The organism is Rhodocyclus purpureus (genome assembly GCF_016653115.1).
Classification (GTDB): Bacteria; Pseudomonadota; Gammaproteobacteria; order Burkholderiales; family Rhodocyclaceae; genus Rhodocyclus; species Rhodocyclus purpureus.
This window is the reverse complement of sequence record NZ_NHRX01000008.1, coordinates 1-54,557: the sequence shown is the minus strand read 5'-3', so window position 1 is coordinate 54,557 and position 54,557 is coordinate 1. Positions and strand designations below refer to the sequence as shown.

At 66.5% G+C, this 54,557-nt stretch carries 59 protein-coding genes and 1 tRNA gene (1 of these 60 running past the window's edge); 21 read left to right on the top strand and 39 right to left on the bottom strand.

Features of this window, described 5'->3' with window-relative positions; translation table 11 throughout:
• Positions 1-507, top strand: partial view of a trypsin-like peptidase domain-containing protein gene (locus CCR84_RS00840; RefSeq protein WP_201209040.1) — the 3' end only. It extends 657 nt beyond the left edge of the window; only the last 507 of its 1,164 coding nucleotides appear in the window; its start codon lies off the left edge, out of view; the stop codon is at positions 505-507.
• A 49-nt stretch (positions 508-556) separates the two neighbouring features.
• The gene (locus CCR84_RS00835) at positions 557-1,450 is read left to right on the top strand and encodes a class II glutamine amidotransferase (protein ID WP_201209050.1); all 894 of its coding nucleotides are present in this window, start codon (positions 557-559) and stop codon (positions 1,448-1,450) included.
• 278 nt (positions 1,451-1,728) lie between these two features.
• Here the strand turns inward: CCR84_RS00835 and tatC are convergent, their stop codons facing one another.
• From tatC to hisB, 10 genes are all read right to left on the bottom strand, one after another.
• Positions 1,729-2,472, bottom strand: a complete 744-nt coding sequence (tatC, locus tag CCR84_RS00830; protein ID WP_201209049.1) for a twin-arginine translocase subunit TatC — start codon at positions 2,470-2,472, stop codon at positions 1,729-1,731.
• Between the two features lie 19 nt (positions 2,473-2,491).
• Positions 2,492-2,965 carry a Sec-independent protein translocase protein TatB gene (tatB, locus tag CCR84_RS00825; protein ID WP_201209039.1) on the bottom strand — a complete coding sequence of 158 codons (474 nt, stop codon included), beginning with the start codon at positions 2,963-2,965 and terminating at the stop codon, positions 2,492-2,494.
• A 145-nt stretch (positions 2,966-3,110) separates the two neighbouring features.
• Positions 3,111-3,347 carry a Sec-independent protein translocase subunit TatA gene (tatA, locus tag CCR84_RS00820; protein ID WP_201209038.1) on the bottom strand — a complete coding sequence of 79 codons (237 nt, stop codon included), beginning with the start codon at positions 3,345-3,347 and terminating at the stop codon, positions 3,111-3,113.
• A gap of 11 nt (positions 3,348-3,358) precedes the next feature.
• Positions 3,359-3,709, bottom strand: a complete 351-nt coding sequence (locus CCR84_RS00815) for a histidine triad nucleotide-binding protein (RefSeq protein ID WP_201209037.1) — start codon at positions 3,707-3,709, stop codon at positions 3,359-3,361.
• A 3-nt stretch (positions 3,710-3,712) separates the two neighbouring features.
• Positions 3,713-4,033: a phosphoribosyl-ATP diphosphatase gene (locus CCR84_RS00810; protein ID WP_201209036.1), complete on the bottom strand. Its 321-nt coding sequence runs from the start codon at positions 4,031-4,033 to the stop codon at positions 3,713-3,715.
• A complete protein-coding gene (gene hisI, locus CCR84_RS00805) occupies positions 4,030-4,437 on the bottom strand; it encodes a phosphoribosyl-AMP cyclohydrolase (RefSeq protein WP_201209035.1) in 408 nt (135 codons plus the stop codon). Before hisI ends, CCR84_RS00810 begins: the two co-directional genes overlap by 4 nt.
• Positions 4,434-5,195 (bottom strand): imidazole glycerol phosphate synthase subunit HisF, encoded by a 762-nt coding sequence (hisF, locus tag CCR84_RS00800; RefSeq protein ID WP_201209034.1) that lies wholly within the window; start codon positions 5,193-5,195, stop codon positions 4,434-4,436. The genes hisI and hisF overlap by 4 nt, the downstream gene beginning before the upstream one ends.
• 29 nt (positions 5,196-5,224) lie before the next feature.
• On the bottom strand, positions 5,225-5,968 hold the full coding sequence (hisA, locus tag CCR84_RS00795; RefSeq protein ID WP_201209033.1) for a 1-(5-phosphoribosyl)-5-[(5-phosphoribosylamino)methylideneamino]imidazole-4-carboxamide isomerase: 744 nt from the start codon (positions 5,966-5,968) through the stop codon (positions 5,225-5,227).
• A 58-nt stretch (positions 5,969-6,026) separates the two neighbouring features.
• Positions 6,027-6,671: an imidazole glycerol phosphate synthase subunit HisH gene (gene hisH / locus CCR84_RS00790; RefSeq protein ID WP_201209032.1), complete on the bottom strand. Its 645-nt coding sequence runs from the start codon at positions 6,669-6,671 to the stop codon at positions 6,027-6,029.
• The gene (gene hisB, locus CCR84_RS00785; RefSeq protein ID WP_201209031.1) at positions 6,672-7,256 is read right to left on the bottom strand and encodes an imidazoleglycerol-phosphate dehydratase HisB; all 585 of its coding nucleotides are present in this window, start codon (positions 7,254-7,256) and stop codon (positions 6,672-6,674) included.
• 74 nt (positions 7,257-7,330) lie between these two features.
• Between hisB and hisC the strand changes: the two genes are divergently transcribed.
• Both hisC and CCR84_RS00775 read left to right on the top strand, forming a co-directional pair.
• Entirely contained in the window at positions 7,331-8,413 is a 1,083-nt protein-coding gene (gene hisC / locus CCR84_RS00780) for a histidinol-phosphate transaminase (RefSeq protein WP_201209030.1), read from the top strand.
• Positions 8,410-9,105: a nitroreductase gene (locus tag CCR84_RS00775; protein WP_338052536.1), complete on the top strand. Its 696-nt coding sequence runs from the start codon at positions 8,410-8,412 to the stop codon at positions 9,103-9,105. Before hisC ends, CCR84_RS00775 begins: the two co-directional genes overlap by 4 nt.
• A gap of 45 nt (positions 9,106-9,150) precedes the next feature.
• Here CCR84_RS00775 and hisD read toward each other — a convergent pair whose 3' ends face one another.
• The 19 genes from hisD to CCR84_RS00680 form a co-directional block, all read right to left on the bottom strand.
• Positions 9,151-10,449, bottom strand: coding sequence for a histidinol dehydrogenase (gene hisD / locus CCR84_RS00770; RefSeq protein ID WP_201209029.1), 1,299 nt, complete (start codon positions 10,447-10,449; stop codon positions 9,151-9,153).
• Entirely contained in the window at positions 10,446-11,090 is a 645-nt protein-coding gene (hisG, locus tag CCR84_RS00765) for an ATP phosphoribosyltransferase (protein WP_201209028.1), read from the bottom strand. The genes hisD and hisG overlap by 4 nt, the downstream gene beginning before the upstream one ends.
• 68 nt (positions 11,091-11,158) lie before the next feature.
• Positions 11,159-12,409, bottom strand: coding sequence for a UDP-N-acetylglucosamine 1-carboxyvinyltransferase (gene murA, locus CCR84_RS00760; protein WP_201209027.1), 1,251 nt, complete (start codon positions 12,407-12,409; stop codon positions 11,159-11,161).
• Positions 12,402-12,647, bottom strand: a complete 246-nt coding sequence (locus tag CCR84_RS00755) for a BolA family protein (RefSeq protein WP_201209026.1) — start codon at positions 12,645-12,647, stop codon at positions 12,402-12,404. The genes murA and CCR84_RS00755 overlap by 8 nt, the downstream gene beginning before the upstream one ends.
• Before the next feature lie 2 nt (positions 12,648-12,649).
• Positions 12,650-13,414, bottom strand: a complete 765-nt coding sequence (locus CCR84_RS00750; protein WP_201209025.1) for an ABC transporter permease — start codon at positions 13,412-13,414, stop codon at positions 12,650-12,652.
• On the bottom strand, positions 13,411-14,322 hold the full coding sequence (locus CCR84_RS00745; RefSeq protein WP_420825375.1) for an ABC transporter ATP-binding protein: 912 nt from the start codon (positions 14,320-14,322) through the stop codon (positions 13,411-13,413). Before CCR84_RS00745 ends, CCR84_RS00750 begins: the two co-directional genes overlap by 4 nt.
• A 35-nt stretch (positions 14,323-14,357) precedes the next feature.
• On the bottom strand, positions 14,358-14,642 hold the full coding sequence (locus CCR84_RS00740) for an STAS domain-containing protein (RefSeq protein WP_201209024.1): 285 nt from the start codon (positions 14,640-14,642) through the stop codon (positions 14,358-14,360).
• Positions 14,639-15,286, bottom strand: coding sequence for an MlaC/ttg2D family ABC transporter substrate-binding protein (locus CCR84_RS00735; RefSeq protein WP_201209023.1), 648 nt, complete (start codon positions 15,284-15,286; stop codon positions 14,639-14,641). Before CCR84_RS00735 ends, CCR84_RS00740 begins: the two co-directional genes overlap by 4 nt.
• 58 nt (positions 15,287-15,344) lie before the next feature.
• Complete coding sequence (locus tag CCR84_RS00730) at positions 15,345-16,073, bottom strand: MlaA family lipoprotein (protein ID WP_201209022.1); 729 nt, start codon at positions 16,071-16,073, stop codon at positions 15,345-15,347.
• A gap of 20 nt (positions 16,074-16,093) precedes the next feature.
• A complete protein-coding gene (mlaD, locus tag CCR84_RS00725; protein ID WP_201209021.1) occupies positions 16,094-16,564 on the bottom strand; it encodes an outer membrane lipid asymmetry maintenance protein MlaD in 471 nt (156 codons plus the stop codon).
• Positions 16,564-17,358, bottom strand: a complete 795-nt coding sequence (gene mlaE, locus CCR84_RS00720; RefSeq protein ID WP_201209020.1) for a lipid asymmetry maintenance ABC transporter permease subunit MlaE — start codon at positions 17,356-17,358, stop codon at positions 16,564-16,566. The genes mlaD and mlaE overlap by 1 nt, the downstream gene beginning before the upstream one ends.
• The gene (locus CCR84_RS00715) at positions 17,351-18,163 is read right to left on the bottom strand and encodes an ATP-binding cassette domain-containing protein (protein WP_201209019.1); all 813 of its coding nucleotides are present in this window, start codon (positions 18,161-18,163) and stop codon (positions 17,351-17,353) included. Before CCR84_RS00715 ends, mlaE begins: the two co-directional genes overlap by 8 nt.
• Positions 18,164-18,214: 51 nt before the next feature.
• Positions 18,215-20,029 (bottom strand): sensor domain-containing diguanylate cyclase, encoded by a 1,815-nt coding sequence (locus CCR84_RS00710; RefSeq protein ID WP_201209018.1) that lies wholly within the window; start codon positions 20,027-20,029, stop codon positions 18,215-18,217.
• 529 nt (positions 20,030-20,558) lie between these two features.
• Positions 20,559-21,032 (bottom strand): WbuC family cupin fold metalloprotein, encoded by a 474-nt coding sequence (locus CCR84_RS00705; RefSeq protein WP_201209017.1) that lies wholly within the window; start codon positions 21,030-21,032, stop codon positions 20,559-20,561.
• Between the two features lie 50 nt (positions 21,033-21,082).
• Positions 21,083-24,613 carry a DNA polymerase III subunit alpha gene (dnaE, locus tag CCR84_RS00700; protein WP_201209016.1) on the bottom strand — a complete coding sequence of 1,177 codons (3,531 nt, stop codon included), beginning with the start codon at positions 24,611-24,613 and terminating at the stop codon, positions 21,083-21,085.
• Between the two features lie 51 nt (positions 24,614-24,664).
• Positions 24,665-27,055 carry a caspase family protein gene (locus tag CCR84_RS00695; protein ID WP_201209015.1) on the bottom strand — a complete coding sequence of 797 codons (2,391 nt, stop codon included), beginning with the start codon at positions 27,053-27,055 and terminating at the stop codon, positions 24,665-24,667.
• 161 nt (positions 27,056-27,216) lie between these two features.
• Entirely contained in the window at positions 27,217-28,614 is a 1,398-nt protein-coding gene (locus CCR84_RS00690; RefSeq protein ID WP_201209014.1) for a TAXI family TRAP transporter solute-binding subunit, read from the bottom strand.
• A 3-nt stretch (positions 28,615-28,617) separates the two neighbouring features.
• Positions 28,618-29,589, bottom strand: coding sequence for a quinone oxidoreductase family protein (locus CCR84_RS00685; RefSeq protein WP_201209013.1), 972 nt, complete (start codon positions 29,587-29,589; stop codon positions 28,618-28,620).
• A gap of 363 nt (positions 29,590-29,952) precedes the next feature.
• Complete coding sequence (locus CCR84_RS00680) at positions 29,953-32,241, bottom strand: UvrD-helicase domain-containing protein (protein ID WP_201209012.1); 2,289 nt, start codon at positions 32,239-32,241, stop codon at positions 29,953-29,955.
• 264 nt (positions 32,242-32,505) lie between these two features.
• On the opposite strand from CCR84_RS00680, the gene CCR84_RS00675 reads away from it, so the two are divergent.
• The 4 genes from CCR84_RS00675 (at position 32,506) to holA (ending at position 37,089) form a co-directional block, all read left to right on the top strand.
• Positions 32,506-32,850 (top strand): hypothetical protein, encoded by a 345-nt coding sequence (locus CCR84_RS00675; protein WP_201209011.1) that lies wholly within the window; start codon positions 32,506-32,508, stop codon positions 32,848-32,850.
• A gap of 88 nt (positions 32,851-32,938) precedes the next feature.
• Entirely contained in the window at positions 32,939-35,557 is a 2,619-nt protein-coding gene (gene leuS / locus CCR84_RS00670; protein ID WP_201209010.1) for a leucine--tRNA ligase, read from the top strand.
• 10 nt (positions 35,558-35,567) lie between these two features.
• Complete coding sequence (locus CCR84_RS00665) at positions 35,568-36,077, top strand: LPS-assembly lipoprotein LptE (RefSeq protein WP_201209009.1); 510 nt, start codon at positions 35,568-35,570, stop codon at positions 36,075-36,077.
• A gap of 4 nt (positions 36,078-36,081) precedes the next feature.
• Positions 36,082-37,089 (top strand): DNA polymerase III subunit delta, encoded by a 1,008-nt coding sequence (holA, locus tag CCR84_RS00660; protein WP_201209008.1) that lies wholly within the window; start codon positions 36,082-36,084, stop codon positions 37,087-37,089.
• A gap of 75 nt (positions 37,090-37,164) precedes the next feature.
• Here holA and CCR84_RS00655 read toward each other — a convergent pair whose 3' ends face one another.
• Positions 37,165-37,443 (bottom strand): hypothetical protein, encoded by a 279-nt coding sequence (locus CCR84_RS00655; protein WP_201209007.1) that lies wholly within the window; start codon positions 37,441-37,443, stop codon positions 37,165-37,167.
• Between the two features lie 249 nt (positions 37,444-37,692).
• On the opposite strand from CCR84_RS00655, the gene CCR84_RS00650 reads away from it, so the two are divergent.
• From CCR84_RS00650 to ybaK, 4 genes are read left to right on the top strand one after another with little or no spacing between them, the layout of a single operon-like run.
• A complete protein-coding gene (locus CCR84_RS00650; RefSeq protein WP_201209006.1) occupies positions 37,693-38,949 on the top strand; it encodes a glutamate-5-semialdehyde dehydrogenase in 1,257 nt (418 codons plus the stop codon).
• A 29-nt stretch (positions 38,950-38,978) separates the two neighbouring features.
• Positions 38,979-39,455, top strand: a complete 477-nt coding sequence (locus CCR84_RS00645; RefSeq protein WP_242508464.1) for a methylated-DNA--[protein]-cysteine S-methyltransferase — start codon at positions 38,979-38,981, stop codon at positions 39,453-39,455.
• Complete coding sequence (xerD, locus tag CCR84_RS00640; protein ID WP_242508463.1) at positions 39,448-40,389, top strand: site-specific tyrosine recombinase XerD; 942 nt, start codon at positions 39,448-39,450, stop codon at positions 40,387-40,389. Before CCR84_RS00645 ends, xerD begins: the two co-directional genes overlap by 8 nt.
• A gap of 28 nt (positions 40,390-40,417) precedes the next feature.
• Entirely contained in the window at positions 40,418-40,909 is a 492-nt protein-coding gene (gene ybaK, locus CCR84_RS00635) for a Cys-tRNA(Pro) deacylase (RefSeq protein WP_201209003.1), read from the top strand.
• A gap of 3 nt (positions 40,910-40,912) precedes the next feature.
• Here ybaK and CCR84_RS00630 read toward each other — a convergent pair whose 3' ends face one another.
• Positions 40,913-41,269 carry a dihydroneopterin aldolase gene (locus tag CCR84_RS00630; RefSeq protein ID WP_201209002.1) on the bottom strand — a complete coding sequence of 119 codons (357 nt, stop codon included), beginning with the start codon at positions 41,267-41,269 and terminating at the stop codon, positions 40,913-40,915.
• Positions 41,270-41,379: 110 nt separating this feature from the next.
• Between CCR84_RS00630 and plsY the strand changes: the two genes are divergently transcribed.
• Positions 41,380-42,003 (top strand): glycerol-3-phosphate 1-O-acyltransferase PlsY, encoded by a 624-nt coding sequence (gene plsY, locus CCR84_RS00625; RefSeq protein ID WP_201209001.1) that lies wholly within the window; start codon positions 41,380-41,382, stop codon positions 42,001-42,003.
• On the opposite strand, the gene tsaD is transcribed toward plsY, so the two are convergent.
• Positions 42,004-43,053, bottom strand: a complete 1,050-nt coding sequence (gene tsaD, locus CCR84_RS00620) for a tRNA (adenosine(37)-N6)-threonylcarbamoyltransferase complex transferase subunit TsaD (protein WP_201209000.1) — start codon at positions 43,051-43,053, stop codon at positions 42,004-42,006. It lies immediately after the preceding gene.
• Positions 43,054-43,280: 227 nt separating this feature from the next.
• Here tsaD and rpsU point away from each other — a divergent pair, with 227 nt between their 5' ends.
• The 5 genes from rpsU (at position 43,281) to CCR84_RS00595 (ending at position 48,193) form a co-directional block, all read left to right on the top strand.
• On the top strand, positions 43,281-43,493 hold the full coding sequence (gene rpsU, locus CCR84_RS00615) for a 30S ribosomal protein S21 (protein ID WP_012807257.1): 213 nt from the start codon (positions 43,281-43,283) through the stop codon (positions 43,491-43,493).
• Positions 43,494-43,611: 118 nt separating this feature from the next.
• On the top strand, positions 43,612-44,061 hold the full coding sequence (locus tag CCR84_RS00610) for a GatB/YqeY domain-containing protein (protein WP_201208999.1): 450 nt from the start codon (positions 43,612-43,614) through the stop codon (positions 44,059-44,061).
• Between the two features lie 144 nt (positions 44,062-44,205).
• Positions 44,206-45,975, top strand: coding sequence for a DNA primase (dnaG, locus tag CCR84_RS00605; protein WP_201208998.1), 1,770 nt, complete (start codon positions 44,206-44,208; stop codon positions 45,973-45,975).
• Positions 45,976-46,080: 105 nt separating this feature from the next.
• Positions 46,081-48,060 carry an RNA polymerase sigma factor RpoD gene (gene rpoD / locus CCR84_RS00600; protein WP_201208997.1) on the top strand — a complete coding sequence of 660 codons (1,980 nt, stop codon included), beginning with the start codon at positions 46,081-46,083 and terminating at the stop codon, positions 48,058-48,060.
• A 56-nt stretch (positions 48,061-48,116) separates the two neighbouring features.
• Positions 48,117-48,193 (top strand) — tRNA-Ile (locus CCR84_RS00595).
• A gap of 87 nt (positions 48,194-48,280) precedes the next feature.
• Here the strand turns inward: CCR84_RS00595 and CCR84_RS00590 are convergent.
• Both CCR84_RS00590 and CCR84_RS00585 read right to left on the bottom strand, forming a co-directional pair.
• Positions 48,281-48,445 (bottom strand): hypothetical protein, encoded by a 165-nt coding sequence (locus tag CCR84_RS00590; protein ID WP_201208996.1) that lies wholly within the window; start codon positions 48,443-48,445, stop codon positions 48,281-48,283.
• A 17-nt stretch (positions 48,446-48,462) separates the two neighbouring features.
• Positions 48,463-48,669, bottom strand: coding sequence for a hypothetical protein (locus CCR84_RS00585; protein ID WP_201208995.1), 207 nt, complete (start codon positions 48,667-48,669; stop codon positions 48,463-48,465).
• 264 nt (positions 48,670-48,933) lie between these two features.
• Here CCR84_RS00585 and CCR84_RS00580 point away from each other — a divergent pair, with 264 nt between their 5' ends.
• Entirely contained in the window at positions 48,934-49,335 is a 402-nt protein-coding gene (locus tag CCR84_RS00580) for a hypothetical protein (RefSeq protein WP_201208994.1), read from the top strand.
• Positions 49,336-49,757: 422 nt separating this feature from the next.
• Here CCR84_RS00580 and CCR84_RS00575 read toward each other — a convergent pair whose 3' ends face one another.
• The 4 genes from CCR84_RS00575 to CCR84_RS00560 form a co-directional block, all read right to left on the bottom strand.
• Positions 49,758-50,069: a hypothetical protein gene (locus CCR84_RS00575; RefSeq protein ID WP_201208993.1), complete on the bottom strand. Its 312-nt coding sequence runs from the start codon at positions 50,067-50,069 to the stop codon at positions 49,758-49,760.
• A 134-nt stretch (positions 50,070-50,203) separates the two neighbouring features.
• The gene (locus tag CCR84_RS00570) at positions 50,204-50,569 is read right to left on the bottom strand and encodes a hypothetical protein (protein ID WP_201208992.1); all 366 of its coding nucleotides are present in this window, start codon (positions 50,567-50,569) and stop codon (positions 50,204-50,206) included.
• Positions 50,570-50,650: 81 nt separating this feature from the next.
• Positions 50,651-50,905, bottom strand: a complete 255-nt coding sequence (locus tag CCR84_RS00565) for a DUF5681 domain-containing protein (protein ID WP_201208991.1) — start codon at positions 50,903-50,905, stop codon at positions 50,651-50,653.
• An 11-nt stretch (positions 50,906-50,916) separates the two neighbouring features.
• Entirely contained in the window at positions 50,917-51,747 is an 831-nt protein-coding gene (locus CCR84_RS00560; RefSeq protein ID WP_201208990.1) for a hypothetical protein, read from the bottom strand.
• Between the two features lie 230 nt (positions 51,748-51,977).
• Between CCR84_RS00560 and CCR84_RS00555 the strand changes: the two genes are divergently transcribed.
• Entirely contained in the window at positions 51,978-52,544 is a 567-nt protein-coding gene (locus CCR84_RS00555) for a hypothetical protein (RefSeq protein WP_201208989.1), read from the top strand.
• Positions 52,545-52,710: 166 nt separating this feature from the next.
• On the opposite strand, the gene CCR84_RS00550 is transcribed toward CCR84_RS00555, so the two are convergent.
• Positions 52,711-53,691 carry an IS5 family transposase gene (locus CCR84_RS00550; RefSeq protein ID WP_201208988.1) on the bottom strand — a complete coding sequence of 327 codons (981 nt, stop codon included), beginning with the start codon at positions 53,689-53,691 and terminating at the stop codon, positions 52,711-52,713.
• A 122-nt stretch (positions 53,692-53,813) separates the two neighbouring features.
• Here CCR84_RS00550 and CCR84_RS00545 point away from each other — a divergent pair, with 122 nt between their 5' ends.
• Complete coding sequence (locus CCR84_RS00545; RefSeq protein ID WP_201208987.1) at positions 53,814-54,392, top strand: hypothetical protein; 579 nt, start codon at positions 53,814-53,816, stop codon at positions 54,390-54,392.
• The last annotated feature ends 165 nt before the right edge of the window (positions 54,393-54,557 follow it).

The following is a 54,557-nucleotide window of genomic DNA, read 5'->3' as shown; positions in this document are numbered from 1 at the left end:
ATCCAGACCGACGCGGCGATCAATCCGGGCAACTCCGGCGGCGCGCTGATCGACAGCAGCGGGGCGCTGATCGGCATCAACACTGCGATCTACTCGCGCTCGGGCGGCTCGCTCGGCATCGGCTTCGCCATTCCCGTGGCGACCGCCAAGGACGTGATGGAACAGATCATCCAGCACGGCTCGGTGACGCGTGGCTGGGTCGGCGTCGAGGCACAGGAGATCACCGGCGAACTCGCCGAGTCCTTCGGGCTGCCCAACGCCGACGGCGCGCTGATCGCCGGCGTCCAGCGTGGCAGTCCGGCCGAACAGGCCGGCGTCCGCCCCGGCGACATCCTGCTCTCCATCGCCGGCAAGCCGGTCAAGGATCCGCAGGCCATGCTCGACCTGATCGCTGCGCAAAAACCGGGCAGCCACATCGGCTTCAAGTTGCGCCGCCAGCAGCAGCTGATCGACCTGGACATCAAGGTCGGCAGGCGCTCAACCAACCTGCGGCGCGACGCCGAGTGAGGCGCGGCGCTCCAGCGCGTGCATCATCAACTTTCCGGAGGAAACCAAAATCTGCGAACTGCTGGGAATGAACTGCAACACGCCGACCGACATCTGCTTCTCGTTCGCGGGTTTTCAGCAGCGCGGCGGCGCCACCTCGGTGCATGCCGACGGCTGGGGGATCGCCTTCTTCGAGGGCGTCGGCGCGCGTGTCTTCCTCGACCCGCAGCCCTCCTTCCGTTCGCCGGTCGCCGAACTGGTGCGCAACTACCCGATCCGCTCGAAGAACGTGATCGCGCACATCCGCAAGGCGACGCACGGGCGCATCGCACTCGAGAACACGCACCCGTTCATGCGCGAACTGTGGGGCCGTTACTGGATCTTCGCGCACAACGGCGCGGTACCCGGATTCGGGCAGGTCAACCACGACGCGCCGGCCTTCTGCGCCACGACGGAGGCAGCGGCACAGGTGTTCAACGACGGCAGCGGCCCGCAGCCGGTCGGCGACACCGACAGCGAGGCGGTCTTCTGCTGGCTGCTGCGCCAGTTGCGGCAGCGTTTCGGCGCCACCCCGCCGGCGCGCGACGAGCTGTTCTCCACCCTGCACGAACTGACGCTCAAGGTGGGCGCGAGCGGCGAGTTCAACTACCTGCTGTCCAACGGTGACTGGCTGTTCGCACACTGCTCGCGCAAGCTCGCCTTCGTCGTGCGCAAGGCGCCGTTCGCAGTCGCGCACCTGGCCGACGAGGACGTGAGCGTGGACTTCGCCGAGCTGACGACGCCGAGCGACCGCGTCGCCGTCATCGCGACGACGCCGCTCACCGACAACGAGGAATGGACGACGATGCCGCCCGGCAGCCTGTGGCTGTTCGAGGAAGGCGTTCCGGTGGCGCAAGCCCCGACCGTTCCCGCGCCGCCGCGCAAGGAAGAGACGGGGTCAGCCGCCGTCGCGTCGGCTGCTTGATGCATGGGCGGTGTTCCATTCGGGCCTTACGGCCCTCCCACGGCAGTTCCGTAGATCGGGGTAACGTGAAACGTGGAACAATTTCGTGAAACATCGGCCGAACTGATCTGCCGAAGCCGTCGCGATCAGCAGCCAGTCAACCGGATTGCCACGGCGCTACGCGCCTCGCAATGACGGCAGCGAATGGCTGCGTTTCATGCAGAGGGGTGGCACGACTCGCCATGATCGTTGGCGCAGCGTGACCCGACGAATCACGGTGACGGCGCCTTGTCCGCCTCTTACGCCTGATCCGCATCTCCCGCCTGCGGCGCGCGTCCGGTGACGCGCGCCAGCAGCAGGCCGAGTTCGAACAAGAGGCAGAGCGGCACCGCCAGCATCAGCTGCGAGATGACGTCCGGCGGCGTGAAGATGGCGCCGATGACGAAGGCGCCGACGATCACGTAGGGACGCCACGCGCGCAGCTTCTCGAGTTCGACGATGCCGGTACGGACGAGGACGATCACGACCACCGGCACCTCGAAGGCGGCACCGAAGGCGACGAAGCTGGTGAGGACGAAGGACAGGTACTTGTCGATGTCGGTCATCCAGGCGACCCCTTCCGGCGCGACCTTGGCCATGAAGGTGAACACGGTCGGGAAGACCAGGAAGTAGGCAAAGGCCATTCCGGTGAAGAAGAGCAGGACGCTGGCGAAGACCAGCGGCAGCGCCAGCTTCTTCTCGTGCGTATACAGCCCCGGCGCGACGAAGGCCCAGGCCTGGTAGAGGACGACCGGGAGCGCGATGAGCAGCGCGGTCATCAGCGTCACCTTCATCGGCACCAGGAAGACGCCGATCACGTCGGTGGCGATCATCTGGCCGCCGCTCGGCAGCACCTCGAGCAGCGGCTGGGCGACCAGCGTGTAGATTTCCTTGGACCACGGGAACAGGCAGAGGAAGACGACGAAGACCGCGAGCAGCGCCCGGATCAAGCGGTTGCGCAGTTCGATCAGGTGGCTGAGGAAGCTTTCCTCGCCGACGCCCATTCCCGTTCCCGTACTCATGTCAGGCCTTCGGCTTGTCGGCGCTGACCGTGGCGTCGGCCGCTGCCGGGGTATGCGAAGTTCCCGCCGAGGACGCCAGCGCCGCCAGCGCGGCCGCCACTGCCGGCGGTGCGGAAACCGGCGCATCGTGCGCCGCGACAGCCTCCGCGCCTGCCGAGGGCGCGGCAGCCAGCGTCGCCACCGACTGGTTCAAGGAATCACGGGTCTCTTCGAGCGAACGCTGCACGCCCGACACCTCGCTGGAGAGGCTGGTCTCGAGCTTGCGTGCCGACTCGGCGAGTTCGGCCTGCAGCCGACGAAGTTCCTCGAGTTGCATCTCGCGGTTGATGTCGGCCTTGACGCTGCTCACGTAGCGCTGCACCCGTCCGAGCAGATGGCCGGCAGTCCGCGCCAGATGCGGCAGACGTTGCGGACCGACGACGATCAAGGCCACGATGGCGATGAGCATCAGCTCGGAAAAGGCGATGTCGAACATGGGATGAGGAAGGGACGGAAAAGGAGGACACGCGCAGGGAGGCAGCGATGTCGGTGGCGAGCCGTAGCTCCCGACGCAGTCGGAAGCAGCAACCCGCCCCGGCGGAAAACCTCACTCCTGCCGCCGGCGCTGCAGCCGGCGACGCTCAGGAGCGCGTCTTTTCGCGGACCTCGCCTTCGATGGTCTGGCCGCTCGTCACCTGCTGCGGCGGCGCGGCGGGGGTTGCGGGTTTCTCTTCATCGGCGGCGTCCTTCATGCCTTCCTTGAAGCCCTTCACCGCACCGCCCAAATCCTGGCCGATGTTGCGCAGCTTCTTGGTGCCGAAGATGAGCATGATGATGACGAGAACGATCAACCAGTGCCAGATGCTGAAAGAGCCCATGGTTTGCCTCCCTAGATTCGTTTGAGCATCGGGCCGACGGGATCGTTCCCGCCGACGACGTGTGCGTGCAGGTGTCCGACTTCCTGCCCGCCGACATAGCCGGTATTGATGATGACGCGGAAACCGTCCGGGCTGCCGTTTTCCGCAGCGAGCTGGTGGGCGACCGCGAGCAGGCGACCGAGGGTCGGCTCGTCGGCAGCAGTCACGGTCGCCAGCGAAGCGATGTGCCGCTTCGGGACGACCAGGAGGTGCAGCGGACGCTGCGGGTGGATGTCGTGGAAGGCAAAGACCTCGTCGTCCTCATAGACCTTGCGCGACGGAATCTCGCCGCGGACGATGCGGCAGAAAAGGCAGTCCTCCATCGCTCAGGCGCTCCGCGACTTCTTCTCGTCGATCCCGGAAATTCCCTCGCGGCGGCGCATTTCCTGCAGCACGTCCTCGATCGACAGGCCGTAGAAGGCGAGCAGCACCATGATGTGGTAGAGGACGTCGGTCGACTCGCGGACGATGTGCAGGCGGCTGCCTTCCTTGCCGGCCATGATCAGCTCGGCACATTCCTCGCCGATCTTCTTCAGGATCAGGTCGGGGCCCTTGGCCATCAACTGCGCCGTGTAGGAAGACTCGGGGTCGGCGTGGCGACGCGAGGTGAGCGTCTCGGAGAGGCGGTGCAGCAGGTCGATGTTCATTTTTGGTAGATATCCTTCGGGTCTTTCAGAACCGGATCGACGGCCAGCCAGCGCTCGCCTTCGAGCCGGTAGAAGAAGCAGCTTTCGCGGCCGGTGTGGCAGGCAATGCCACCCTGCTGTTCGACGAAGAGCAGGAGCGCGTCACCGTCGCAGTCGGTGCGGATGTCGCGGATGAGCTGGGCGTGACCGGATTCCTCGCCCTTGCGCCAGAAGCGCTGGCGCGAGCGCGACCAGTATACCGCGCGACCACAACGCAGCGTCTCGGCCAGCGACTCCCGGTTCATGTACGCCAGCGTGAGCACGCGACCGCTGCCGACTTCCTGCGTGATCGCGGGGATCAGCCCGTCGGCGTCCCACTTCAGCGCGTCGAGCCAGGGGCGTTGCGGATCGAGGTCGTGGCTCACAGGCGCACCTCGATGCCGCGCGCGCGCATGTATTCCTTGGCCTGACGCACGGTATATTCGCCGAAATGGAAGATCGACGCAGCCAGCACCGCATCGGCGCGCCCTTCGCTGACGCCGTCGGCGAGATGCTGCAGGTTGCCGACACCGCCGCTGGCGATCACCGGGATGTCCACCGCGTCGGCGACCGCGCGCGTCAGCGCCAGGTCGAAACCGTTGCGCGCGCCGTCGCGGTCCATGCTGGTGAGCAGGATCTCGCCGGCGCCGAGTTCCTGCACGCGCTTCGCCCAGGCGATCGCGTCGAGTTCGGTACGGTTCCTGCCGCCGTGGGTGAACACCGCCCACTCGTCGGGGCCGACCTGCTTGGCGTCGATGGCGACGACGATGCACTGCGAGCCGACCTTGGCCGAGGCTTCGGCGACGAGGTCGGGATTCTGCACCGCCGCGGTATTGATGCTCACCTTGTCGGCACCGGCGTTGAGCAGGCGGCGCACGTCGCCGATGACGCGAACGCCGCCGCCGACCGTCAGCGGGATGAACACCTCTGCCGCGCAGGCCTCGATCACCGAGAGGATGATGTCACGCTGGTCGGAAGACGCCGTGATGTCGAGGAAGGTGATCTCGTCGGCGCCCTGCTCGTCGTAGCGGCGCGCGACCTCGACCGGATCACCGGCGTCGCGCAGGTTGATGAAGTTGGTGCCCTTGACGACGCGACCGGCGGTGACGTCGAGGCAGGGAATGATGCGTTTAGCCAGCGCCAAAGCGAAAACCCGTTCTGCCCTGGAAGGCCTTAGTTGGCGCCGAGGCGGTCAGCTTCCGCCTGCGCCGCAGCGAAGTCGAGCGAGCCGTCGTAGATGGCGCGACCGGCGATGGCACCGACGACGCCGTCTTCCTCGACCGCGCACAGCGCGGCGATGTCGGCGATCGACGAGAGGCCGCCGCTGGCATAGACCGGGATGCGCAGCGCCTGCGCGAGCTTCACCGTCGCCTCGATGTTGACGCCGGAGAGCATGCCGTCGCGGCCGATGTCGGTGTAGATGATGCCCTCGACGCCGTAGTCCTCGTACTTCTTGGCCAGGTCGATGACGTCGTGGCGGGTCAGCTTCGACCAGCCGTCGACCGCGACCTTGCCGTCGCGCGCGTCGAGGCCGACGATGATGTGTCCGGGGAAGGCGCCGCAGGCGTCGTGCAGGAAGCCGGGATTCTTCACCGCCGCCGTGCCGATGATCACGTAGCTGATCCCGGCGTCGAGCGCGCGCTCGATGGTGTCGAGGTCGCGGATGCCGCCGCCCAGCTGGACCGGGATCTCGTCACCGACCGCCGCCAGGATCTCGCGGATCGCCGCCTTGTTCTTCGGCTGTCCGGCGAAGGCGCCGTCGAGGTCGACCACGTGCAGGCGGCGCGCGCCCTGGTCGAGCCAGTGCTGCGCTTGCGCACCGGGCGAATTGGAGAAAACGGTAGCGTCGTCCATCAAGCCCTGCTTGAGGCGGACGCATTGGCCACCCTTCAGGTCAATCGCGGGAATGATCAGCATTTTTGCCGGAACGTGAGAGAGAAATGGGAAAAAGGATTGGGGACGGCGCCGCCGCGACTCAAGGCGACCAGCGAATGAAATTCGCCAGCAGGGCGAGCCCTGCGTGTGCGCTCTTTTCCGGATGGAATTGGACGGCGAAGATATTATCCCGGGCTACCGCACTGGTAAAGGGGATGCCGTAGTCGGTCGTGCCGGCGACGATCGAGCGATCGGCCGGGTCCACATAATAGCTGTGCACGAAATAGAAGCGCTCGCCGTCGGCGATACCCTGCCACAGCGGATGCTCGGGCGCGCTGTGGCGCACTTCGTTCCAGCCCATGTGCGGCACCTTCAGGCGCGCACCGTCGGCTGCGACCATGCGCTCGCCGGGGAAGCGGCGGACCTGGCCGGCGAAGACGCCGAGCCCGGCGACGTCACCCTCCTCGCTGTGTTCGAACAGCATCTGCTGGCCGATGCAGATGCCGAGGAAGGGCTTGTTCCTGGCGGCGTCGAGCAGTACCGGCCGCAGGCCGCGCGCGTCGAGTTCGCGCATGCAGTCGGGCATCGCGCCCTGCCCCGGAAAGACGACGCGTTCGGCAGCGGCAACCACCTGCGGGTCGCTGGTCACCTGCACCTCGCGTCCTTCGGCGACGTGCGCCACGGCCTGCCAGACCGAGCGCAGGTTGCCCATGCCGTAGTCGATGACGGCGATCGATCCGGCCATCTACAGCGCTCCCTTGGTCGAGGGGATGCGGTCGCAGCGCGGGTCGGGCTCGCAGGCCTGGCGCAGCGCGCGCCCGAAGGCCTTGAACACCGTCTCCGCCTGGTGATGGGCGTTGAGGCCGCGCAGGTTGTCGATATGCACGGTGATCTGCGCGTGATTGACGAGGCCCTGGAAGAACTCGCGTACCAGGTCGACATCGAAGGCACCGATCTGCGCGCGCGTGAACTCGACTTCGAAGACGAGTCCCGGCCGGCCGGACAGGTCGATGACCACGCGCGTCAGCGCTTCGTCGAGCGGCACGTAGGCGTGACCGTAGCGACGCAATCCCTTCTTGTCGCCGAGCGCGCGCGCCAGCGCCTGGCCGACGCTGATGCCGATATCCTCGACCGTATGATGATCGTCGATGTGCAGGTCGCCAACCGCGTTGACGTCGAGATCGATCAGCCCGTGGCGGGCGATCTGGTCGAGCATGTGATCGAGGAAGGGAACGCCGGTCGCGAACCGGCCCTGCCCGGTTCCGTCGAGGTCGAGCTTGACCGCAACCTGCGTCTCGAGAGTATTGCGAGTGATTTCAACCTGCCGCATGGTGAGCGTCACGAAGATGGGAACGGACGGGCATGATACCATTCCGCGCTTCGTTCTCTGCCCCGAATCAGCGCATGAGCCAATACTGGAGCGCCACCGTCCGCGGCCTCACCCCCTACGTTCCCGGCGAACAGCCGAAGCTCGACAATCTCGTCAAGCTCAACACCAACGAGAACCCCTACCCGCCGAGCCCGCGCGCGGTCGCGGCGATCGCCGGCGAGCTCGGCGGCGACGGCGCCGCGCTGCGCCTCTACCCCGACCCGAACGGCGACCGTCTGAAGGCGGCGGTAGCCGACTTCTTCGCCGGGCACGCGATCAGGCCGGCCAACGTCTTCGTCGGCAACAGCTCGGACGAGGTGCTCGCGCACGTCTTCCAGGGACTCCTGAAGCACGAGCGGCCGATCCTGTTCCCCGACATCACCTACAGCTTCTACCCGGTCTATTGCGGGCTGTACGGGATCGAGCACGTCGCGTTGCCGCTCGCCGACGATTTCTCCATCGTCGCCGACGACTACCTGCGCGCCAACGGCGGCATCATCTTCCCGAACCCGAACGCGCCGACCGGACGCCTGCTGCCGCTCGCGGCGATCGAGCAGGTCGTCGCCGGCAACCCGGATTCGGTCGTCGTCGTCGACGAAGCCTACATCGACTTCGCCGCCGCCGAGGTGCCGAGCGCGGTCGCGCTGGTCGCACGCTACCCGAACCTGCTGGTGGTGCAGACGCTGTCGAAGTCGCGCTCGCTGGCCGGACTGCGCGTCGGCTTCGCCGTCGGCCACCCGCAGCTGATCGAGGCGCTCGAACGCGTCAAGAACAGCTTCAATTCCTACCCGCTCGACCGCCTGGCGCTTGCCGGCGCCGTCGCCGCGCTCGACGACCGTGAACACTACGACGCGACGCGCAGCGCGGTGATGGCCACCCGCGCACAACTCGTCGCCGACCTGGAGCAGCTCGGCTTCGCGGTGGTCCCGTCGGCAGCGAACTTCGTCTTCGCCCGCCATGCACGGCGCGATGCCGGCGAACTCGCGGCGGCACTGCGCGCGCGCGCGATCATCGTCCGCCACTTCCGCCTGCCGCGCATCGACCAGCACCTGCGCATCACCGTCGGCACCGACGAACAGTGCGCCGCCCTCATCAACGCCCTGAAGGAAATCCTGTGACGCAGCCAGACCCCATCGCCATCGCCCACGTCGACCACGCCATCCGCTCGCGGCATTCGATGCGCCGCTACCTGCCGACGCCGGTGCCGCAGGCGCTGGTCGAGGAACTTCTGGCGCTCGCCGCGCGCGCACCGTCCGGAACCAACGTGCAGCCGTGGAAGGTGTACGCGCTCGCCGGCGCAGAAAAGGCGAAGCTGTCGGCGGCGATCGTCGAGAAGTTCGAGACGGTCGGCATGGACGGCCGTGAATTCGACTACTACCCGAAGGAATGGGCCGAGCCCTGGCTGTCGCGCCGGCGCAAGGTCGGTTTCGGCCTCTACGGCCTGCTCGGCATCGCCAAGGACGACAAGGAAGGAATGAAGCGGCAGACCGCGCGCAACTTCAGCTTCTTCGACGCGCCGGTCGGCCTCATCTTCACGCTCGACCGCAAGCTCGGCGAAGGCATGTTCCTCGACTACGGCATGTTCATGGGCAACCTGATGACCGCCGCGCGCGCACGCGGGCTCGACACCTGCGCGCAGGCCGCCTTCGCCGACTACCACCAGACCATCCGCACCGTGCTCGGCATCCCCGAGAACGAACTCATCGTCTGCGGCATGGCGCTCGGCTACGCCGACCCCGACGCAGTGGAGAACCAGCTGGTTTCCGAGCGCGAACCGGTCGCCGGCTTCACCAGCTTCCGCGGCTTCTGAGCCGATATTGAAACCTTGCAGGCGGCACCGCCGCCTGCAAGGAAATCAGTCGAGTCGGTACTGCGCCGAGCGCGCGTGCGCGCTCAGGCCCTCGCCTTCGGCCAGGGTCGCGGCGATCTTGCCGAGCTTCTGCGCGCCCTCGCGCGAGACGCGGATCAGGCTGCTGCGTTTCTGGAAGTCATAGACGCCGAGCGGCGACGAGAAGCGTGCGCTGCCCGAGGTCGGCAGCACGTGGTTCGGTCCGGCACAGTAGTCGCCAAGCGATTCCGAGGTGTAGCGGCCGATGAAGATGGCGCCGGCGTGGCGGATCTTCGGCAGCCAGGCCTCGGCGTCGGCGACCGAGAGTTCGAGGTGCTCGGGGGCGATGCGGTTGGCGAGCGCACAAGCCTCGTCGAGGTCGCGCACCTGGATCAGGGCACCACGGTTCTCGAGCGCGGCACGGATCACCGCCTGCCGCGGCATGGTCGGCAGCAGCCGTTCGATGGCCTCGGTGACGCGGTCGAGGTAGGCGGCGTCGGGGCAGACCAGGATCGACTGCGCGAGTTCGTCGTGCTCGGCCTGCGAGAAGAGGTCCATCGCCACCCAGTCGGGATCGGTCTGGCCGTCGCAGACGACGAGGATCTCGGAAGGACCGGCGACCATGTCGATGCCGACGACGCCGAAGACGCGGCGCTTGGCGGCAGCGACCCAGGCGTTGCCGGGGCCGACGATCTTGTCCACCTGCGGCACCGTCTGCGTGCCGTAGGCGAGCGCGCCGACCGCCTGCGCGCCCCCGACGGTGAACACGCGGTCGACACCGGCGAGCGCGGCGGCGGCGAGCACCAGCGCGTTCTTCTCGCCGCCCGGCGTCGGCACGACCATGATCAGCTCGCGCACGCCAGCAACGCGCGCCGGAATCGCGTTCATCAGCACCGACGACGGATAGGCCGCCTTGCCGCCAGGGACGTAGAGGCCGACGCGGTCGAGCGGCGTCACCTGCTGGCCGAGCAGCGTGCCGTCGGCTTCCTCGTACTGCCAGCCCTGGAGCGGCTGCCGCTCGTGGTAGCTACGCACGCGCGCGGCGGCCGCTTCGAGCGCGGCGCGCTGCTCGTCTGGCAGTCCGGCGAGCGCCGCCTGCAGGGCGGACGCGGGCAGTTCGAGTTCGGCCAGCGAGGTTGCAGCGAGGCGATCGAAGCGGTTGGTGTACTCGACCACGGCGGCGTCGCCGCGGCTTTTCACGTCGGCGAGGATGGCCGCGACCGCGCGGTCAACAGATTCGTCCTGCGCGCCCTCGAAGGCGAGCAGCGCGTCGAGGCGCTCGCGGAAGTCGGTGTCGGCGGAAGAGAAGCGCTTGATGGCAATCATGCTTGGACGGCCCTGGCAAAGGCGTCGAGGATCGGCGTCAGGCGCTCGCGCTTCAGCTTCAGCGCAGCCTGGTTCACGATCAGACGCGAGGAGATGTCGAGGATGTGTTCGACTGCGACGAGCTTGTTGGCCTTGAGCGTTCCACCCGAGGAGACCAGGTCGACGATCGCGTCGGCAAGACCGGCGAGCGGCGCCAGTTCCATCGAACCGTAGAGCTTGATCAGGTCGACATGCACGCCCTTGGCGGCGAAGTGTTCGCGCGCCGTGGTGAGGTACTTGGTCGCCACCTTGAGCCGGGCGCCCTGGCGGACGGCGTTCTCGTAATCGAAGCCCTCGGGCACCGCGACCATCATCCGGCAGCGCGCGATGTTGAGGTCGAGCGGCTGGTACAGACCCTCGCCGCCGTGTTCGATGAGCACGTCGCGACCGGCGACGCCGAGGTCGGCGGCACCGTACTGAACGTAGGTCGGCACGTCCGAGGCGCGCACGACGACGACGCGCACGTCGTCGCGGTTGGTCGGGATGATCAGCTTGCGCGAGGTTTCCGGGTTTTCCTGCGGGACGATCCCGGCGGCGGCCAGGAGCGGCAGCGTTTCCTCGAAGATGCGGCCCTTGGAAAGGGCGATGGTGATGCCGTCCACGGCGTCTTCCTGCTCGGTAAAGACGCCGATTTTACCGCGGGACGGCACGAATCGTACCGTTTCCCCTGTCAATGAACGCGGCGGACGCTGGCGCCGAGCCGGGAGAGCTTCTCCTCGATCCGCTCGTAGCCGCGGTCGAGGTGGTAAATGCGCTCGATCAGCGTCTCGCCCTGCGCGGCGAGGCCGGCGATGACCAGACTCGCAGAGGCGCGCAGGTCGGTCGCCATCACCGTCGCGCCGTTCAGCCGTGGGGCGCCGGTGACGACCGCGTTGTTGGCGTCGATGCGGATGTCGGCACCGAGGCGGATCAGCTCGACCGCGTGCATGAAGCGATTCTCGAAGATGGTCTCGCGGATCACCGCCGATCCTTCGGCGACGCAGTTGATGGCCATGAACTGCGCCTGCATGTCCGTCGGGAAAGCCGGATACGGCGCCGTGCGCAGGCTCACCGCCTTCAGCCGCTGGGGCGCCCTGAGTACGATCGCGTCGCGTTCGGTGTCGATCTCGCAGCCGGCGTCGAGCAGCTTGTCGACGACGACGTCGAGGTAGGACGAGGAGGTGCGCGTCAGCCGCACCTGGCCACCGGTCGCCGCCGCCGCGCACAGGTAGGTGCCGGTCTCGATGCGGTCGGGCATGATCGAGTGCGTCGCGCCGGACAAGCGCTCGACACCGTGGATGCGGATCACGTCCGAACCGGCGCCGGAAATGCGCGCGCCCATCGCCGACAGGCAGTTGGCGAGGTCGACCACTTCCGGCTCGCGCGCGGCGTTCTCGATCACCGTCTCACCCTCGGCGAGCACCGCGGCCATCATCAGGTTCTCGGTGCCGGTCACGGTCACCATGTCGGTGACGATGCGCGCGCCCTTGAGTTTGCCGCGCGCGATGACGTAGCCCTCCTCGACGCGGATCTCCGCGCCCATCGCGCGCAAGCCCTTGATGTGCTGGTCGACCGGACGCGCGCCGATGGCGCAACCGCCGGGCAGCGACACCTTGGCCTCGCCGAAGCGTGCGAGCAGGGGCCCGAGCACGAGGATCGATGCGCGCATGGTCTTGACCATGTCGTAGGGGGCGACCGGGTTGTGCAGCGCGCGGCTGTCGAGCACGAGCCCGTCGGCGCCGTCGAGAGTCACCTCGACGCCCATCTGCGCGAGGAGGCGCAGCATGGTCGAGATGTCGTTCAAGTGCGGCACGTTGGCGAGCGTGAGCGGCTCGGCCGAGAGCAGGCTGGCACAGAGGATCGGCAGCGCCGCATTCTTGGCGCCGGAGATGGCGACTTCACCCTTGAGCGGCGTTCCGCCCTGGATCAGGAGCTTATCCACGCCGGGCGCTCCACTCTTCGGGAGTCAGGGTCTGCATCGACAGCGCGTGGAGTTCGCCGCTGTCGAAGTGGGCACGCAGGATGCCGTTCACCAGTTGCTGGCGACCGACGCGGCTCTTGCCGGCAAATTCGACGGCGACGATCAGCGCCTCGAAGTGCTGTCCGTCGCCCTTCACCTCGACCTCGGCGCCGGGCAGGCCGGCGACGATCAAGGCACGGACTTGTTCGGGGTGCATCATGTTCAGTTCCTCAGCTTGAAACCGCTGCGCAGCATGGCCAGCGCAATGCCGGCGACGACGACGAAGCAGAAAGCGACGACGGCGAGGCTCTGTTCCGGCGGCGCGTCGGAAGCGCCGAAGAAACCGTAGCGGAAACCGTCGATCATGTAGAAGACGGGGTTGAAATGCGATACCTGCCGCCAGAAGTCCGGCAGCGCAGCGATCGAATAGAAAACGCCGGAGAGCATGGTCAGCGGCATGATCAGGAAGTTCTGGAAGCCGGCGAGCTGGTCGAACTTCTCGGCCCAGATGCCGCCGATGACGCCGAGCGAACCCATGATGCCGCCACCGAGGACGGTGAAGGCGAGGATCCAGGCGACGCCGCCCGCGTCGAGGTTGGTGAAACCATCGAGCGCGAAGGGCACCGTCGCTGCCAGCACGCCGACGCCGACGACGAGCCCGCGCACGACCGAGGCGCCGACAAAGGCCGCAAACATCTCGACGTAGGAAATCGGCGGCAGCAGGACGAAGACGATGCTGCCGGTCACCTTCGACTGGATCAGGCTCGACGAACTGTTGGCGAAGGCGTTCTGCAGCACCGACATCATCACCAGGCCGGGAATCAGGAAGGCCGTGTAGGGGACGCCATGCACCACCTTTCCGTCGAGCACGTTGGCGAAGATCAGGAGATAGAGCATCGCGTTGATCACCGGCGCGGCGACGGTCTGGAAGCCCACCTTCCAGAAGCGCAGCACTTCCTTCCTGAACAGCGTCGCCATCCCGCTCATGGTTTGCCCCCTGTCTCGCGCATCAGGCCGAGGAAGACCTCCTCGAGGTCGGCCTGCTGCAGGCGGACATCGTCGACCCGGCAACCGGCGAGTCGCAGCGTCGCCAGCAGGGGCTCGATCTCGTCACAGTCGGCAAGACGGAAGCGCCAGCCGTCACCGTCTTCATGCGCGCGTTCGCGCAAGCCCTCGGGCAGCGACGCGCCGGGGGCGAGGCGCACGCTGAGCGAGCGCCCCGAATGGCGTGCGAGCAGGTTGGCGGTGGTGTCGAGCGCGACCACCTTGCCCTGCTTCAACATCGCGATGCGGCCACACAGGGCTTCCGCCTCTTCGAGATAGTGCGTGGTCAGGATCACCGTCGTCCCTTCGCGGTTGAGCCGCGAGACGAAGGCCCACAGGCCCTGGCGCAACTCGACGTCGACGCCGGCGGTCGGCTCGTCGAGGACGATCACCGGCGGCTTGTGCACCAGCGCCTGCGCCACGAGGACGCGCCGCTTCATGCCGCCGGAGAGCCTGCGCATGTTGGTGTCGGCCTTGCCGGTCAGGTCGAGTTCGGCGAGGATCTCGTCGATCCAGTCATCGTTGTTGCGGATGCCGAAGTAGCCCGACTGCAGACGCAAGGTCTCGCGCACGCTGAAGAAGGGGTCGAAGACGAGTTCCTGCGGCACGACGCCGAGCAGGCGGCGCGCGTTGCGGTAATCGCTGACGACATCGTGCCCGAGTACCGACAGGTGGCCGGCGTCGGGACGAGCGAGGCCCGCCAGACAGGAGATCAGCGTCGTCTTGCCGGCGCCGTTGGGCCCCAGCAGACCGAAGAATTCGCCGCGCTCGATGTCGAGCGAGACACCGTCGAGCGCGCGCAGCGAGGCAAAGCGCTTCTCGACTTGACGGATGGAAACTGCGACGGCGATGACGCCCTCCGCTGGAAAGTGGATGCGCCCGCCGTTCAGGCGAGCGGCAGGAATTCGGAAACGCCGTAGAGATCGGCGAGGCTGAGGAGGCTGGCCGGCGGATTGGCGACGCGCAGCGAGCCGCCGTTCGCCTGTGCGCTGCGCGCCCAGGCAAAGACCAGGGTCAGGGCAGCAGAATCGGCCTCGGCGACCGACTCGAGGTCGAACAGCGTCTCCCCGCCGGCGGCGAGACGCGAACGCCCCGCTTCGAGCAGGGCGCGTGCGTTGCCGATCACCATCGGCACGGTGACGCGCAAACGGTCGTCGGACTGCTCGATCATTTCTTGGCTGCGGGCTTGCCGGTATCGGCTTCGAGCTTGCGGTTCTTGTCCACCAGCATCTTGATCAGGCCGTCGACGCCGGAAGCGCTCACTTCCTGACGGAAGGTTTCACGGTAGTTGGTGACGAGGCTGATGCCGCCGACGATCACGTCGAAAACCTTCCAGCCGTCGGCGCCTTTCTCGAGCGCGTAGTCGAGCTCGATCGGCTTGCTGCCCGGCTGCACGACTTCGGTCCTGACGATGACATCGCTGTCACTGTCGGCCGCCTTGAACGGCTTATACACGATCTTCTGGTCGCGATACGCGGTCACCGAATTGGCGTAGGTATGCACCAGCAGCTTGCGGAACTCGTCGGCCAGTTGCTTCTGCTGCTCGGGAGTCGCCTTCTTCCAGTCGCGGCCGACGGCGAGCCGGGTCATGCGCATGAAGTCGAAGTGCGGCAGCACCTTGGTGTCGACGAGCTCGATCGCCTTCCTGGTGTTGCCGTTCTGCAACTCGCGGTCGGCGCGGACGATGGTCAGCACTTCCTCGGTGACGCGCTTGACCAGCGCATCGGGAGCGAGCTCGGCGGCGACGACCGGAGCGGCGGCGACCAGGGAAAGGCCGATACAGAATGAGGCGAGACGCGCAAACAGGGACTTCATGGATGACTTCCGTCGGACAGCAATAGGGGAAAAGACCTGGAACGAGGAACAGCGCCGGCTATTCGTCATCGTCCTCGTAGCTCGGCAACTGGGTCGCCCCGTCGCGGATCTGGGATTGCCGGTGTTGCAGGTAGGCGTCACGGATATAGCTGTACTTGTCGATGGCGGCCTCATCGACCACCTTGTCCGCCGGCAGCATGCTGGCGCGGACATCGATGAAACGAATGCCGCCCAGGCTGTTGCGCAGCGGAACGGCATCGAGCCCCCAGACCATGTCGGTCCAGCTGTCGACGGCAAAACCGAAGGTGTCGCGCGTCGTCCGCGGTCCGATGATCGGCCAGAAGAAGAACGGCCCGTCATCGACGCCCCAGACCGCAAGGGTCTGGCCGAAGTCTTCCGAATGTTTGGCGAGACCCATTTCGCTGGCGACGTCGAAAGCGCCGCCGATGCCGAGCACGGTGTTGATGAGGACGCGCCCGGCGTCGCTGCCGGCCGCCCCCGGCTTGCCCTGCAGCAGATTGTTCAAGGCCGTCCATGCATCGTACAGGTTGCCGAAGAAGTTGCCGACGGCCGCCTTGACCGGCAGGGGCGCCGCCTCGTCGTAACCCTTGGCGACCGGCTTGACGACTTCGTCGATGCCCTCGTTCACCTGGAACATCACGCGATTGAAGCCTTCAAAGGGATCTTTCGGGTTGTCGGCTGCAGCCGGGGCGCTGATGCCGGCGAGCGAAACGGCGAGCAGCAGCGGCGCGTACCAGCGCCCTCCCCGCCTCGTCTGCTTTTTCACGGAATCACCTTTTCTCGCATTCACTTCTGTTCCGCCCCTTCCGACGCCTTGTTGAAGAGGAACTGGCTGATCAGCTTCTCCAACACGACCGCCGACTGCGTCTTCGCGATCACGTCGCCCGCGGCCAGCATCCTGTCGTCGCCACCGACGTCGAGACCGACGTACTGCTCACCGAGCAAACCGGAAGTCAGGATCGACGCGAAGGTATCCTTCGGAAACTGGTAGCGACTCTCCAGTTTGAGTGCAACGACCGCCTGATAGTTCTCGGGATCGAAACGAATGTCGGCGACCCGACCGACGACGACGCCGGCACTCTTTACCGGGGCCCGCACCTTCAGGCCGCCGATGTTATCAAACTTGGCCTGAACCACGTAGGTCTCGGCAAAGTTGGCGGAGGACATGTTGCCGACCTTGAGCGCCAGGAAGAGGAAGGCGGCGATGCCGATGGCAACGAAGATACCGACCCACAGGTCGATCAGTTTGCGGTTCATCAAAGTCCCCGGAACATGAACGAGGTCAACACAAAATCGAGGGCGAGGATGGCCAGCGCCGAGGTGACGACGGTGCGCGTGATGGCGCGCGAGACGCCTTCGGCGGTCGGCACCGAATCGTAGCCTTCGAATACGGCGATCAACGCGACGGCGACGCCGAAGACGAAGCTCTTGATCACGCCATTCAGGATGTCGAGGCGGAAATCGACCGAGGCCTGCATCTGCGACCAGAAGGCGCCCTCGTCGACGCCGATGAAGACGACGCCGATCAGGTAGCCACCGAAGATGCCCATCGCCGAGAACAGTGCCGCCAGGATCGGCATCGAGATGACGCCGCCCCAGAAGCGCGGCGCGACCACGCGCGCGATCGGATTCACCGCCATCATGTCCATCGCCGTCAGCTGCTCGGTCGCCTTCATCAGGCCGATTTCGGCGGTCACCGACGACCCGGCGCGCGACGCGAAGAGCAGCGCCGCCACCACCGGACCGAGTTCGCGCGTCAGCGACAGCGCGACCAGGATGCCGAGCGCCTCGGACGAACCGTAGCGCTGCAGCGTCTCGTAGCCCTGCAGGCCGAGCACCAGTCCGACGAACAGGCCGGAGACGGAAATGATCAGGAGCGAGAGGACACCCGAGAAATAGACCTCGCGCACGGTCAGGAACGGGCGGCGGAAGGACTGCCCGGAGAAGAGCAGCAGGGTGAAGAAGAAGCGCGTCGCGAAACCGAGGCGGATGAACTTCTCGTTCAGGCGATGGCCGAGCTGCTCGACCAGATCGAGGAGCCCCCTAGCCATTGCCCACCCCGCGCAGCAACTCCTGGCCGAAGGACGGCGCGGCGACGTGGAAAGGCACCGGACCGTCGGCCTCGGCGTTGACGAACTGATGCACGAAGGGGTCCTGCGAGGCGCGGATCTCGTCCGGTGTCCCCTGCGCGACGACGCGTCCGGCCGACATGAAGTAGATGTAATCGACGATCATCAGCGACTCGTGGATGTCGTGCGTGACCATGATCGAGGTCGCGCCGAGCGCATCGTTGAGCTTCCGGATCAACTGGCCGATGATGCCGAGCGAAATCGGGTCGAGACCGGTGAAGGGCTCGTCGTACATGATCAGCATCGGGTCGAGCGCGATGGCGCGGGCCAGCGCAACGCGCCGCGCCATGCCGCCGGAGAGCTCGCCCGGCATCCGCGCATGCGCGCCGCGCAGGCCGACCGCGTTGAGCTTCATCAGCGTCATGTCGCGGATCAGCTCTTCCGGAAGATCGGTGTGCTCGCGCAACTGGAAGGCGACGTTGTCGAACACCGAGACGTCGGTGAACAGCGCGCCGAACTGGAACAGCATGCCCATGCGCCGGCGCAGCGCATACAGTTCCTCGTGCCCCATGCGATCGACGGCGCGACCGTCGACCTGAACGCTGCCGCGCGTCGGCTTCAACTGCCCGCCGATCAGGCGCAGTAGCGTCGTCTTGCCGCAGCCCGAGCCGCCCATGATGGCGACCACCTTGCCCCGCGGAATCTCCATGTTGATTCCGTCGAGGATCGGCCGTTCATCGTAGGCAAAGCTGAGGTCGCTGATCTTGACGAGATTGTCGTCGGGCACCGGGGCGTTCCGAGAAGCAAAACAGCCGGAGATTATACCCCACGCGGCGGCTCACGCCGCCTGGCAGAGGACGTTGCGTCCTGACGACTTGGCCGCGTAAAGCGCGTCATCGGCGCGCTTGAGCCAGGAATCCAGGGTTTCGGGTGGCTGGTACTCGGCCAGGCCGCAGCTCACCGTCACGCAGCCGACGTCCGTGAATTCCCAGCCCGCGATCAGGGCGCGCAGCTTTTCAGCCAGGCTCGCCGCCTCGTTCGCCCCGCAGTGCGGCATCACCACCGCGAACTCTTCGCCCCCCCAGCGCGCGAGCACGTCGGTCGAACGCAGATTGCGCTGCAGCAGCCGGGTCAGCGCGACCAGGACCTGGTCGCCGACCTGGTGTCCATGGCGATCGTTGATCGACTTGAAATGGTCGAGGTCGAACAGGAGCAGCGAGAGCTGCTGCCCGTAGCGCAGCGCCTGCTTGATCTCGGCAGCGATGACCTGCTGGAAGTGGCGGCGATTCCAGGTGCCGGTGAGCGGATCGGTGGTGGCAAGTTGCTTGAGCTCGGCGTTGGCGGCCTGCAACGCAAGGTTGGCGTCGATGATCGCCTCCCGCGCCTGTTCGAGCTCGCGTTCGTGCAGCTTCTGCTGCGTGATGTCCTCGACCAGCGCCAGATGGCAGCAACGCCCTTCCGCCTCGATGTTGAGCGGCGCGAAGGTGACACGCATCCAGGCCTCCTGCCCTTGCCGCAGGTGACGCTGGTCGATGCGGAAGGATTCGATCGGCGCACTCCGGCTCCACGGCCGCGGCAACTCGTCCGGGCGGACGAGGCGCGACCAGTCGAGCTGTGCCAGGTCGTCCCGAGTGAAGCCGCAGATCGTGGCAAAGCGCTCGTTGGCTTCGAGGACACGGCCGCCGAGCGGGTCGACCAGCGCGATGCCGAGCGGCGACTGCTCGAAGACGGCCCTGAACTTCATCTCGGAGCGCGACACCCGCGCCATCGCATCGACGATCCGCTCTTTCGTCGCCGTGAGTTCGGCGGTCCGTCGCGCCACCTTGGATTCGAGTTCGGCATTGAGCGCACGATAACGCTGTTCGCTGTCGCGCAACTCGTGCTCGGTACGCTTGAGTTCGTTGGTGTCGGTGACGAGGCAACTGTAGCCGGCAGGAGCGCCGGCGGCGTCGCGCACGAGCACGAAGGCGACCTGGGCATGGCTCAGCGTTCCGTCGCGGCGCACATAGCGTTTGACCAGGATGGCATTTGCATCGCCGCCGGCCAGCAGGTCGGCGAACAAGGATTGCTGGCGCGCCCAGTCCTCGGGGGTGGTGAATTCGCCCAGGTGCCGGCCGAGCAGTGCCTCACGCGGATGGCCGACGATCTGGCAGTAGCGCTCGTTCACGTAGGTCAGCCTGCATTCCAGATCGGCCTCGGCGGTACCGGCGAGCCCCTGCGCGACCAGGGCACCGAGCCGTCGCTCGCTGAATTCGCGGGCAGCGCTGTTCGCCTGCTCCTGCTGCACGCGCTCGCTGGTCTCCTCGACCAGCGCCATGAAACGAAGAGCGCCGTCGCTGTCGAGCGCAGAGACGCTCAGGCGCCACCAGGCACTGCAGCCGTCGGCGCGCAGGTAATGCTTGTCGATCTGAAAGCTGGCGATCGTACCGGCCGCGAGTTGCGCCATCCGCTCCTGCTGGAGCGGCAGGTCTTCGGGATGCGTCAGGCGGCGCCAGTCGAACCCGGCCAGGGCCTCCTCGCTGAGACCGACGATCGCCGCAAAGCGCGGATTGACCGCAAGGAAGCGACCACTCTTCGCGTCGACCACGGCCATCCCGAGCGGCGAGCGCTCGAAGATACGGCGGAACTGGTTTTCGGACAGGGATCGCATCATCCTTAAAACCTCTTTTCAGCCACGAAAAACACGAAAGCCACGAAACAAAACATAGGGTTGCGGTCGTTCAGTATCTGACCCATCGGGTTGTTTCCACTCTGCGTCGAACCCCATGAACGATTTCGTGTTTTTCGTGCATTTCGTGGCCAACTGCTTTTTTCAGGATCATGCTTCGCTCGGGAACACGCTCGGGGACGACGGCAGCAACTGGCGTGCGCACGAGCACTCACCACCGATGCCATCATGCCAAATCCGAAACCAGGACGATAGCATAATATGCAGACATGGGCGGCGGCGCACGAGAAACGTTCGCGCGGCAGCACACTCGTGAGGGAGGGCCTGAAGGCCCGAAGCAGGCAGGGAAAGGCAGTGGGCCACGAAATGCACGAAAAACCTGGCACGTGGTTCGACGCCGGACGGCCATGAGCCGATGGCTCGACCCGACCGTAAGCCGAGGTCTTACCTGGTGGCTTTCGTGCCTTTTTGTGTCTTTTCGTACTTTTTCGTGGCTGAAAACGGGTCTGGGGGCTCAGAACAGGGCGCGCAGCGCGGCCTGATAGGCCGCGGCGCCTTCCTCGTTCTCGGCCGGCGCCCACGGCGCACGCTCGGCCTCGGCGAGCGGTGCCCAGGGGCCCGCCTTGGCTTCGAAGAAGACCGTCCCGGGGCTACAGGCGAGCACGCTGTGCCACACCCCGTGCGGGATGTCGACGCCGATCACCTCGCCCCCGGCGGCGAGCAGGGTCGTCTGCGTGACGCGCCCGGCGTCGTCGAAGCAGACGACACCGAGCTGGCCACGCACGACCAGCATCGTCTCGTCCTTGGCCGGGTCAAGGTGCCGGTGCGGCGGGACGTAGGAGCCTGGCTCGATGGCGTTGAGCAGGCGGTGCGCGACGTCGAGGTCGCTGCGATGGAAGTTGTGGTTCTTGCGGCGGCGCGGTGTGGCCGCCGCCGTGGCGACGAGTTCGTCGAGCAGCAGGCGGTCGATCAGGTGGGCTTGGGTCATCGGAGCACTCGGGCGGATTGGGGAAGGTCGGCAGCTTGCCGCCAGGGCGCTCACGCGTAATCGATGCGCACGCTGTCGGCACCAAAGGCCGTGGCGAGGGACGCGATCAGGTCCTCGTCGAGGCGGACGCGCCAGGCCTCGCCGAGGACGAGGTCGCAGGCGGCGACGGCATTGCGGTAGTGCAGGCAGACCGGGCAGGCGCCGGCGGCGTACGGAGCGAGCAGGGTCTGCAGGCGCTGCAGCAGGCCGGCGGGCTTGCCGCGCGTGCCGTCGACGCGGAGTGCGAGCTGGCGGGCGAAGCGGCTGCGCGCCTCGCCGAGGGTGAGCAGGCGTTCGGCGACGACCCTGACCTTGCCCTCGCCGGCGAAGTCGTCGCGGCTGATCTTGCCTTCGACGACCAGCACCTCGTCCTCGCGGATCTTGGCGCGGTCGGCGTCAAACACCTCGCTGAACACCGACACCTCGATCGACGCGCTGCCGTCGTCGATCTGGACGAAGGCCATCTTGCCGCGCCCGGTGATCTTGCTGCGCACGCCGGTGACCAGTCCGGCGACCATCTGCAGTTCGCGCTGCGCCTCGAGCCGCGCCAGCGGCCGGCGTGCGAAGCGCGACACCTCGGCGCGCACGGCGTCGAAGGGATGACCGGAGAAGAAGAAGCCGAGCGCGATCTTTTCTTCGGAGAGGCGCTGCTTTTCGCTCCAGCGCGCGACTTCCACGTATTGCGGCGCCAGCTGCTCGCCACCGTCGCCGCTGCCGAGAAGGTCAAAGAGGCTCGTCTGCCTGGCGTTGCGCTCGGCCTGCTCGGCGGCCTCCATGGCGACGCCGACCGAGGCGAGCAGGCGCGCGCGATGGTCGTCGAGCGCGTCGAAGGCACCGGCGCGGATCAGCGCCTCGATCGCGCGGCGGTTGACCAGGCGCTTGTCGGAACGGCGACAGAAGTCGAACAGGTCCTTGAACGGCCCGCCGGATTTGCGCGCGTCGATGATGTTCACCACCGCCTGCTCGCCGACGCCCTTGACCGCGCCGAGGCCGTAGCGGATCGTCTTGCGGTCGACCGGGGTGAAGCGGTAGTCGGAGGCATTGACGTCGGGACCGAGGATGGTGAGCTTGTTGGCGATCGCGTCGTCGTGGAAGATCTTCACCGAATCGGTGTTGTCCATGTCCGACGACAGGGTCGCGGCGATGAAGGCCGAGGTGTGGTGCGCCTTCAGCCACGCGGTCTGGTAGGTGACGACGGCGTAGGCGGCGGTGTGCGACTTGTTGAAGCCGTACTCGGCGAACTTCTCCATCAGGTCGAAGAGCTGCATCGCCAGCGCTTCGTCGTAACCCTTCTTCTTCGCGCCCTCACGCATCAGGTCGCGGTGCAGCGCCATCTCCTCGGCCTTCTTCTTGCCCATCGCGCGGCGCAGCAAGTCGGCACCACCGAGCGTGTAGCCGCCGATGATCTGCGCGATCTGCATCACCTGTTCCTGATAGACGATGACGCCGTAGGTCGGCTCGAGGCAGCCTTGCAGGTCCGGGTGGAAGTAGTCGATCGTCTGCTGGCCCTTCTTGCGCAGGATGAAGTCGTCGACCATCCCCGAGCCGAGCGGACCCGGCCGGTAGAGCGCAAGCACGGCGATGATGTCCTCGAAGCGGTCGGGCGCGAGCTTCTTGAGGAGCTTCTTCATCCCCTCCGATTCGACCTGGAACACCGCGGTGGTGTTCGCATCGCGCAGGACCTGGTAGGTCGCCTTGTCGTCGAAGGTGAGCGCGTCGATGTCGGGACGGCTGCCGGTCAGCCGCTCGACGTAATCGACGGCGAGCTTGATGATGGTGAGGTTTCTGAGGCCGAGGAAGTCGAACTTGACGAGGCCGACCTTCTCGACGTCGTCCTTGTCGTACTGCGAGACGACCGAACCGCCGCCGTCGGCCGAGTAGAGCGGGCAGAAGTCGGTGAGCTTGCCGGGGGCGATGAGCACGCCGCCGGCGTGCATGCCGACGTTGCGCGTCAGGTCCTCGAGGCGGCGGGCGAGGTCGAACAGCTCGCGCACCTCCTCTTCCTCGTCGATGCGCGCCTTGAGTTGCGGCTCGGCCTCGATCGCCTTGTCCAGCGACAAGGGCTTGTTCGCTTCCAGCGGGATCAGCTTGGACAGCGTGTCGCACATGCTGTACGGCAGGTCGAGCACGCGCCCGACGTCGCGGATGACCGCCTTCGACGACATGGTGCCGAAGGTGGCGATCTGCGACACCGCCGCCGCGCCGTACTTGCCGCGCACGTACTCGATGACGCGGCCGCGCTTGTCCTGGCAGAAGTCGACGTCGAAGTCGGGCATCGACACGCGCTCGGGGTTGAGGAAGCGCTCGAACAGCAGCGCGTAGCGCAGCGGGTCGAGGTCGGTGATGCCCAGCGCGTAGGCGACGACCGAACCGGCGCCCGAGCCGCGCCCCGGTCCGACCGGTACGTCGTTGTGCTTCGCCCAGTTGATGAAGTCGGCAACGATCAGGAAGTAGCCGGGGAAACCCATCTGCACGATGGTGTCGGTCTCGACCTTCAGGCGCGCGAAATACTCGGGGCTGCGGCGCTCGCGCTCTTCCGCATCGGGAAAAAGCTGGAGCAGCCTGCGTTCGAGCCCCTCGGCCGCCTGCTGGCAGAGGAAGTCGTCGAGCGAGACGCCCGGCGGCGTCGGGAAGTCGGGCAGGTAGTTCTTGCCGAGCGTGATTTCGAGGTTGCAGCGGCGTGCGATCTCGACCGAGTTCTCGAGCGCCTCGGGCAGGTCGGCGAAGCGCTCGACCATCTCGTCGCCGCTGCGGAAATACTGCTCCTCGGTGCACGACTGCGGCCGGCGCGGGTCGCCGAGCACGTAGCCCTCGGCGATGCAGACGCGCGCCTCGTGCGCCTTGAAGTCGTCGCGATCGAGGAACTGGATCGGATGCGTCGCCACCAGCGGCAGCTCGAGTTCGCCGGCCAGCGCGACCGTCGCGGCGACCAGCGCCTCTTCCCTGGCCACGGCCTGCGCGGCTTCCTGGACCGTCTTCTGCGCCGAACCGGGCGCGGCCGGCACCTGCACGCGCTGCACCTCGAGGTAGAACGCGTCCGGGAACAGTTCGGCCCAGGCGCGCGCACGCGCCAGTGCCTGCTCGCGCGATCCCTGCGTGAGCGCCGCCCCGACGTCGCCGTGCGCGGCACCGGAAAGGGCGATCAAGCCGTCGACGCCGACCTCGTGCAGCATCGCCAGCGTCACCTCGGCACGCCCGCGCACGCGCGGTGCGAGGTAGGCGCGCGAGAGGATCTCACACAGCTGCAGGTAGCCGCGGTGCGTGCGGCAGAGCAGCAGGAGGCGGTAGGGGCGGTCGGGGTCGTCCTCGTTGGCGATGAACACGTCGGCGCCCTGCACCGGCTTGATGCCGGCCTTGCGTGCAGCCGTGTAGAACTTGACGAAACCGAACAGGTTGGCCAGGTCGGTCAGCGCCAGCGCCGGCATGCCGAGCTCTGCGGCGCGAGCGACCGCGTCGTCGATGCGGACGATGCCGTCGGTGACCGAGTACTCGCTGTGGAGACGGAGATGGACGAAACGGGGTTCGGGGCGGGAAGCGGACATCGTCGGATTTTACCCTGTGCCGCGCGAGGCCGGCCCCTGCGCTGCGGCCGGCTAGCGCAGCTTCACCAGCGGAAAGCCCTGTCCGGTCGGCGAGACGATCGGGTACTGCTTGTGCCTGAACACCGTATCGGCAAGTTCCGGCACTTGCGAATCGACGTAGTCGGCCAGTTCCAGCGTCTTGACGAAGCCGTCCTGGTTGGCGTCGGCCGCACCGTTCATGCCGGCGGCGATGACGTAGGTGAAAAGTCCATGGCCCTTGTAGCCTTCGAGCGCCTCCTGAACCGAGGTGGCGGCGGAGAGCACCGTCGAGCCGACCGCGCGCGACAGCACCTTCATTGCCGTGTCGTCGCTCATGCCGCGCGTCAGCATCGCCACCTGGATGGCGTCGCCGAGCTGGCCGGCGCTACAGGTGTCGAGCACGACCAGCTTCTTGGAGGCCGGAATGTTGGAGATCAGTTCCTTGATGCTGTCCTGCGTCAGCGCATCCTGCCTGAGGCGCGCCGTCATGGTCGAGCCAACGTTCGAGGTGATCAGCAGGTACTGGCCGTCGTCGACCGTGCCGTGGCTGGCGACGTAGAAGACGAACAGGTCTTCCGGGCCGACTTCGCTGCGGGCGCGCTTGAGAGCGTCGACGATGGCGTTGTTGGTGGTTTCGGCGGGCTTGAGCAGGCGCTTCACGTGCACGCTGCTGTACAGGCCCTTCGCCTTTTGTTCGAGCGTGGAGGCGAACAGCTCGGCATCCGCCACCGGATACTTGAGCGCCAGGCGCGGGTTGGCGAAGTCCTTGATACCGATCACGATGGCGTGCAAGGCAGGCTGGCGCGCGGCGATGTTCGCCTGCACCGCGAGCTTCGCATCCTGGCTCTGCATGCTGTTGTCGGCGTTGAAGGCGATGGCGCGGATCAGGTTCTGGCCCGGTTCGAGCGGCACGTCGACACGCAGGATGCGACTGCTGTCTGCGGCGCGCGTCAGCTTGCGGGCGTTTTCGAGTACGACGGCCGCGCCGTTGCGGTAGAGGCGCACGTCGCCGATGCCGCCGCCCTTGTCGTCGATCTGTAGCGATACCGCCACCGTACGCGCGTCGGTGCTGTCGGGCGTGTTGACGATGGCCACGGCCGGCGGCGGCTTGATGTCGGCCACCTTGCGGTATTCGCCGAGCGTGCCGCCGACCAAAGCGACCTTGACCAGATCGGGGCGAAAGAAGGATTCGCGCAACTGGGCGATGCTGTAGGCCTGCCCGCCGACCGTGACGCTCAGGTATTCGTCGCCCTTCTCGGAGGCGTTGTAGTAGCCGCTCGGCGTGGTCACCAGCCATTCGCCGTCGTCGAAGGCGATCAGCGCTGCCGCCTCCTCGCCGCTGTCGAGGTGGTAGAGACGCACCGAGGCTGCCGAGGTGATCGCCACCAGCTTGCCGTTGGGCGAGAAGGCGATCTTCGCCGGGCTCAGGTCGAAGACGATCTTCTCGTTCGGCCGCTGCAACGGGCGGATCAGCTGGCCGCTGCTCAGATCCCACAGCTTGTACTCGCCCTTGTTGTTGCCGGTCATGAAGCGTCGGCCGTCGGGGGTCACGGCCAGCGCGACCAGTTTGGTGAATTCCTTGTCGGTGGCAAGCAGGGTACCGGCAACGTCGTAGCGCAGCAGCTCCCGTTGCTGCATGCCGGTGGCCGCGTCGAGCAGTGCGACCGAAATCGTCATGCTGCTGCCGAGCGTGCCGTGGTACTCCGCGCGCGAAACCAGCAGCTGCCGACCATCAGGCGTGAAGGCCGCGGCGTCGCCCGGGCCACTGCCACGCCACAGCTCGCGACCGGAAGCCAGGTCGATCAGCGCCGGCCCGCGGTCGAATTCGCCGAGCAGCAGTGCCTTCTGGCCATCCGGAGAAATCGCGCCGAACATGGCATGTCCATAGCTGCGGACGATCTGGTTGGCCGCCACGTCGAGCTGCTCGACGTTGTAGTACGGATTGTCCATCAGCCCGCCGGTCTCGAAGCGGTTGCCGAGCAGATAACGGCCGTCACCCGAGAAGCCGAGCTTGTAACCAAACTTGCCGCTCGGCACCGTCTTGAGTAACTCGCCGCTGGCCGCATCCCACAACTGAGTGAGCGAATCGCCGAAAATACCGGTGAGGGAGGAGGCTGCGTAGGTCTTGCCGTCGCGCGAATAGGCGACGTCGACGAGGCCCCAGGGCGCCTCCATCCGGTGGGTACGCAAACCCTTGCCCGCAGCCATGTCCCAGACGCGCACCACCGGCGTGACGCCGCCGGAGACGAGCTGCCTGCCGTCAGGCGAGTAGTCGAGCGTTCCGACCGCCATCACCGTGCTCTTGACCGTCACCTGGCGGTCGGGCGAAGCGGAGTGCAACTCCGGGGTGGCCTGCATCATTCCGGCGCAGCCGGAGAGGACGAGAACGGCAAGCGGCGCGGCGAGCGAAAGGAGTGAGCGCATCACGATCTCCAGACTGGATTGACGGCGAGGAGCCGGTCGGGATCGATCGCGTCGGCGGGCAGACGGAAGGGCTCGCTTGTCGGGCCTGATGGTCTGTCCGCACTCGGCTCACTGCCTACCGCCTTTATACGCCAAAGCTGGAGCGAGCGGTGGCCGGGAGTTCATTCGGAGGGAACCTTGGCGGCGGTAGCGACGAGCTTGCTGCGTACCAGGTCGATGTGCTCGCGCAGCGTGTACAGCTCGTTGGTGAAGGACAGCGGGACGCTGCGTCGGCGCGCCTCGCCCTCGATCTCGTCGAGCCGGGCGAGGATCTCCTGGCGGCGTTCCGCTGCCGCCGGCTGCTCGAGTTCGTTTTCGAGGAACTTGAGCTCGCCGTAGCTGGCGAAGAGCTTGGAGCGCACGCGCCAGGCGTAGATCGCCGGCGCAAAACGCAGCAGGGGCAGCAACAGGCCGAACAGGGGCAGCAGCAGGATGACCATGCGCTCGACCAGCACCGCCAGCCAGAACGGCAGGTAGCGCTGCAGGAATGGCGGCCCCGAATCGTAGAAACGCTGTGCCAGCGGCGCCAGCGGGAAGCTCTGGTCGCGCACGGCAGGGAAGTCGCCGGCGCGCTGGAAGAAGCCGTTGTCGCCATGCACCTCGCGCATCGCCTGCATGAGCAGGCTGGCCAGCGCCGGATGCAGCGATTCGGCGGTGATCAGGTTGGCCGTGCTCGCCAGCAGCCGCGTATCGGCGGGCGGCCGGTTCTCGACCAGATCGACCGTCCCCTTGGGCAGGGTGACCGGTGTCAGGAAAGGAAAAAGGCGCGCGTAGGCATCGGCCTGGCTGAAACTCATCAGGCGGATGCCGGGTGCGCGCAAGAGCAGGCGCACCACCGGCGCTTCCGGCGCCGAGACGATGAAGGCGGCATCGACCTTGCCCTCGAACAACGCGCTGGCGGCGTCGAGCCCGGACAGCGGCAGCAGCAGCTCGCGGTCGACCGGCACCTCGTTGGCGGCGAGCAGTTGCAGCGCCAGCGCGCGTACGCCGCTGCCCTCGGCACCGATGGCAACGCGCCGGCCGGCGAGTTCGTGCAGGACCTCGAGCGGCCGCGCGAAGACGTTGGTCGCCGCGCCGACGCGCTCGCTGCGGTAGAAGACCCACAAGGGTTCGAGGAAGACGCTGCCGAGCGATTGCAGCTTCGGCGCGTCCTCGGCAGCTTCGGCGACAGCCAGCAGGTCGGGAGCGGGTGCCGGCAGGCTGCCGCCCTGCACGAAGGCGACGTCGACCTCGCCGCGGCGCAGGCGTTCGAGGTTGTCGACCGAACCGGCCGAGGTCTGCACCTCGACGCTGATCCCGTCGCGCGCGAGGATCGCCGCATAGCGCTTGGCAAACGCGTGATAGGCGCCGCTCTCGAAGCCGGTGGCGATGGTGAGGTGACGCGGCGGCGCCGGCTGCACGAACTGGAAGGCGACGACGAAGCCGATCACGGTGACGACGACGATCGGCCACGCCGTCGCCAGCCACTCGCGCAGGGTGACGAGTCGCTCGCGCAGCGAAAAGGCGCCGGGAACGCGCATCGCTCAGGGCAGCAGCACGGTCGAACCTGTGGTGCGCCGCGCGGCGAGGTCGCGGTGCGCGGCTGCCGCGTCGGCGAGCGCGTAGCGCTGGTTGACCTCGATCTTCACCCGGCCACTGGCGACCATGTCGAACAGCTCGGCGCCGAGCGCCTCCAGGTCGGCACGCCGGGCGACATAGTGGGCGAGCGTCGGCCGGGTGATGAACAGCGAGCCGCGATTCGACAGCTGCAGCAGGTCTACGGGCGGCACCGGCCCCGAGGCGTTGCCGAAGCTGACCATCATCCCGAGCGGGCGCAGACTGTCGAGCGAGGCGGTGAAGGTGTCGCGACCGACTCCGTCATAGACGACGGCGACGCCCTCGCCGCCGGTCAGCTCGCGCACGCGCGCGGCGATGTCCTCGCAGTCGGAGCGGATCACGTGCGTGCAGCCATGCGCCTTGGCCAGTTCCGCCTTCGCTGCCGAGGAGACGGTACCGATCACCGTGGCGCCGAGAGCCGCCGCCCACTGGCAGGCGAGCAGGCCGACGCCGCCGGCCGCGGCATGGAAGAGCAAGGTGTCACCCGGCTGCACGCGATAGGTGCGGCGCAAGAGGTAGGCACAGGTCAGGCCCTGCAGCAGCATCGCCGCCGGCTCGAAGGCGATGGCATCGGGCAGCTTGAGCAGGCGGTCGGCGGGCAGGCAGCGTACTTCGCAATAAGCGCCGAGCGGCCCCCCGGCGTAGGCGACGCGGTCGCCGGGCCTGACCAGCTCGACACCGGCACCGACGGCCTCGACGATACCGGCGCCGGCTAGCCCGATCCCCGAGGGCAGCGGCACCGGGTAGAGCCCGCTGCGGTGGTAGAGGTCGATGAAGTTCAGTCCGACCGCGGCGTGGCGCACGCGCGCCTCGCCGGGCGCCGGGTCGCCGACGACGACTTGTTCACGGCGCAGCACTTCGGGACCGCCGGTTTCATGGATGCGGAAGGCAAGGGACATGGGGTTTCCTCGACGCAAAGGGGTGGGCAGAAGGTGGCCAGGTCGGACCAGGCTTCAGCCTAGCCGCTGCCTGTTTTTTGGGCAAGTCTGGCAAACCCTTGTCCCAGCGTGACTTGGAAGAATCATACGCAGGCCGCCCACAGACTTATCCACAGAAGCTGGGGAAAAGCCGTCGCCCACAGCCCCGGAAAGCTGCCCACTTTTTAGGCAATCATAAAAACTTATTTCGAAACAATGACCTGAAAAACAAGCCCGCAGGCACCCCACAGACTTGTCCACAGATTCGGGGGACAACTACAGCGGTTTTAAATTACGGGAACGGTATACTCAATTTGCAAGAATTAAGTATACCGTCCCCCGTAATTACAGCGGTTTCAGCTTGGCGTAGTCGAGCGACAGCCACTTCATGCCGGCGGCGCCGAAGTTCACCTGTACCTGTGCGTCGGCGCCGCCCTTGGCGGCGACGATGACGCCGACGCCGAAGCGCGCGTGTTCGACGCTCTGGCCGATGCGCAGTCCACGTACTTCAGTTTCGAGGCCACCCGCCGCCCGGCTACCGCCGCGGCCCGACGCGCTGCCGGCCGACCTTCCCGCCGACCGGCCATAGCCGCCCGCATGAGCACTTGCCGGCGCAGTGAACGCCGGCGCCGGCGCGATCCGGCGCAGGAGCGCCGCTGGAATCTCCTCGAGGAAGAGCGAGGGAACGCAGTAGCGCGTCTGCCCGTGCAGCATCCGCGTCTGCGCGCAGGACAGGTAGAGCCGGCGCCGCGCGCGCGTGATCGCCACATACATCAGCCGCCGCTCCTCCTCGAGCCCGTCGCGCTCCTGCGCCGCGTTCTCGTGCGGAAACAGCCCCTGTTCGAGGCCGCTGATGAAGACGACGTCGAACTCGAGGCCCTTCGCCGCATGCACGGTCATCAGCTGCACCGCGGTCTCGCCTGCGCCGGCCTGGTGTTCGCCGGCTTCGAGCGAGGCATGGGCGAGGAAGGCGGCGAGGACGGCACCGCTGTCGGCATCGGCTGCCGGCTCGTCCGTCCCCTCGCCCGCGGTGGCGAACACGCCCCCGCTTTCCTCGCGCAGGAAGCTCTCGGCGGCGTTGACCAGTTCGTCGAGGTTCTCGAGGCGCTCGCTGCCTTCCTTCTCACTGAGGTAATGCTGGCGCAGCCCGCTTTTTTCGATGACCTCCTCGACCATCTCCGGCAGCCTCAGCGCCGTGCAGTCGGTACGCAACTGCTCGATCAGGCGTACGAAGGTGCCGACCGCGGTACCGGCCTTGCCGGGCAGTCCGGCGGCGGCGTTGTAGAGGCTGGAATTGGCGCGGTGCGCGGCGTCCTGCAGCGCCTCGATGCTGCGCGCGCCGATCCCGCGCGTCGGGAAATTGACGACGCGCGCGAAGGCGGTGTCGTCGTCGGGGTTGGCGATCAGGCGCAGGTAGGCGAGCGCGTGCTTCACTTCCTGGCGCTCGAAGAAGCGCAGCCCGCCATGCACGCGGTAGGGAACGCCGTTCGAAAAGAGCTGGTGTTCGAGCACGCGCGACTGCGCGTTGGAGCGGTAGAGCAGCGCGATCTGGTCGCGCTCGACGCCATCGCGCACCAGTTCGCGCACCTCGTCGACGATGAAGCGGGCCTCGTCGAGATCGGAAAATGCCTCGAAGACACGGATCGGCTCGCCGGCGCCGGCGTCGGTCCACAGGTTCTTGCCGAGGCGGCTGTGGTTGTGCGCGATCAGCGCGTTGGCGGCGTCGAGGATGTTGCCGTGCGAACGGTAGTTCTGTTCGAGGCGAATGACGTTCCTGACCGCGAACTCGCGCTCGAAGTCGCGCATGTTGCCGACGTCGGCACCGCGGAAGGCGTAGATCGACTGGTCATCGTCGCCGACAGCGAAGATCGCTGCCGGCGCGCGGACGGCCTCGCCCTCGCCGCCCGGCGCGCGCGCGTACTCGCCGTGGCCGGCCAGGAGCTTCAGCCACGCGTACTGCAAGCGGTTGGTGTCCTGGAATTCGTCGACCAGGATGTGCGCGAAGCGCTCCTGGTAATGCCGGCGCAGCGGCTCGTTGCGCGCGAGCAGTTCATAGGCGCGCAAGAGGAGTTCGGCGAAGTCGACGACGCCCTCGCGCTGACACTGCGCCTCGTACTCGGCGTAGAGCGCGACGCGCCGGCGCGTGTAGTCGTCCCAGGCCTCGGCCTGCGCCGCGCGCACGCCCTGCTCCTTGTGGCCATTGATGAAGTGCATCAGCTCGCGCGGCGGGAACTTCTCGTCGTCGATGTTCAGGGCCTTCAAGAGGCGCTTGATCGCCGAAAGCTGGTCGGCCGAGTCGAGGATCTGGAACAGCGCCGGCAGCCCGGCCTCGCGGTGGTGCGCGCGCAGGAGCCGGTTGCACAGCCCGTGGAAGGTGCCGATCCACATGCCGCGCGTGTTGATCGGCAGCATCGCCGACAGGCGCGTGAGCATCTCCTTGGCCGCCTTGTTGGTGAAGGTGACGGCGAGCAACCCGTGCGGGCCGACCTGGCCGGTCGAGATCAGCCAGGCGATGCGCGTCGTCAGCACGCGCGTCTTGCCGCTACCGGCGCCGGCGAGGATCAGCGCATGCTGCGGCGGCAGGGTGACAGCGGCGAATTGGTCGGGGTTGAGACCGGCGAGAAGGTCGGACATGGGCTCGGGGCTTCGCTATCGGGGGGACGCCGATTATCCGCGATCCCTCGCCGGAACGGGTGCCGACAGAAGGCCTCCGGCGCCGCCCCCCCTGGGCGGAGCGCGAACGGGAGCCGGATGCAGGCAGCCGGCCGACGTAAAACATTAACCAAAGTGATAGCAATTATCGCCGCAGCGACTATAATGTTTGTGCACTGCAACATGAGCCGCCCACGAAGCTGGCGCGCAGTGCCACGGCCACCACGGCACACCGAGGACCCCGACATGAAAGCCCCCAAGATATTGCCCGCGATCGCCCGTCGCGCCGGAATCAACGAAGCGCTGGCGCTCAAGCTCTGGCGCCGCGCTGCCGGCGAAGCCGAAGCGCTCACCGGCTGTTGCGACAGTTCCGAGTACTTCGGACTCGCCGTCGACCGTTTCCTCGTTCTGGTCGAGGACGAGTCGGGCGTAGACATCGCGCGCGAGCGCAAGCCGCTGACCAGCGTCGTCTGGATCTGCCGGCACCAGCGGCGCATGTCACAGCTCGCCCTGGCCGCAACGCACAGCGCTTACACGCTGTGGCACCGGCAGTGGCAGGACTTGCTCGCCGGCCACCGGCACGCGGCCTGAGCGCCGACGCCGGCAGCGCCGGCAAGGCACCCGGGAGTGCAAGCGCGTATAATCCGCGGCTTGATTTCAATCTCCCGGTCGCCCTCCCATGCAGGAAAAATACCAACCCGCCGACATCGAACTGGCCGCTCAGGCGCGCTGGCAGCAGACTGCCGCAGCGCGCGCGGTCGAGGACCTGAGCCGCCCCAAGTACTACTGCCTGTCGATGTTCCCGTACCCATCGGGCAAGTTGCACATGGGCCACGTGCGCAACTACACGATCGGCGACGTGCTCGCGCGCTTCCACCGGCTGCGCGGCTACAACGTGCTGCAGCCGATGGGCTGGGACGCCTTCGGCATGCCTGCCGAGAATGCGGCGATCCAGAACAACGTGCCGCCGGCGCAATGGACCTACGCCAACATCGAGTACATGAAGGGGCAGCTGCAGCGGCTCGGCTTCGCGATCGACTGGGATCGTGAAATCGCCACCTGCAAGCCCGACTACTACCGCTGGGAGCAGTGGCTGTTCACCCGCCTGTTCGAGAAGGGGCTGATCTACAAGAAGCTCGGCACGGTGAACTGGGATCCGATCGACCAGACCGTTCTCGCCAACGAGCAGGTGATCGACGGCCGCGGCTGGCGCTCGGGCGCGCTGATCGAGAAGCGCGAAATCCCGATGTACTACATGAAGATCACCGCCTACGCCGACGAGCTGCTCGCCTCGCTCGACGACCTGCCCGGCTGGCCCGAGCAGGTGCGGCTGATGCAGAAGAACTGGATCGGCAAGAGCACCGGCGTGCGCTTCGCCTTCCCCTACGAACTCGACGGCAAGTCCGACCGGCTGTGGGTATTCACGACGCGCGCCGACACGATCATGGGCGTGACCTTCGTCGCCGTCGCCGCCGAGCACCCGCTGGCCACCTGGGCCGCGGCCAGGAATCCGGAGATCGCCGCCTTCGTCGAGGAATGCAAGAAGGGCGGCGTCGCCGAAGCCGACCTCGCGACGATGGAGAAGAAGGGCATTCCGACCGGCATCCATGTCAGCCACCCGCTCACCGGCGAGCAGGTCGAGGTGTGGGTCGGCAACTACGTGCTGATGGGCTACGGCGAAGGCGCGGTAATGGCGGTGCCGGCGCACGACGAGCGCGACTTCGCCTTCGCCAAGAAGTACGGCCTGCCGATCAAGCAGGTGATCGCGGTCGACGGCCAGGAATTCTCGCTCGACGGCTGGCAGGAATGGTACGCCGACAAGCAGAACGGCGTCTGCGTCAATTCGGGCAAGTACGACGGCCTCGGCTATGCTGCTGCGATCGACGCGATCGCCGCCGACCTCGGCGCCCGGGCGCTCGGCGAGAAGAAGGTCCAGTTCCGCCTGCGCGACTGGGGCATCTCGCGCCAGCGCTACTGGGGCTGCCCGATCCCGATCATCCACTGCGCCGACTGCGGCGACGTGCCGGTTCCCGACAATCAGCTGCCGGTGGTGCTGCCCGAGAACGTCACCATCGACGGCGCCGGCAGCCCGCTGGCCAAGATGCCCGAGTTCTTTGACACGACCTGTCCCAAGTGCGGCAAGCCGGCGCGTCGCGAGACCGACACGATGGACACCTTCGTCGAGTCCTCGTGGTACTTCCTGCGCTACTGCTGCCCCGACAACGCCGAGGCGATGGTCGACGAGCGCGTCCAGTACTGGTGCAAGGGCGGCATCGACCAGTACATCGGCGGCATCGAGCACGCCATCCTGCACCTCCTCTACTCGCGCTTCTTCACCAAGCTGATGCGCGACGTCGGCCTGATCGGCGACCTGGGCGAGCCCTTCGCCAACCTGCTGACGCAGGGGATGGTCGTCGCGCCGACCTTCTACCGCGAGGAAGAAAACGGCAAGAAGCAGTGGATCAACCCGGCCGACGTGAACCTCGAGACCGACGAGCGCGGTCGCGCGGTCGGCGCGACGCTCGCCGCCGACGGCCTGCCGGTGGTGATCGGCGGCACCGAGAAGATGTCGAAGTCGAAGAACAACGGCGTCGACCCGCAGGCGCTGATCGACCGCTACGGTGCCGACACCGCGCGCCTGTTCATCATGTTCGCGAGCCCGCCCGACCAGTCGCTCGAATGGTCCGACGCCGGGGTCGAGGGCGCCTTCCGCTTCCTGAAGCGCGTCTGGAAGATCGTGCACGACCACGTCGGCGCCGGCATCGTCCCGGCCTTCGGCGCGGCGCAGGCCGGCGAACTGACGCCGGCACTCAAGGCTTTCCGCCGCCAGCTGCACCAGACGATCGGCAAGGTCGCCGACGACTACGGCCGGCGCAAGCAGTTCAACACGGCGATCGCCGCGGTGATGGAACTGCTCAACGCCTACGGCAAGCTCGACGACGCCTCGCCCGTCGCGCGCGCGGTGCGCCAGGAAGCGCTCGAAGCGGTCGCGCTGCTGCTCTGGCCGATCGTTCCGCACATCGCCGAAGCGCTCTACGGCGAGCTGAAGCCGGGCTGTCAGGTCGCTGCCGCCGGCTGGCCGCAGGTCGACGAGACGGCGCTCACGCAGGACGAGATCGAGCTGATGCTGCAGGTGAACGGCAAGCTGCGCGGCAGCCTGCGCGTTGCCGCCGGCGCCGACAGGGCGACGATCGAGGCCGCCGCGCTCGCCAGCGAAGCGGCGCAGAAGCAACTCGCCGGACAGGCGCCGAAGAAGCTGATCGTCGTCCCCGGCCGCCTCGTGAACATCGTCGCCTGAGCGAAGCCCGATGCGCACGCCCTCCCTTCTTGTGGCAGCCGCGCTGCTGGCGGCGACGCTGGTCGCCGGCTGCGGCTTCCAGATGCGCGGCAGCTACACGCTGCCGTACGAGAGCCTCTACCTGAACCTGCCCGAGTACTCCGAAGTCGGTGCCGGTCTCAAGCGCAACATCCTCGCATCGGGCGGCACCCGGATCAGCGAGCGCCCCGAGGACGCGCAGGCGATCTTCCAGCCGGCCGGGGAGGCGCGCCAACGGCTGATCCTGTCGCTCTCCGGCAGCGGTCGCGTGCGCGAAGTGCGGCTGCGCTACCGCTTCGCCTACCGCATCACCGACAACAAGGGAATCGACCTGTCGGCCCCCGGCGAGATCGAGATGCTGCGCGACATGAGCTACGACGACTCGAACATCCTGTCGAAGGAACAGGAAGAAGCGCTGCTCTGGCGCGACATGCAGAACGACGTGGTGCAGCAACTCCTGCGCCGCCTCGCCGCCGCCAAGCCGCTGGCGGAGGAAGACTGAGCCCGTGCTGATCCCCGGCGAGCGGCTGGCGTCACACCTCGAGGGCGAGCTGCGCCCGCTCTACGTCGTCCATGGCGACGACCCGCTGCTGGTCATCGAAGCCGCCGACGCGATCCGTGCCGCCGCGCGCCGGCGCGGCTTCGACGAGCGTAACGTGCTCACCGCGCTCCCCGGCTTCAACTGGAACCAGCTCTCGGCAGCTGCCGGATCGCGCTCGCTGTTCGGCGGGCGCACGCTGATCGACCTGCGCATTCCGAACGGCAAGCCCGGTCGCGACGGCGGCGGCGCGCTGCAGGACTACGCGGCACACCCCTCGCCCGACGCGCTGCTCTTGGTGACCCTGCCCGAACTCGACTGGCGCGACGAGAAGGCCGCCTGGCTCGCGGCACTCGGCAACGCCGGCGCGATCATCAAGCTCGTCGCGCCGAAGCTCGCCGAACTGCCGGCGTGGATCGCGACTCGCCTGCGCCGCCAGGAACAGAGCGCCGACGCCGAGGGCCTGCGCTTCATCGCCGAGCGCGTCGAGGGCAATCTGCTCGCCGCGCACCAGGAAATCCAGAAGCTCGCGCTGCTGCACCCACCCGGCCCCTTGAGCCTGGCCGCGATCCGCGACGCGGTGCTCGACGTCGCGCGCTACGACATCGACGCGCTGCGCGAGGCGATGCTGGAGGGCGACGCCGCGCGCTACGCGAGGACACTCGACGGCTTGCGCCAGGAAGGCGAGGCGCCGCCCCTGCTGCTGTGGGCGCTGACCGAGGAAGTGCGCGCGCTGGCGACGATCCACTCGGGACTGGCGCAGGGAAAGGCGCTCGACGGGCTGCTGCGAGAGGCGCGCGTCTTCGGCCCGCGCCAGGCGCTGATGAAACGCGCGCTGCGCCGCTTCGACCGCAGCCGCTCGCTCGCCGCGCTGGCGCAGGCGGCGCGCATCGACCGCATGATCAAGGGGGCCGCCAGCGGCAACGTGTGGGACGAATTCCTGCGCCTGGGGCTTGGGCTGGCGAGCGAATCCTGAAGCGCGCGCCGGCAAGGAGCTTGCCGGCTCAGTGAGGAGGAGGCAAGGGCGGGCAAGCCGACCTGCCGTGAAGGGTCAGGAGCCGGTTCCGGTTCGCAGCGGCGCAGGCTGGATCTCGCCGTCTTCGGCGACGGGCTCGTCAGGCGCCAGCGTCTCCCAGAAGCATTCCTCACCGTTGGCGTCGCGAACATCCTGGGTGCCGGGACACGGCGACTCGCGGACCAGGCATTCGCCGGTCACGCTCTCGTCGACCACCACCACCTGTAGTTCTGCGTCCACCTTGCGCTCGCCGTCCCAGTAGCTGCAGGTTGCACAGGTTTTCACTTCAGCAGGCAGAATGAGTTTTCGTTGCATTTCTCTTCCCGGGATCAATCGGCCGGAGGCCGAATTTCTGAGGCGTCGGAGTGTAAACTCTTTGATTTAGTTCCGTTACTGTTTTTTGCTCCGAACGACGCATCGCTGCCACCGACATGTGACGCGAGCGCCTTCCTGCTCCCTGACCCGGTTCACAGCCCGCGCGCAAGCGCCGATAATCGATCCCTTGCGCGGACTTGCCGGTCCTTTGCCCACTGCCCTTCGACCTTTCCCCGAGCTGAAAATTCCATGGATATCGCGCACTACATGCAGACCGTCGGCCAGCGCGCACGCGCGGCATCGCGTGCAATGGCACGCGCCGACACCAGCGCCAAGAACGCCGCACTCATGACTCTTGCCGCCGCCATCCGCCGCGAGGCGGACACCTTGCTCGCCGCCAACGCCGAGGACGTCGCCGCCGCGCGCGCTGCCGGACTGGAGCCGGCGATGCTCGACCGCCTGACCCTGTCGGCCAAGGGCGTCGCTGCCATGGCCGAGGGCGTCGAGCAGGTCGCCGCGCTCGCCGACCCGATCGGCGAGGTGAACGACATGAAGTACCGCCCGAGCGGCATCCAGGTCGGGCGCATGCGCGTCCCGCTCGGCGTCATCGGCATCATCTACGAGGCACGACCGAACGTCACCGCCGACGCCGCCGCGCTCTGCCTGAAGTCGGGCAACGCGGCGATCCTGCGCGGTGGCTCGGAAGCGATCCGCTGCAACCGCGCCATCGCGACGCTGGTCCAGGAAGCGCTCGCCACCGCCGGCCTGCCGGCCGACGCGGTGCAGGTGATCGACACCACCGACCGTGCCGCGGTCGGCCACCTGATCACCATGCGCGAGTACGTCGACGTGATCGTCCCGCGCGGCGGCAAGGGGCTGATCTCGCGCCTGCTGGCCGAAGCGCGCGTGCCGATGATCCAGCACCTCGACGGCAACTGCCACGTCTATCTCGACGAATCGGCCAAGCTCGACAAGGCGCTGGCGATCGTCGACAACGCCAAGACGCAGCGCTACGGCACCTGCAACACCGCCGAGTCGCTGCTCGTAGCGCGCTCGGTCGCCGCCGTGCTCCTGCCGCCCGTTGCCGCCCGACTCTCGGAAAAGGGCGTCGAACTGCGCGGCTGCCCCGAGACCTGCGCGCTGCTGCCGCAGGCGATCCCGGCGAGCGAGGAGGACTGGCGCACCGAGTACCTGGCGCCGATCATCTCGATCAAGCTCGTTGACGGCCTCGACGAAGCGATCGAGCACATCAACCGCTACAGCTCGCACCATACCGAAGCGATCGTCACCGAGGACTACGGCAGGGCACGCCGCTTCCTGCGTGAAGTCGATTCGTCGTCGGTGATGGTCAATGCCTCGACCCGCTTCGCCGACGGCTTCGAGTATGGCCTCGGCGCCGAGATCGGCATCTCGACCGACAAGATCCACGCGCGCGGCCCGGTCGGCCTCAACGGGCTGACCAGCGAGAAGTGGATCGTCCTCGGCGACGGGCACGTGCGCGCCTGACAGGGGACAGCATGAACCATGCTGTCCCCATGCAAGCAGTCGTCCCGGCCCCAGGTTTCTGGCTGGGCGTGCGCTGCGTTGGCGGCGAACTGCACGAGATCGCTTTTCTCGCAGAGGAAGTGACGCCGGTGGAGGCCATCGACCCCGCCAGCGCGGCGCTCGCCGCCGAAGCCACGCGCCAGCTCGCCGCCTGGCTCGAAGACCCGACGACACGTTTCGAGCTACCGCTCGCCGCTGCGGGAACGCCGTTCCAGCGACGGGTGTGGGCGGCGATCGCCGCCATCCCCTGCGGCGAGACCCGCAGCTACGGCGAGATCGCCCGGGAACTCGGCAGCTCGGCGCGTGCCGTCGGCGGCGCCTGCGGCGCCAACCCGCTGCCGATCGTCGTCCCCTGCCACCGCGTGATCGCCGCCGACGGCCGGCTCGGCGGCTTCGCGCACAGCGACGGCGGCTTCCTGCTCGAGGTCAAGCGCTGGCTGCTGCAGCATGAACGCTGCCATGCCTGAGCCCGGCGGCGAAGAGGCTGCAGCGGAGACCGCTGCGCCCAGCCCTGCCGACCAGGCCGAGATCGACGCCTTCTGCGACGCCCTGTGGCTCGAAGACGGGCTGGCGCTGGCCTCGCTCGCCAGCTACCGCAGCGACCTGCAGCAGTTCGCCGGCTGGCTGGCGACGCAAGGCAGCAGCCTGCCCGCCGCCGATGCGCCGCTGTTGCTGCGCTTCGTCGCCACCCTCTCCGGCCGCCTTGCCGCCAGCTCGCAGGCGCGCTACCTGTCGACGCTGCGTCGTTACTACCGCCACCTCGTGGCGCGCGGCAGGATCGGCGCCGACCCGACGCAGGCAATCGCGCCGCCGGTGAAGCCCATGAGACTGCCGAAGGCGATCAGCGAGGCGCAGGTCGAGGCGCTGCTCGCCGCGCCTGACCTGGACACCCCGCAGGGGCTGCGCGACCGCGCGATGATCGAGACGATCTACGCCAGCGGCCTGCGCGTCTCCGAACTGATCGGCCTGAAGGTACATGAAGTCAGCTTCGACATGGGCGTCGTCAGGATTTTCGGCAAGGGCAGCAAGGAGCGGCTGGTGCCGCTCGGCGAACAGGCGATCGACTGGATCGGACGCTGGCTCGACGAGGGGCGCCCGACCCTGCTCGGCGCCCGGCGCAGCGACGCCATCTTCGTCACCGCGCGCGGCGGGCCGATGACGCGGCAGCAGTTCTGGAGCCTGATCAAGCGTTACGCGCGCGTTGCCGGCATCGACGAGCAGCGCCTGTCGCCCCACGGCCTGCGCCACGCCTTCGCCACCCACCTGCTCAACCACGGCGCCGACCTGCGCGTCGTCCAGCTGCTGCTCGGCCACGCCGACATCTCGACGACGCAGATCTACACCCACGTCGCCCGCGAGCGCCTGAAGACCCTGCACGCGGCGCACCATCCACGCGGCTGAGCCGCCCACCACCACATACCCCTCAGTCATGAAGCACCCAGCAGACAGTCCGGCAACCCCGGCGACCCAATTCCTGCGCAAGAACGGCGTCACCTTCTCGGGACACCTCTACGCCTGGGAAGAACACGGCGGCACCGCCGTCTCGGCGCGCGAACTCGCAGTCGACGAGCACTGCGTGGTGAAGACGCTGGTGATGGAGGACGAGCAGGCCAGGCCGCTGATCGTCCTCATGCACGGCGACCGCAAGGTATCGACCAAGGAACTCGCGCGCCAGACGGGCAGGAAGAAGATCGAGCCATGCCGGCCCGAGGTCGCGCAAAGGCACAGCGGTTACCTGGTCGGTGGCACCAGCCCCTTCGCGACGAAGAAGGCGATGCCGGTCTATGTCGAGCGCGGCATCCTCGCGCTGCCGCGCATCTACATCAACGGCGGCCGCCGCGGCTTCCTGGTGAGCATCGCGCCGCAGGCGCTGACGACGCTGCTGCAGGCGACCCCGGTCGAGGTCGCCCTGGCCGGCTGACGCTCAGTCCGCCTTACCACGCTCGATGACGACGCCGACGCGGCGGACGCCGCGCATGACGCCCGGCTTGGCGATCGAGACGCGCACCCACGAGGCGCCGAAGTCTTCGCGCAGCATGCTCGCGATGTACTCGGCGAGCTTTTCCAGCAGGTTGAAGCGACGTTCGGCGAGTTCGCGGCGCAATCGGTCGACCACCACCGCATAGTCGATGGTGTCGTGGATATCGTCGCTGGCGCCGGCGCTGGCGGTCGAGGCGCCGATCTGCAGCGAGATGTCGATCATCTGTGCCATCGCCTTTTCGCGCGGGTAGATGCCGATATGGGCGGAGAGGCGAAGATCGTCGATGAAGATGATGTCCATGCGGCGGGCCGGCGGAGGGGTTAGAATCGCGGGCCGGCGACCGATCACCGCCGCCCCGTGTAGAAGCCCGCCATTTTACCCTTGAAGCACCCGCCGAACTTCGACGCCGCATGCCTGCCGAACTGAACCTCCCGCCGACCGCCCTCGTCGCGCTCGCCATCTTCGCCGCCTACCTGCTCGGATCGGTGCCCTTCGCCGTGATCGCGAGCCGCCTCTTCGGCCTCGCCGACCCGCGCAGCTACGGCTCGGGTAACCCCGGCGCGACCAACGTGCTGCGCAGCGGCAACAAGGCCGCGGCCATCGTCACGCTGATCGGCGATGCGGCCAAGGGCTGGCTCGCCGTCTTCCTGGCCAAGTCCGCCGCCTTCGAGCCGGGCGCGCTCGGGCTGGTGATGCTGGCCGTCTTCCTCGGCCACCTCTTCCCGGTCTTCCTCAAGTTCCGCGGCGGCAAGGGCGTCGCCACCGCCGCCGGCGTCCTGCTCGCGGTCGATCCGCTGGTCGGACTCGGCGCGCTGGTCGTCTGGATCGGTGTCGCCGTCGGCCTGCGCTATTCCTCGCTCGCCGCCCTCTGCGCCGCCGTCGCCGCGGCGCCACTGACGCTGTGGCTGCGCGGCCCCGACGCCGTCGCCATCGCCGTCGCCGTCATGGCCGCCGCGCTGATCGCCACCCACCGCGCCAACGTCCGCCGCCTGCTGGCCGGCAGCGAACCGAAGATCGGTTCGAAGAAGAAGTAATCAGCGCAAGAGCTCGGCGAGCGGCCAGCGCGGGCGGACGGAGAAGGAACCGGCGGCTTTCGGCTGGACACCGGCCTCGAGGCGCAGGGCGCCGGCGAGCGCGATCATCGCGCCGTTGTCGGTGCAATACTCGAATTCGGGATAGAAGACGGTGAAGCGGCCGCGCCCGCCCCTGCCCCCGACTGAACGCGCGTCGAGCTGACGGCGCAGTTCGCGGTTGGCGCCGACGCCGCCGGCGACGACCAGTTGCTGCATTCCGGTCTGCCTCAATGCGTCGACCGACTTCTTCACCAGCACCTCGACGATCGCCGCCTGGAAGGCATGGGCGAGGTCGGCACGCTGCTCGTCGCTGATCGCATCGGCACCGCCGAGTTCGCGCACGCGCGTCAGCACAGCGGTCTTCAGGCCGCTGAAGCTGAAATCGAGGTCGCCGGAGTTGAGCATCGGTCGCGGCAGCTTGTACACGTCGGGACGACCACGCGCGGCGAGCGCGGACAGCGCCGGGCCACCCGGATAGCCGAGCCCGAGCAGCTTGGCGGTCTTGTCGAAGGCTTCGCCCGCGGCATCGTCGAGCGTCTCGCCGAGCAGGCGGTAGTCGCCGACACCGCCTACATGCATCAGCTGCGTGTGCCCGCCCGAAACGAGCAGCGCGACGAACGGGAAACGCGGCGGCGTGCGCGACAAGAGCGGCGAGAGCAGATGCCCTTCGAGGTGATGCAGCGGCAGTGCCGGCACGCCGAGCGCCGCCGCCAGCGCTTCGGCAAATGCGGAGCCGACCAGGAGCGCACCGGCCAGCCCGGGCCCTTGCGTGTAGGCGACCGCATCCACCTCGGCGAGCGTGCAGCCGGCCTCGGCGAGCGCCCGGCCCAGCAGCGGCGCGAGGCGGCGGATGTGGTCGCGCGAGGCAAGTTCGGGGACGACGCCGCCGTAGTCCTGGTGCATTGCCACCTGCGAGTGCAACGCATGCGCGAGCAGCTGTCCGTCGCCGTCGCTGCGGTAGAGGGCGACGCCGGTTTCGTCGCAGGAGGATTCGATACCGAGAACTAGCATGGCCGGCATTCTACCGCAGCCGCGGACGCGACCGGGCACGGGCGAGGCCGGAACCGGCAAAGCAAAAAGCTCTGGCATTGCCGGAAGCGTTCGGCTATACTAGGCGGCTCGATCGAGGCTGCTGACGCCCCTGCCGACGGTGCAGGATTCCGCGAGCCTTGCCTGAATCCCCGACCCGCCGAACCGACGACATTCAGTCGCCCGATTTTGAACTTAGGAAAGAGTCAATGCCCGCCATTCGCGTCAAGGAAAATGAGCCGTTCGAAGTAGCGATTCGCCGTTTCAAGCGCACCGTTGAAAAAACCGGTCTGCTGACCGAACTGCGTGCGCGCGAGTTCTACGAGAAGCCCACTGCCGAGCGCAAGCGCAAACTGGCCGCTGCGGTCAAGCGCCATCACAAGCGCATGCGCAGCCAGACCCTGCCGCCGAAGCTCTACTAAGCACGTCGCAGGGCAAACCTGCGCGCTGCCAGCGAGCCGCCTGTCTGCCGACGGGCGGCTTTTGGCGTTTATGGCAGCCAGCACCCGCGCCTGTCGATCACCGCCTGGAGAATTCCGCATGACGCTCAAAGAACGCATCAACGAGGACATGAAGACAGCGATGCGCGCCCGCGAAAGCGCGCGACTGGCCGCGATCCGCCTGCTGCTCGCGGCCATCAAGCAGAAGGAAGTCGATGAGCGGGTCACGCTCGACGACGCGGCGGTGATCGCGGTCATCGACAAGATGCTCAAGCAGCGCCGCGACTCGATCACCCAGTATCGGGCCGCAGCGCGCGACGACCTCGCCGACGCCGAGCAGTTCGAGGCCGACCTGCTCGCGACCTACCTGCCGGCGGGGCTCACGGAGCAGGAAATCGACGTGGCAATTGCTGCCGCCGTCGCCGAGACCGGCGCCGCAGCCGCGGGCGACATGGGCCGCGTGATGACCGTGCTCAAGGCGAAGATCGCCGGACGCTGCGACATGGCCGAGGTATCGCGCAAGGTCAAGGCGAAGCTTGCCGGCCACTGACATCTGCTGTAGCGCGGAGCAGAGGACACTAAGCGGGCGGCGGCAGCGCATATCGCAGCCCGCCAGCCACCCGCCCTGCCGGGGCCTCTGCCCTCCTCCCTGCACTGACCCTGCTCATCCCGGCCCAGTGGGCCGCGAGACACCGTGATCCCCGAGTCATTCATCCAGGACCTGCTGCATCGCGTCGACATCGTCGAACTGATCGATGCGCACGTGCGCCTGAAGAAGGCCGGCGCCAACTACGCCGCCTGCTGCCCCTTCCACAACGAGAAGACCCCCTCGTTCACGGTCAGCCCGAGCAAGCAGTTCTACCACTGCTTCGGCTGCGGCGCGCATGGCACCGCGATCGGCTTCATGATGGAATACGCGGGCATGGGCTTCGTCGACGCGATCCGCGACCTGGCCGCGCGCGTCGGCATGCAGGTCCCGGAAGACGACCAGCGCCGCCCGGCCGGCGCAGCGCCGAGCGTCGCGCTGGCCGAGCTGATGAGCCGCGCCGCGCGTTTCTACTATGAATCGCTGAAGAACTCGCCGAAGGCGATCGACTACCTGAAGGCGCGCAGCGTCAGCGGCGAGGTCGCGCGCCGTTTCGGCATCGGCTACGCACCCGACGGCTGGCAAAGCCTCGACCGGATCTTCGAGCGCTACGACGACCCGGCGCTGCAGGCCGCCGGCCTCGTCATCCGCAACGAACAGGGACGCCTCTACGACCGCTTCCGCGACCGGGTGATGTTCCCGATCATGAACAGCAAGGGCGAGGTGATCGCCTTCGGCGGCCGCGTCCTCGGCGACGGCGAGCCGAAGTACCTCAACTCGCCGGAAACGCCGCTGTTCGAGAAGGGGCGCGAGGTGTTCGGGCTGCCGCAGGCGCGCGCCGCCTTGCGCGAGAAGAACACGGTGATCGTCGTCGAGGGTTACATGGACGTCGTCGCCCTCGCCCAGCACGGCGTCGGCAACGCGGTCGCGACCCTGGGCACGGCGACGACGCCGACGCACGTGCAGAAGCTGCTGCGCCAGGTCGATCGCATAGTCTATTGCTTCGACGGCGACAACGCCGGGCGCAAGGCGGCCTGGCGCGCGCTCGAGAACAGCCTCGAAGCGCTGCCCGAGCAGAAGTCGATCGGCTTCGTCTTCCTGCCGCCCGAGGACGATCCCGACAGCTACGTGCGCGCGCATGGCGCCGGCGAGTTCGAACGGCTGATCGCGCAGGCGACGCCGCTGTCCGACTTCATGCTCGGCGAACTGCAGGCGCGCTGCGACCTCGCCAGCGCCGAGGGACGTGCGCAGCTGGTTGCCAGCACCAAGCCACTGCTCGGCCGCCTGCAGACGCCGCTGCTGCGCCTGCAGATCGTGAAGCGACTCGCCGAGGCGACCGGCTTCTCGCAGGCCGAGATCGAGCGCCTGTGCGAACTGCGCCCGATCGCCCGCGCTGCCCCCGCGCGCGCGCCGCGCCGGGCGCCGTCGCTGGCACGCGCGCTGCTCCGCCTGATCCTGCAGAAGCCCGAACTGGCGCGCCGGCTGCCGCCCCCCGCACTCACCGACAGCTCCGGCGAAGAACGAGCGTTGCGCCGCCTGCGCGAAGCGGTGAGCGCCGCCGGCGCGGCGACTCCCAGCTGCGCCGCACTGCTCGAAAGCATGCGCGGCAGCAGCGAGGAAAACCTCGTCCGCGAGGTCGCCGCCGAACTGATGCAGAGTCCGTTTGCCGAAGACGACATCGACAGCGAGTTCGCCGGAGCCGTCGAACGGCTGCAGGAACGCCAGCAGCAACAGGCCTTCGCCGAGTTGCAGACGAAGGTGCAGCGGCTCGGCGTCAGCGGGCTCAACGACGAGGAAAAGCGCGCCTATCTCGCCGCGCTCAGCGCACGCAGCCGCTCACCGGCGCGGCCGGCGGGCAGCGGACAGGACGACGGCTGAACGGGCGCAGCCTGAGCAGCTGCGTGGCAGAAGCCCGGAATGTGGGCTAAGTTGTGGTAGAATTAGCGGTTTTTCCAACTTCACCCCGAGCGGGGGAAACTGGTCATGGCGAGGGAAAAGACAGTGGCTACAGCGAAGGACGTCAAGGCGAAGGTGGTCAAGGCAAAGACGGCAGCGGACCTGCTCGCGCAGGCGAGTTCGGCGCCTTCCCCGGTAGACGCCGAAACGCGCAGGACGCGACTGAAGAACCTGATCAAGCAGGGCAAGGAGCGCGGCTTCCTGACCTACGCCGAGATCAACGACCACCTGCCCGACGACGTCGTCGACGCCGAGCAGATCGAAAGCATCATCAGCACCTTCAACGACATGGGCATCCAGGTCTATGACGAGGCGCCCGATGCCGAAACCCTGCTCATGTCCGACTCGGCACCGGCCGCCGCGGCCGACGAAGCCGACGTCGAGGAAGAAGCCGAGCAGGCGCTGTCGACCGTCGACTCCGAATTCGGCCGTACCACCGACCCGGTGCGCATGTACATGCGTGAAATGGGATCGGTCGAACTGCTCACGCGCGAAGGCGAAATCGAGATCGCCAAGCGCATCGAGGACGGCCTCAAGCACATGATCCAGGCGATCTCCGCGTGCCCGACGACGATCGCCGAAATCCTCGACGCCGCCGACAAGATCGCGCGCGACGAGATGCGCATCGACGAACTGATCGACGGGCTGGTCGACCTGAACGCCACGCCCGAGCCGGAAGCCTTGGCCGAAGACGGCGAAGAGGCGGAAGTGGAAGCCGCCGAAGAGATCAGCGACGAAGACGAGGAAGGCGGCAGCGAAGGCGGCGCCGCCTCGGCGTCGCTGCAGCAACTGAAGGCCGACGCGCTCGAGCGCTTCGCCGTCATCCGCGACCTGTACGCGCAGGCGCACGCGGCGCTGCTCAAGAACGGCTCGCAGGACGCGACCTACCTCGGCCTGCAGCAGCAGATCTCCGACGAGATGATGAAGATCCGCTTCACGTCGAAGACCACCGAACGCCTGTGCGACGCGGTCCGCGCCATGGTCGAGGAAGCGCGCGCCTGCGAACGCAAGATCCAGCAGATCTGCGTCGATCGCGTGCGCATGCCGCGCGCGCATTTCATCAAGTCTTTCCCCGGCCACGAACTCGACCTGGCCTGGGTCGAGGGCGAGATCGCCGGCGCCGCCAAGAGCTACGGCCCGATCCTGACGCGCAACGCGCCGAACGTCGTCGAAGAGCAGAAGAAGCTGATCGCGCTGCAGGAGCGCATCGGCATCCCGCTCAAGGAGTTGAAGGATATCAACAAGCAGATGGTCACCGGCGAGGCCAAGGCACGCAAGGCCAAGCGCGAGATGACCGAAGCCAACCTGCGTCTGGTCATCTCGATCGCCAAGAAGTACACCAACCGCGGCCTGCAGTTCCTCGACCTGATCCAGGAAGGCAACATCGGCCTGATGAAGGCGGTGGACAAGTTCGAATACCGTCGCGGCTACAAGTTCTCGACCTATGCGACCTGGTGGATCCGCCAGGCGATCACGCGCTCGATCGCCGACCAGGCGCGCACCATCCGCATCCCGGTGCACATGATCGAGACGATCAACAAGATGAACCGCATCTCGCGGCAGATCCTCCAGGAAACCGGCTCCGAACCGGATCCGGCGACGCTGGCCAAGAAGATGGAGATGCCGGAAGAGAAGATCCGCAAGATCCTCAAGATCAGCAAGGAGCCGATCTCGATGGAAACGCCGATCGGCGACGACGACGACTCGCACCTCGGCGACTTCATGGAAGACCAGGCGACGCTGGCGCCGGCCGACGCAGCCCTTTACTCGAGCCTGCGCTTCATCACCAAGGACGTGCTCGACACGCTGACGCCGCGCGAAGCCAAGGTGCTGCGCATGCGCTTCGGCATCGAGATGAACACCGACCACACGCTCGAGGAAGTCGGCAAGCAGTTCGACGTCACCCGCGAGCGCATCCGCCAGATCGAAGCCAAGGCCCTGCGCAAGCTGCGTCACCCGTCGCGCTCGGACAAGCTGCGCAGCTTCCTCGACAGCGGCAGCAACTGACCCTCATGAAGGCAGGCTCGCCGCCAGGTGAGCGCTGCCGTTAGAATCAAGCTTTCGGGCCTGTAGCTCAGTCGGTTAGAGCAGAGGACTCATAATCCTTTGGTCCAGGGTTCGAACCCCTGCGGGCCCACCAATAAAACCAAAGACTTAGGCCAACCCTTAGGGTTGGCCTTTTGGTTTTCTGGACTCATTGCTCCCATATTGCTCCCTGACAGATCAATCACATACTTCCGCTAGGGGCCGCCCTCGCCCCCTCGATAACCTCGCCCAGCACCCGGCGCTCTTCCTCGTCGTCGGTGACGCCCAGCCGGACCAGCGCAGCGGCCAATATTCGCCGCTCGTCGCGATCCACCTGAGCAGCCAGTACGGCAAGGTCGCCAAGCATGGCGCGAACTTTCTCTATCACTTCTTCACTTCAGCCAGGCACTGAGCGCGAAGGTCTGCGGCTTTGATGGAGTAGCACAAACCAGAATTGCCGTGGGCACGCGCCAAGCAGAGCGTCCGTTGGTCAGGATTGGAGATGCTGTAGCACGCCCCAGCAGCAGCGGTTGAATCAGCAAAGGTCGGCGCTGCGGCAGCGGTCAGCAAGGCAAGAATGACGTAGCGCATGGGGCGACCTCCAGTTGGTGTGATCGCTTCAGCATAGCGTCGATCTGCCGCCCCCGCGAGTGACGCCAGAATAAGGGGCTTTCTGAGCAGGAGGCCCTCATGACCGACCAGTACCAGAAGCCGAGCCGCACCGGCCGCCGGCAGAAGCGCACTTGGAAGCGCCGAAAGCCCGGCCATTAGCCGCGTTACCATCAGAACGTTACCACCCCCGCAAGTCGTGAAACGACCATCGCTCTATCATCAACAGCGACAAGGGATTTCAACATGGCCGAATCAGTGGCAACGCGGGTTGCACGACACCGGGCGAAGCAGCGGGCGAGCGACGTTACCAGGCTAACGATAGAACTCAGCCGGGATACGATCAGCAACATTCGTCGCTTGAGCAAAAAACATCGCAAGACCCAGCGCCAGTTTCTCGAGCTGGCCGTCCATGCGGCAGATGGCCTGCTGGCCGGCCGCTTGGCGGTTAGCAAGGCCGCAGCCCAACCACCCGCCTGCGTCATCTCCCGCCCGACACCACAGGGGCGAGCCAAAGCGCCTGATCAGACTGCCAGCAATACCAACACGCCAGCGCCCCCGGAAAACACGCCTACAGCCTCGCAGCAGCCCGAGGGCGACAATGCAGACGCCCGTATTCGGGCCTGCGCCTTTGCGGTGGAGACCTGAAGATGCGTGTGTCCGTCGAGTACCGCACTGACCTGGTGCCAGGGCAACGACATTTCGAGTGCACAAACCTCCGCGCCCTTCTCGACACCGGAGCATGTGCAGACCGCTGGCAGCGCGCCATGGATCCGGACATGGAGAGGCTCATCACCTGCAAGCGCTGTCCAATCGGCCGCCAGCACCACGCTGAGCACCACCCGGAGCTGCAGGATACAGCAAGACAGCCAGAGCGCGCCCCCGTTTGCGTCAGGTGCGGTCGGCCGGCAACTCGCATGATCGGAGGCGAGATTTGTCCGAGCTGTTTCAACCGTGCCGCTGAGGCAAAGCGAGGGTACAACGCACGCGGAAATCCGTTGCGCGATTACGTTGATCCGCACCCACACCGCGTCGGGGTGCTCAGCAGCGACGGAAGCCAAGGCTGGCGGTTATTCGATGGTCAGCACTTTGCCGAGAGCATGGCACGCGCCGTTCGCGCTGGCTTGCGTCTGAGCGACAAGCAGCCAGGCCGCAGCGTCTGGAATGCCGAGCGCCAGCAGTTTGAGTACCGCGACGAGAGAGGCCGAGTGCTGCTCGAACTGGAGATTGGTGGCCACATCGAGTACCTCGCCCTCGACCGACTCCACCCCGGCGACGTGCCTGCACCAGTGACAATGCCGGCCCTGCTCATGCCCCCAGCGCTTGTTGTGCTTTGGCTTGAAATCAGCGGCGAAGGTGACGAGTTGGGCGTCGACTGGCACCAAACATCATTCGCTTGCGGCCAGTGCGGGCAAGGCATGGTGCACGCCTACCGAGCGCTGGATGGCATCCACGTCCGATGCTCTGGCGGCTGCTGCTAAAAACAAAGGGCGCCTACCGTGGCGCCGCCCTTGTGTTACTTCCGACCGCGCCCCAGAATCGCCGCCCGCACCGACTTGGGCAGCGGCTGGCCCTGCTCAAGCAGGCGCTGTGCAGCCAAGCCATCGGTACCGGAGATCCAGCCACGGGCGCATGCGTCGCTGATCGCGCCGAGCAGTTCGCGGTCGCTCGGCTCTTGCTGGGTGCGGACCACTACAAGCGCCGGCTTGGGGGCGGGCTTGGCCGGCTTCGTCGCTTTTGGCTTCACAGCCTTGACCAGCACTGACTTTGCCAACACCATGCGAGGCTTCGGCCCGAATGCCCGGCGCAGCCGCCGGAACACCTCCGCGAATTCACCTTGCTCAATCGCCCGGCAATGCTGCCGAAATAGTTCATCGTTCATCTACTAGCCTCCAAAAAAGACCCGGCAGGCAGGAATCCACCCGCCGGGGAAATGCCGCCGGAGCAAGGCGGCGAGCCATAGTTAATCGGGCTTGGCCTTGGCCATCGCGCCTGCCAGAGCCGTCGCCACCTCGGCGGCGGCAATCAGATTGACTACGGAGGCCAGAACCACGTCGGAATCGTGCGCACGAGCAAACGCACGCTGGATCAGTTGTGCACCATCGGCGACAAGTAGCTTCTGCAACGTCTTGGCCGGAGTGGCGCCGCGAGGCCGGCCGACTGGGTTGCCGGAGCGACCTGCAGGAAACCGGCCTTGCGATTCACGCGTCTCGGACATGGCGTCCATCCTCACAGACCACGCATGCCGACGACAGAGCCGGTCACCGCCCGGCGCATCTCGTTGGATGCCGGGAATTCAAGCCACGGGGAATGCTTGCCGATAGCGCGGCCAGCTTCAGTAGCATTGTTCCAGGCAGCGAGATACACGCGCTCAGCCTCCGCCAAGCGATTGCGGGCGGCCTCAAAGGCGAGGCGCTTGCGGCGACCTTCCAGCAGCGATTCAGCCTGAGCCAGGGTAGCGCGTGCAGCCTGGCGGCCATCCTGAGCAGCGGCGGCAGACAGCGCGCCATTGTGCAGTTCGGTCAGTGATTCGACATCGGCCGCCAGCATCGCCATGTCGGCCGCGTCAGTATCGCGCTCATCACCAGCTAGGCGGCGCTTGCGAATTTCGTCGGAGGCGGCGCGCTTCTCAGCAAGGCGGGCGCCGAAGTTGGAGGCTTTCTCGGCATAGGGGTGGTAATCAGATTCGGCAAACTCCAGGGCGGCGCGGGCTTTGGCGACCTCACGCGCAGCCCAAGCAATTTCGGGATCTTCCTGAACCTCGGTCAGTTCGCCAGCCAGTTCGGCAAGGCCCGGCACAGCGGCTGCGTCGACCGTGATGCTGTGCGTCTTGGTAGTCAGTTCAGCGGTTGCTGCGTCGATTGCAGCCTGCTCGGCACGCTCGGCGTCGGCCTGCTTTTCGCGCTGGCTGCGAACGGCAGCAGCGATTTCGGCCTCGATCAAGCCGATCTGGTAGCGAGCGACGGCGGTATCACCACCGTTTGCCAGCGCTTCTTCCAGCGCTGCATTGGCGGCGGCGAGTTGTTCGTTCAGTATTGCAATGGTGTTGGCTTGGCTCATCATTTTTTCTCCAAATGGACTATGATCTTGTCGTCGCGACGTGGCGTCTCGACATCTTCAGTCTGTTGTCACTACCGCCTGAGCGAGCAAAAAACAGGAAAAAACAGGGGGAAAATTAAGCACCACAGCCAACCCATGGCAGACGATGCAGCTCAGCCAGTCATTAACCCGAAACACTGCAACTCGTGGTCAGAGCGGCAGTCGCCTTGCATGAGTAAGCAGGAGAGCGCATGACCGAAGACGAAGTGATGTACGAAGGCGAGCCTCACAGTCCGGAAGACGTGATGTTTTGGGATTGTGAGACGGTGCTGCGCGCTGGGGTGTGGCTGATCCGGAACGGTTACGGAAGGATGGCGATCCTGCCCTATACCGCGCCAAGCGGGTGCTATTGGCGGTGCGAATTCCACCCGGCCGGCCAGCCGCAGAAGGGCTTCTACCGCTACTCGTCTGGATCGGCCGGCAAGTTCTTGCAAGACCACCACGGCGGAAGGGTGCGCCGGAGCATCAGCCCGAAGGGCCTGGCGCGGGCCATCATGCGCAGCGTTCCGGATGATATGAAGGCGATGTGCGCGGGCGACGTCTCGCCGGAGATGGAAAGCTGGCTAGTGCTCTTAGAGCGCGCTATCAGCCAGCGCTGGATTCCATCGGCTTTCCATGACTACAAAGACGACCTCTCGCAATGGGATCTCTTCAGCCCGTATGGCGGCATCCTAAATTCATCGATGGAGCCGCCGCCTGGCTACGTTGTGCCGGGCACAGTGGACGCTGGCCAGGAAGAAGGGCAGCGCAAGCGCTGAGGCTGTTTGCATCCCGTTAGGGAAACGCTGAATAAAGCGCTAATCTGAGTCGGTGAGCCTCGCTAATTTCGCGATTACCTATTTTTTGATCAAATTATCGGTCAATTTACCGATTTCTGCCCCCAAATCCGTGCTTTTCAGCCCTTTTTCACCCCATTTCCCGCGCTCAGGACGCAATTTGCCCGTCGAGCGCCGTGAGGCGCTTCTTGGCGATGAGCAGGTTGGCGAAGCCGAACAGCGAGTAGAGCTGCGCCGTGTTCTTTTCCAGACCACGGTAACGCGCCTTCCGGTGCTTGAAGAGGTTCTTCACGACATGGAACGGATGCTCGACCTTCGCACGGATGCTCGCCTTGGCCTTTTCGATCTCGTTGAGCAGCTTGCCGAGCGGCGAGTCAGGCAGAATCTTCCGCTTGCCGGGCTTCATGGCGACATGCCAGGTCACGGACGTGTCCAGGTTTTCCTCCCGCTTCTCGACACCGATGTAGCCGGCGTCAGCATGAACGGCCTTCTCTTCCCCGTGCAGCAACGCATGCGTCTGGGTGACATCGTTGACGTTGGCCGCCGTGCCGACCACCGTATGCACGACACCCGTTTCGGCGTCGACACCAATGTGCGCCTTCATGCCGAAGTGCCACTGATTGCCCTTCTTCGCCTGGTGCATGTCCGGGTCCCGCTCCTTCTTCTTGTTCTTCACCGAGGGCGGGGCGGCGATGATCGTCGCGTCGACGATCGTGCCTTCCTTGAGCAGCAGTCCCTTGTTCGCAAGGTGTCCGTTGATGGTCTCGAAGATGGTCTTGGTGAGATTGTTCTTTTCCAGGCGCCGACGGAACTTGAGCAGCGTCGTCGCATCCGGGGCCGCTTCGCGTGCAAGGTCGATGCCAACAAACCGGCGGATCGCCTGGCTGTCGTAGAGCGCGTCTTCAGCCCCTTCGTCGGAAAGACTGAAGCACTGCTGCACCACGTACAGGCGCAGCATCCGCTCCAAGCCAATCGGCGGCCGACCGCGTTCACCCTTCGGATAGCACGGCTTCAGCGCTTCCAGCAGTTCCGACCACGGCGTCAATGCCTCGATCTCGGCCAGAAACCGGTCTCGACGCGTCAGCTTCTTCTTGGCGCTGTACTCAAGTTCGGAGAAGGTCGATTGCATGGTCGGCTACGAGCGGGAAGCAGGTCGTCATTATCTCAAAGAGCGGCTGCCGACGGCAGGCGCCGGCTGGTTTCGATTGAATCAGCGCTTCCTTAGTGTGAAATACTTACCAAAGGGCAATTATGAAACGTATCTCGCTTGCTGCTGCGGCTACATTTGCAACAATCGCATTCCCAGCATTCGCCGGACCAGATTATGTTGCCAGGATTCCGTTGTCCGGTGGGTTTTCTGTTCTCGAGTTCTACATGGAAAGATCCCGTTTGCCAGAATGCGAAGGTGCAGGTAGCCATCCTAGCGCTGTGATTGCGAACCTTGAAACTCCTAGTGGAACCAGACCATATGGAACAGGGTGCTGGATTGCTCGAATCGACGGCAATATCTGGATCGCCGTAAAAAGCTTTGACGATGGAATAGTGCGCGAGACGGTGTTGCACAACTCGCAATTAAAGGCACCAGAAAGTGATAAACCATCATCTAGCACAGCCCCCAAAATGGCGGCACCACCGGCGACAAAGAAGACTTATCGAATCGACATGGCTGACACGGACGTCACGTTGGAGGACGAACCGTGCAAAACCGGCGGCAAGAAAGCCAGTTTCACACACAAGCTGTATGACATTGGTGGGTATGGATGCTGGATTGACGGCGGACAGCACATTCTTGTCCATTGGACGCAGAAAAAGACGCTAAGGAAACGCTGAATAAAGCGCCAATCTGAGCCGGTGAGCCTCGCAAATTTCGCGATTGCCTATTTTTTAAGCAAATTATCGGTCAATTTTCCGATTTTTCCCCCTGAATCCGTGCTTTTCAGCCCTTTTTCGCCCCATTTCCCGCGCTCAGGACGCAATTTGCCCGTCGAGCGCCAT

What these genes read in the sequence shown, in the direction of transcription:
- tatC (WP_201209049.1), bottom strand. Translation starts at nt 2,472, where the DNA reads ATGGGCGTCGGCGAGGAAAGCTTCCTCAGCCACCTGATCGAACTGCGC.
- tatB (WP_201209039.1), bottom strand. Translation starts at nt 2,965, where the DNA reads ATGTTCGACATCGCCTTTTCCGAGCTGATGCTCATCGCCATCGTGGCC.
- tatA (WP_201209038.1), bottom strand. Translation starts at nt 3,347, where the DNA reads ATGGGCTCTTTCAGCATCTGGCACTGGTTGATCGTTCTCGTCATCATC.
- CCR84_RS00815 (WP_201209037.1), bottom strand. Translation starts at nt 3,709, where the DNA reads ATGGAGGACTGCCTTTTCTGCCGCATCGTCCGCGGCGAGATTCCGTCG.
- CCR84_RS00810 (WP_201209036.1), bottom strand. Translation starts at nt 4,033, where the DNA reads ATGAACATCGACCTGCTGCACCGCCTCTCCGAGACGCTCACCTCGCGT.
- hisA (WP_201209033.1), bottom strand. Translation starts at nt 5,968, where the DNA reads ATGCTGATCATTCCCGCGATTGACCTGAAGGGTGGCCAATGCGTCCGC.
- hisH (WP_201209032.1), bottom strand. Translation starts at nt 6,671, where the DNA reads ATGGCCGGATCGATCGCCGTCATCGACTACGGCATGGGCAACCTGCGC.
- hisB (WP_201209031.1), bottom strand. Translation starts at nt 7,256, where the DNA reads ATGCGGCAGGTTGAAATCACTCGCAATACTCTCGAGACGCAGGTTGCG.
- hisC (WP_201209030.1), top strand. Translation starts at nt 7,331, where the DNA reads ATGAGCCAATACTGGAGCGCCACCGTCCGCGGCCTCACCCCCTACGTT.
- hisD (WP_201209029.1), bottom strand. Translation starts at nt 10,449, where the DNA reads ATGATTGCCATCAAGCGCTTCTCTTCCGCCGACACCGACTTCCGCGAG.
- CCR84_RS00755 (WP_201209026.1), bottom strand. Translation starts at nt 12,647, where the DNA reads ATGATGCACCCCGAACAAGTCCGTGCCTTGATCGTCGCCGGCCTGCCC.
- CCR84_RS00750 (WP_201209025.1), bottom strand. Translation starts at nt 13,414, where the DNA reads ATGAGCGGGATGGCGACGCTGTTCAGGAAGGAAGTGCTGCGCTTCTGG.
- CCR84_RS00740 (WP_201209024.1), bottom strand. Translation starts at nt 14,642, where the DNA reads ATGATCGAGCAGTCCGACGACCGTTTGCGCGTCACCGTGCCGATGGTG.
- CCR84_RS00735 (WP_201209023.1), bottom strand. Translation starts at nt 15,286, where the DNA reads ATGAAGTCCCTGTTTGCGCGTCTCGCCTCATTCTGTATCGGCCTTTCC.
- mlaD (WP_201209021.1), bottom strand. Translation starts at nt 16,564, where the DNA reads ATGAACCGCAAACTGATCGACCTGTGGGTCGGTATCTTCGTTGCCATC.
- mlaE (WP_201209020.1), bottom strand. Translation starts at nt 17,358, where the DNA reads ATGGCTAGGGGGCTCCTCGATCTGGTCGAGCAGCTCGGCCATCGCCTG.
- CCR84_RS00710 (WP_201209018.1), bottom strand. Translation starts at nt 20,029, where the DNA reads ATGATGCGATCCCTGTCCGAAAACCAGTTCCGCCGTATCTTCGAGCGC.
- CCR84_RS00705 (WP_201209017.1), bottom strand. Translation starts at nt 21,032, where the DNA reads ATGACCCAAGCCCACCTGATCGACCGCCTGCTGCTCGACGAACTCGTC.
- dnaE (WP_201209016.1), bottom strand. Translation starts at nt 24,613, where the DNA reads ATGTCCGCTTCCCGCCCCGAACCCCGTTTCGTCCATCTCCGTCTCCAC.
- CCR84_RS00695 (WP_201209015.1), bottom strand. Translation starts at nt 27,055, where the DNA reads ATGCGCTCACTCCTTTCGCTCGCCGCGCCGCTTGCCGTTCTCGTCCTC.
- CCR84_RS00690 (WP_201209014.1), bottom strand. Translation starts at nt 28,614, where the DNA reads ATGCGCGTTCCCGGCGCCTTTTCGCTGCGCGAGCGACTCGTCACCCTG.
- CCR84_RS00685 (WP_201209013.1), bottom strand. Translation starts at nt 29,589, where the DNA reads ATGTCCCTTGCCTTCCGCATCCATGAAACCGGCGGTCCCGAAGTGCTG.
- CCR84_RS00680 (WP_201209012.1), bottom strand. Translation starts at nt 32,241, where the DNA reads ATGTCCGACCTTCTCGCCGGTCTCAACCCCGACCAATTCGCCGCTGTC.
- CCR84_RS00675 (WP_201209011.1), top strand. Translation starts at nt 32,506, where the DNA reads ATGAAAGCCCCCAAGATATTGCCCGCGATCGCCCGTCGCGCCGGAATC.
- leuS (WP_201209010.1), top strand. Translation starts at nt 32,939, where the DNA reads ATGCAGGAAAAATACCAACCCGCCGACATCGAACTGGCCGCTCAGGCG.
- CCR84_RS00665 (WP_201209009.1), top strand. Translation starts at nt 35,568, where the DNA reads ATGCGCACGCCCTCCCTTCTTGTGGCAGCCGCGCTGCTGGCGGCGACG.
- CCR84_RS00655 (WP_201209007.1), bottom strand. Translation starts at nt 37,443, where the DNA reads ATGCAACGAAAACTCATTCTGCCTGCTGAAGTGAAAACCTGTGCAACC.
- CCR84_RS00650 (WP_201209006.1), top strand. Translation starts at nt 37,693, where the DNA reads ATGGATATCGCGCACTACATGCAGACCGTCGGCCAGCGCGCACGCGCG.
- CCR84_RS00645 (WP_242508464.1), top strand. Translation starts at nt 38,979, where the DNA reads ATGCAAGCAGTCGTCCCGGCCCCAGGTTTCTGGCTGGGCGTGCGCTGC.
- xerD (WP_242508463.1), top strand. Translation starts at nt 39,448, where the DNA reads ATGCCTGAGCCCGGCGGCGAAGAGGCTGCAGCGGAGACCGCTGCGCCC.
- ybaK (WP_201209003.1), top strand. Translation starts at nt 40,418, where the DNA reads ATGAAGCACCCAGCAGACAGTCCGGCAACCCCGGCGACCCAATTCCTG.
- CCR84_RS00630 (WP_201209002.1), bottom strand. Translation starts at nt 41,269, where the DNA reads ATGGACATCATCTTCATCGACGATCTTCGCCTCTCCGCCCATATCGGC.
- plsY (WP_201209001.1), top strand. Translation starts at nt 41,380, where the DNA reads ATGCCTGCCGAACTGAACCTCCCGCCGACCGCCCTCGTCGCGCTCGCC.
- tsaD (WP_201209000.1), bottom strand. Translation starts at nt 43,053, where the DNA reads ATGCTAGTTCTCGGTATCGAATCCTCCTGCGACGAAACCGGCGTCGCC.
- rpsU (WP_012807257.1), top strand. Translation starts at nt 43,281, where the DNA reads ATGCCCGCCATTCGCGTCAAGGAAAATGAGCCGTTCGAAGTAGCGATT.
- CCR84_RS00610 (WP_201208999.1), top strand. Translation starts at nt 43,612, where the DNA reads ATGACGCTCAAAGAACGCATCAACGAGGACATGAAGACAGCGATGCGC.
- rpoD (WP_201208997.1), top strand. Translation starts at nt 46,081, where the DNA reads ATGGCGAGGGAAAAGACAGTGGCTACAGCGAAGGACGTCAAGGCGAAG.
- CCR84_RS00590 (WP_201208996.1), bottom strand. Translation starts at nt 48,445, where the DNA reads ATGCTTGGCGACCTTGCCGTACTGGCTGCTCAGGTGGATCGCGACGAG.
- CCR84_RS00585 (WP_201208995.1), bottom strand. Translation starts at nt 48,669, where the DNA reads ATGCGCTACGTCATTCTTGCCTTGCTGACCGCTGCCGCAGCGCCGACC.
- CCR84_RS00580 (WP_201208994.1), top strand. Translation starts at nt 48,934, where the DNA reads ATGGCCGAATCAGTGGCAACGCGGGTTGCACGACACCGGGCGAAGCAG.
- CCR84_RS00570 (WP_201208992.1), bottom strand. Translation starts at nt 50,569, where the DNA reads ATGAACGATGAACTATTTCGGCAGCATTGCCGGGCGATTGAGCAAGGT.
- CCR84_RS00565 (WP_201208991.1), bottom strand. Translation starts at nt 50,905, where the DNA reads ATGTCCGAGACGCGTGAATCGCAAGGCCGGTTTCCTGCAGGTCGCTCC.
- CCR84_RS00560 (WP_201208990.1), bottom strand. Translation starts at nt 51,747, where the DNA reads ATGAGCCAAGCCAACACCATTGCAATACTGAACGAACAACTCGCCGCC.
- CCR84_RS00555 (WP_201208989.1), top strand. Translation starts at nt 51,978, where the DNA reads ATGACCGAAGACGAAGTGATGTACGAAGGCGAGCCTCACAGTCCGGAA.
- CCR84_RS00550 (WP_201208988.1), bottom strand. Translation starts at nt 53,691, where the DNA reads ATGCAATCGACCTTCTCCGAACTTGAGTACAGCGCCAAGAAGAAGCTG.
- CCR84_RS00545 (WP_201208987.1), top strand. Translation starts at nt 53,814, where the DNA reads ATGAAACGTATCTCGCTTGCTGCTGCGGCTACATTTGCAACAATCGCA.